The sequence below is a fragment of the Kitasatospora sp. NPDC057500 genome, from assembly GCF_042802195.1.
In the GTDB taxonomy this organism is placed as follows: domain Bacteria; phylum Actinomycetota; class Actinomycetes; order Streptomycetales; family Streptomycetaceae; genus Kitasatospora.
This window is the reverse complement of sequence record NZ_JBHVER010000048.1, coordinates 1-42,681: the sequence shown is the minus strand read 5'-3', so window position 1 is coordinate 42,681 and position 42,681 is coordinate 1. Positions and strand designations below refer to the sequence as shown.

Annotated in this window: 38 protein-coding genes and 3 pseudogenes; 21 read left to right on the top strand and 20 right to left on the bottom strand. The window is 73.9% G+C overall.

Going from position 1 to position 42,681, the window contains the following annotated elements; translation table 11 throughout:
• Positions 1 to 48: 48 nt before the first annotated feature.
• Both ACFU74_RS13670 and ACFU74_RS13665 read right to left on the bottom strand, forming a co-directional pair.
• Positions 49 to 870 carry a purine-nucleoside phosphorylase gene (locus ACFU74_RS13670; protein WP_380755953.1) on the bottom strand — a complete coding sequence of 274 codons (822 nt, stop codon included), beginning with the start codon at positions 868 to 870 and terminating at the stop codon, positions 49 to 51.
• 166 nt (positions 871 to 1,036) lie between these two features.
• On the bottom strand, positions 1,037 to 1,474 hold the full coding sequence (locus ACFU74_RS13665; RefSeq protein WP_344331090.1) for a gamma-glutamylcyclotransferase: 438 nt from the start codon (positions 1,472 to 1,474) through the stop codon (positions 1,037 to 1,039).
• 78 nt (positions 1,475 to 1,552) lie between these two features.
• Here ACFU74_RS13665 and ACFU74_RS13660 point away from each other — a divergent pair, with 78 nt between their 5' ends.
• Positions 1,553 to 3,007: an NAD(P)H-quinone dehydrogenase gene (locus ACFU74_RS13660; protein WP_380755951.1), complete on the top strand. Its 1,455-nt coding sequence runs from the start codon at positions 1,553 to 1,555 to the stop codon at positions 3,005 to 3,007.
• 236 nt (positions 3,008 to 3,243) lie between these two features.
• Positions 3,244 to 4,215 carry a DeoR/GlpR family DNA-binding transcription regulator gene (locus ACFU74_RS13655; RefSeq protein ID WP_380755960.1) on the top strand — a complete coding sequence of 324 codons (972 nt, stop codon included), beginning with the start codon at positions 3,244 to 3,246 and terminating at the stop codon, positions 4,213 to 4,215.
• A 151-nt stretch (positions 4,216 to 4,366) separates the two neighbouring features.
• On the opposite strand, the gene ACFU74_RS13650 is transcribed toward ACFU74_RS13655, so the two are convergent.
• From ACFU74_RS13650 to ACFU74_RS13620, 7 genes are all read right to left on the bottom strand, one after another.
• Entirely contained in the window at positions 4,367 to 6,139 is a 1,773-nt protein-coding gene (locus ACFU74_RS13650; RefSeq protein ID WP_380755949.1) for an acetyl/propionyl/methylcrotonyl-CoA carboxylase subunit alpha, read from the bottom strand.
• A 74-nt stretch (positions 6,140 to 6,213) separates the two neighbouring features.
• Positions 6,214 to 6,357, bottom strand: coding sequence for a hypothetical protein (locus ACFU74_RS13645; RefSeq protein ID WP_380755947.1), 144 nt, complete (start codon positions 6,355 to 6,357; stop codon positions 6,214 to 6,216).
• A 25-nt stretch (positions 6,358 to 6,382) separates the two neighbouring features.
• On the bottom strand, positions 6,383 to 7,171 hold the full coding sequence (locus ACFU74_RS13640) for a hypothetical protein (protein ID WP_380755945.1): 789 nt from the start codon (positions 7,169 to 7,171) through the stop codon (positions 6,383 to 6,385).
• A 148-nt stretch (positions 7,172 to 7,319) separates the two neighbouring features.
• On the bottom strand, positions 7,320 to 7,919 hold the full coding sequence (locus ACFU74_RS13635) for a nucleoside triphosphate pyrophosphatase (RefSeq protein WP_380755943.1): 600 nt from the start codon (positions 7,917 to 7,919) through the stop codon (positions 7,320 to 7,322).
• 49 nt (positions 7,920 to 7,968) lie between these two features.
• A complete protein-coding gene (gene mmpB, locus ACFU74_RS13630) occupies positions 7,969 to 8,094 on the bottom strand; it encodes a morphogenic membrane protein MmpB (RefSeq protein ID WP_380755941.1) in 126 nt (41 codons plus the stop codon).
• Positions 8,095 to 8,347: 253 nt separating this feature from the next.
• Positions 8,348 to 8,569 (bottom strand): acyl-CoA carboxylase epsilon subunit, encoded by a 222-nt coding sequence (locus ACFU74_RS13625; RefSeq protein WP_380755939.1) that lies wholly within the window; start codon positions 8,567 to 8,569, stop codon positions 8,348 to 8,350.
• A 35-nt stretch (positions 8,570 to 8,604) separates the two neighbouring features.
• Positions 8,605 to 10,194: an acyl-CoA carboxylase subunit beta gene (locus tag ACFU74_RS13620; RefSeq protein ID WP_380755937.1), complete on the bottom strand. Its 1,590-nt coding sequence runs from the start codon at positions 10,192 to 10,194 to the stop codon at positions 8,605 to 8,607.
• Between the two features lie 248 nt (positions 10,195 to 10,442).
• Between ACFU74_RS13620 and ACFU74_RS13615 the strand changes: the two genes are divergently transcribed.
• From ACFU74_RS13615 to ACFU74_RS13600, 4 genes and pseudogenes are all read left to right on the top strand, one after another.
• Positions 10,443 to 11,342 (top strand): biotin--[acetyl-CoA-carboxylase] ligase, encoded by a 900-nt coding sequence (locus ACFU74_RS13615; RefSeq protein WP_380755935.1) that lies wholly within the window; start codon positions 10,443 to 10,445, stop codon positions 11,340 to 11,342.
• A gap of 169 nt (positions 11,343 to 11,511) precedes the next feature.
• Positions 11,512 to 12,687 (top strand): adenylate/guanylate cyclase domain-containing protein, encoded by a 1,176-nt coding sequence (locus tag ACFU74_RS13610; RefSeq protein ID WP_380755933.1) that lies wholly within the window; start codon positions 11,512 to 11,514, stop codon positions 12,685 to 12,687.
• 376 nt (positions 12,688 to 13,063) lie between these two features.
• Positions 13,064 to 14,206 (top strand): annotated as a pseudogene (locus tag ACFU74_RS13605) (diguanylate cyclase domain-containing protein); the annotation flags it as partial.
• Positions 14,207 to 14,960: 754 nt separating this feature from the next.
• Complete coding sequence (locus ACFU74_RS13600; RefSeq protein ID WP_380755931.1) at positions 14,961 to 15,305, top strand: hypothetical protein; 345 nt, start codon at positions 14,961 to 14,963, stop codon at positions 15,303 to 15,305.
• Positions 15,306 to 15,373: 68 nt separating this feature from the next.
• Here ACFU74_RS13600 and ACFU74_RS13595 read toward each other — a convergent pair whose 3' ends face one another.
• Positions 15,374 to 15,982: a TetR/AcrR family transcriptional regulator gene (locus ACFU74_RS13595; protein ID WP_380755929.1), complete on the bottom strand. Its 609-nt coding sequence runs from the start codon at positions 15,980 to 15,982 to the stop codon at positions 15,374 to 15,376.
• Between the two features lie 107 nt (positions 15,983 to 16,089).
• On the opposite strand from ACFU74_RS13595, the gene ACFU74_RS13590 reads away from it, so the two are divergent.
• Complete coding sequence (locus ACFU74_RS13590) at positions 16,090 to 17,298, top strand: macrolide family glycosyltransferase (RefSeq protein WP_380755927.1); 1,209 nt, start codon at positions 16,090 to 16,092, stop codon at positions 17,296 to 17,298.
• 10 nt (positions 17,299 to 17,308) lie between these two features.
• Here ACFU74_RS13590 and fdhD read toward each other — a convergent pair whose 3' ends face one another.
• Positions 17,309 to 18,130: a formate dehydrogenase accessory sulfurtransferase FdhD gene (gene fdhD, locus ACFU74_RS13585; protein WP_380755958.1), complete on the bottom strand. Its 822-nt coding sequence runs from the start codon at positions 18,128 to 18,130 to the stop codon at positions 17,309 to 17,311.
• Positions 18,131 to 18,309: 179 nt separating this feature from the next.
• On the opposite strand from fdhD, the gene hutH reads away from it, so the two are divergent.
• Positions 18,310 to 19,887 (top strand): histidine ammonia-lyase, encoded by a 1,578-nt coding sequence (gene hutH, locus ACFU74_RS13580; RefSeq protein WP_380755925.1) that lies wholly within the window; start codon positions 18,310 to 18,312, stop codon positions 19,885 to 19,887.
• Between the two features lie 58 nt (positions 19,888 to 19,945).
• Here hutH and ACFU74_RS13575 read toward each other — a convergent pair whose 3' ends face one another.
• Positions 19,946 to 20,371, bottom strand: a complete 426-nt coding sequence (locus ACFU74_RS13575; protein WP_380755923.1) for a hypothetical protein — start codon at positions 20,369 to 20,371, stop codon at positions 19,946 to 19,948.
• A gap of 219 nt (positions 20,372 to 20,590) precedes the next feature.
• Here ACFU74_RS13575 and ACFU74_RS13570 point away from each other — a divergent pair, with 219 nt between their 5' ends.
• On the top strand, positions 20,591 to 21,460 hold the full coding sequence (locus ACFU74_RS13570; RefSeq protein WP_380755921.1) for a MurR/RpiR family transcriptional regulator: 870 nt from the start codon (positions 20,591 to 20,593) through the stop codon (positions 21,458 to 21,460).
• Positions 21,461 to 21,466: 6 nt separating this feature from the next.
• Here ACFU74_RS13570 and ACFU74_RS13565 read toward each other — a convergent pair whose 3' ends face one another.
• Complete coding sequence (locus ACFU74_RS13565) at positions 21,467 to 21,946, bottom strand: SRPBCC family protein (protein WP_380755919.1); 480 nt, start codon at positions 21,944 to 21,946, stop codon at positions 21,467 to 21,469.
• 106 nt (positions 21,947 to 22,052) lie between these two features.
• On the opposite strand from ACFU74_RS13565, the gene ACFU74_RS13560 reads away from it, so the two are divergent.
• Positions 22,053 to 22,373 (top strand): hypothetical protein, encoded by a 321-nt coding sequence (locus ACFU74_RS13560; protein WP_380755917.1) that lies wholly within the window; start codon positions 22,053 to 22,055, stop codon positions 22,371 to 22,373.
• Between the two features lie 10 nt (positions 22,374 to 22,383).
• On the opposite strand, the gene ACFU74_RS13555 is transcribed toward ACFU74_RS13560, so the two are convergent.
• Positions 22,384 to 22,950, bottom strand: a complete 567-nt coding sequence (locus ACFU74_RS13555; RefSeq protein WP_380755915.1) for a Uma2 family endonuclease — start codon at positions 22,948 to 22,950, stop codon at positions 22,384 to 22,386.
• Between the two features lie 170 nt (positions 22,951 to 23,120).
• Between ACFU74_RS13555 and hutU the strand changes: the two genes are divergently transcribed.
• Genes hutU through hutI form a run of 4 tightly spaced genes read left to right on the top strand, consistent with a single transcriptional unit; the run spans position 23,121 to position 28,529 of the window.
• Complete coding sequence (gene hutU, locus ACFU74_RS13550; RefSeq protein ID WP_380755956.1) at positions 23,121 to 24,776, top strand: urocanate hydratase; 1,656 nt, start codon at positions 23,121 to 23,123, stop codon at positions 24,774 to 24,776.
• A gap of 17 nt (positions 24,777 to 24,793) precedes the next feature.
• Positions 24,794 to 25,978: an allantoate amidohydrolase gene (locus ACFU74_RS13545; protein WP_380755954.1), complete on the top strand. Its 1,185-nt coding sequence runs from the start codon at positions 24,794 to 24,796 to the stop codon at positions 25,976 to 25,978.
• Positions 25,969 to 27,318 carry a formimidoylglutamate deiminase gene (locus tag ACFU74_RS13540; RefSeq protein ID WP_380755913.1) on the top strand — a complete coding sequence of 450 codons (1,350 nt, stop codon included), beginning with the start codon at positions 25,969 to 25,971 and terminating at the stop codon, positions 27,316 to 27,318. Before ACFU74_RS13545 ends, ACFU74_RS13540 begins: the two co-directional genes overlap by 10 nt.
• A 26-nt stretch (positions 27,319 to 27,344) precedes the next feature.
• Entirely contained in the window at positions 27,345 to 28,529 is a 1,185-nt protein-coding gene (gene hutI, locus ACFU74_RS13535; protein ID WP_380755911.1) for an imidazolonepropionase, read from the top strand.
• Positions 28,530 to 28,673: 144 nt separating this feature from the next.
• Here the strand turns inward: hutI and ACFU74_RS13530 are convergent.
• Positions 28,674 to 30,695: pseudogene (locus tag ACFU74_RS13530) on the bottom strand (prolyl oligopeptidase family serine peptidase); the annotation flags it as partial.
• Positions 30,696 to 30,803: 108 nt separating this feature from the next.
• Positions 30,804 to 32,312, bottom strand: coding sequence for a peptide MFS transporter (locus ACFU74_RS13525; RefSeq protein ID WP_380755909.1), 1,509 nt, complete (start codon positions 32,310 to 32,312; stop codon positions 30,804 to 30,806).
• Positions 32,313 to 32,641: 329 nt separating this feature from the next.
• Here ACFU74_RS13525 and ACFU74_RS13520 point away from each other — a divergent pair, with 329 nt between their 5' ends.
• The gene (locus ACFU74_RS13520) at positions 32,642 to 33,316 is read left to right on the top strand and encodes a response regulator transcription factor (protein WP_344329242.1); all 675 of its coding nucleotides are present in this window, start codon (positions 32,642 to 32,644) and stop codon (positions 33,314 to 33,316) included.
• A gap of 38 nt (positions 33,317 to 33,354) precedes the next feature.
• Entirely contained in the window at positions 33,355 to 34,602 is a 1,248-nt protein-coding gene (locus tag ACFU74_RS13515) for an ATP-binding protein (RefSeq protein WP_380755907.1), read from the top strand.
• A 27-nt stretch (positions 34,603 to 34,629) separates the two neighbouring features.
• Here the strand turns inward: ACFU74_RS13515 and ACFU74_RS13510 are convergent.
• Positions 34,630 to 34,923, bottom strand: a pseudogene (locus ACFU74_RS13510) (ester cyclase); the annotation flags it as partial.
• A 106-nt stretch (positions 34,924 to 35,029) separates the two neighbouring features.
• A complete protein-coding gene (locus ACFU74_RS13505) occupies positions 35,030 to 35,629 on the bottom strand; it encodes a GtrA family protein (RefSeq protein ID WP_380755905.1) in 600 nt (199 codons plus the stop codon).
• A 289-nt stretch (positions 35,630 to 35,918) separates the two neighbouring features.
• Here ACFU74_RS13505 and ACFU74_RS13500 point away from each other — a divergent pair, with 289 nt between their 5' ends.
• Genes ACFU74_RS13500 through ACFU74_RS13490 form a run of 3 tightly spaced genes read left to right on the top strand, consistent with a single transcriptional unit; the run spans position 35,919 to position 38,862 of the window.
• The gene (locus tag ACFU74_RS13500; protein ID WP_380755904.1) at positions 35,919 to 37,037 is read left to right on the top strand and encodes a 5-(carboxyamino)imidazole ribonucleotide synthase; all 1,119 of its coding nucleotides are present in this window, start codon (positions 35,919 to 35,921) and stop codon (positions 37,035 to 37,037) included.
• Positions 37,034 to 37,615 carry a 5-(carboxyamino)imidazole ribonucleotide mutase gene (gene purE / locus ACFU74_RS13495; protein ID WP_380755902.1) on the top strand — a complete coding sequence of 194 codons (582 nt, stop codon included), beginning with the start codon at positions 37,034 to 37,036 and terminating at the stop codon, positions 37,613 to 37,615. Before ACFU74_RS13500 ends, purE begins: the two co-directional genes overlap by 4 nt.
• Positions 37,616 to 37,638: 23 nt before the next feature.
• Positions 37,639 to 38,862: a dipeptidase gene (locus ACFU74_RS13490; RefSeq protein ID WP_380755900.1), complete on the top strand. Its 1,224-nt coding sequence runs from the start codon at positions 37,639 to 37,641 to the stop codon at positions 38,860 to 38,862.
• A gap of 25 nt (positions 38,863 to 38,887) precedes the next feature.
• Here ACFU74_RS13490 and ACFU74_RS13485 read toward each other — a convergent pair whose 3' ends face one another.
• Positions 38,888 to 39,301 carry a CoA-binding protein gene (locus ACFU74_RS13485; protein WP_380755898.1) on the bottom strand — a complete coding sequence of 138 codons (414 nt, stop codon included), beginning with the start codon at positions 39,299 to 39,301 and terminating at the stop codon, positions 38,888 to 38,890.
• Between the two features lie 49 nt (positions 39,302 to 39,350).
• On the bottom strand, positions 39,351 to 40,688 hold the full coding sequence (locus tag ACFU74_RS13480; RefSeq protein WP_380755896.1) for a UDP-glucose dehydrogenase family protein: 1,338 nt from the start codon (positions 40,686 to 40,688) through the stop codon (positions 39,351 to 39,353).
• A 167-nt stretch (positions 40,689 to 40,855) separates the two neighbouring features.
• Here ACFU74_RS13480 and ACFU74_RS13475 point away from each other — a divergent pair, with 167 nt between their 5' ends.
• Together ACFU74_RS13475 and ACFU74_RS13470 are read left to right on the top strand one after the other, a co-directional pair.
• The gene (locus ACFU74_RS13475; RefSeq protein ID WP_380755894.1) at positions 40,856 to 42,040 is read left to right on the top strand and encodes an LCP family protein; all 1,185 of its coding nucleotides are present in this window, start codon (positions 40,856 to 40,858) and stop codon (positions 42,038 to 42,040) included.
• 90 nt (positions 42,041 to 42,130) lie between these two features.
• Positions 42,131 to 42,681, top strand: a 551-nt coding sequence (locus ACFU74_RS13470; RefSeq protein WP_380755892.1) for an acyl-CoA dehydrogenase family protein, incomplete at its 3' end; no start/stop codon positions are given.

Here is a 42,681-nt window from a genome sequence, read left to right as displayed (position 1 = left end):
CACCCGACCGGGGCCCCGTCGCTCATGCCGTCCGCATCCGCTCCGGCGTCAGATCCGCTCCAGGACCTTCGCCAGCAGCGCGCCCATGCGCTCGGCGGAGGCCTTGCCGGCCTCCAGCACCTCGGCGTGGTTGAGCGGCTCGCCGGTCATGCCGGCGGCCAGGTTGGTGACCAGGGAGATGCCCAGCACCTCGGCACCGGCCTCGCGGGCCGCGATGGCCTCCAGCGTGGTGGACATGCCGACCAGCTCGCCGCCGATCACCCGGGCCATGTTGACCTCGGCCGGGGTCTCGTAGTGCGGGCCGCGGAACTGCACGTAGACGGCCTCGTCCAGGCTCGGGTCGACCTCGCGGCACAGCTCGCGCAGCCGCTTGGAGTAGAGGTCGGTGAGGTCGACGAAGTTCGCGCCGACGATCGGGGAGTCGGCGGTCAGGTTGATGTGGTCGCTGATCAGGACCGGCTGGCCGGGCGTCCAGGTGGGACGCAGGCCGCCGCAGCCGTTGGTCAGCACGATGATCCCGCAGCCGGCCGCGGCGGCGGTGCGCACGCCGTGGACGACGGTGGCGACGCCGTGGCCCTCGTAGTAGTGGTTGCGGCCGAGGAAGATCAGGGCGCGCTTCTCGCCGATCTTCACCGAGCGGATCTTGCCGGCGTGGCCGGCCACGGCGGGGGCGGGGAAGCCCGGCAGGTCGGTGACCGGGAACTCCGCCACCGTCTCGCCGAGGGCGTCGGCGGCCGGCACCCAGCCGGAGCCCATCACCAGGGCGACGTCGTGGCGCTCGGCACCGGTCAGCTCGCGCAGGCGCTCGGCGGCGGCCTGGGCGGCGGCGTAGGGGTCGGCGGAGACGACCGACTCAGGAGATGCGTTCACGTGTCCGAGGATAGACGGGAAACGGCTACGCGCGTAGAAATTCCTGGTACGACGTGCCGGATCGTTACCCGGATGGCGTGCACGGCCGGTTCGGCCCCGCCCCGGTGCGTCGGGCCGGCCCGGCGGTTCGGGCCGGGCCGCCCGGGTCGCTTCGTCGGGCCGGACCTCAGCAGGGACGGCGGCGCAGGTCCAGGACGTAGTCGTCGGGGGCGCCGGCGCTCTCCGCCGCGTCCGCGATCAGGCCCAGGTAGCGGGCCGCGGGCAGGCCGCCCTCGTAGTCGTTCAGCACGTACGTCCAGACCGGCACGTCGCCGTCCAGGGTCTGCGCCCGCAGCTTGATCTTGCGGTAGATGCCGAGCTGGACGCCCTCCCAGCGGTCCAGCCCCTCCTCGTCCATCGGTGCCACGTCGTACAGCGAGACGAAGACCTGGTCCTTCTCGTCCTCCACCACGGTGGCCAGCGAGCCCTCCCAGCCGAGGTGCTCGCCGCCGAAGGTGAGCCGCCAGCCGGACAGCCACCCGGTGCCGCGCAGCGGCGAGTGCGGGGCGCGGCGGGTCATCTGCCGGGCATCGAGGTTCGTGGCATACGCGGCGTAAAGGGGCATGGGGGGAAGCCTACGTTCACCGGCCGATCCGACAGAAGCCCCGACCCCGGCGTGGCAGTGCTCCCGGCGTGCGGGACAATGGTTGACGTGACTCGGATCGTGATCATCGGTGGCGGACCCGGCGGCTACGAGGCGGCGCTGGTGGCCGCTCAGCTCGGCGCGGAGGTGACCGTCGTCGACCGCGACGGCCTGGGCGGATCGGCGGTGCTCACGGACTGTGTGCCGTCCAAGACGCTGATCGCGACGGCGGAGGTGATGACGACCTTCGACAGCTCGTACGAGGAACTCGGCATCATCGTCGCCGACGACACCCCGCACATCGACAGCCCCGCCCGCGTGGTCGGCGTCGACCTCGGCAAGGTCAACCGTCGTGTGAAGCGACTGGCCATCGCGCAGTCCCACGACATCACCCAGTCCGTCACCCGGGCCGGCGTCACCGTGCTGCGCGGCCGCGGCCGGCTCGGCACCGGCGGCCAGGCCGTCGACGGCTCCCGCGAGGTGCTGGTGGACGCGCCCGACGGCAGCGTCCAGTCGCTGCGCGCCGACGCCGTGCTGATCGCCACCGGCGCCCACCCGCGCGAGCTGCCCGACGCCCAGCCCGACGGCGAGCGGATCCTCACCTGGACCCAGGTCTACGACCTGGAGGAGCTGCCGCGCGAGCTGATCGTGGTCGGCTCCGGCGTCACCGGCGCCGAGTTCGCCGGCGCCTACCAGGCGCTGGGCTCCAAGGTCACCCTGGTCTCCTCGCGCGACCGGGTGCTGCCGGGCGAGGACCCGGACGCCGCCGAGGTGCTGGAGGAGGTCTTCCGCCGCCGCGGCATGAACGTGATGAGCCGCTCGCGGGCCGAGAGCGCCAAGCGGATCGGCGACACCGTCGAGGTGATCCTCTCCGACGGCACGGTGATCGAGGGCAGCCACTGCCTGATGGCGGTCGGCTCCATCCCGAACACCGCCGAGATGGGCCTGGAGGAGGCCGGGGTCAAGCTCAACGACTGGGGCCAGATCCAGGTCGACCGGGTCTCCCGCACCAGCGCCCCCGGCGTCTACGCGGCCGGCGACTGCACCGGCGTCTTCATGCTCGCCTCGGTGGCGGCCATGCAGGGCCGGATCGCCATGTACCACGCGCTCGGCGACGCGGTGCAGCCGCTGAACCTCAAGACCGTGGCCTCCAACGTCTTCACCGACCCCGAGATCGCCACCGTCGGCTACACCGCCGCCGACGTGAAGTGCGGCAAGATGGACGCGGTCGAGGTCAAGCTCCCGCTGCGCGGCAATCCGCGGGCCAAGATGCAGGGCATCCGCGACGGCTTCGTGAAGCTGTTCTGCCGCCCCGGCACCGGCATCGTGGTCGGCGGCGTGGTGGTCGCCCCGCGCGCCAGCGAGCTGATCCACTCGATCTCGCTCGCGGTGGACGCCAATCTGACGGTCGAACAGGTGGCCAGCGCCTTCACCGTCTACCCGTCGGTCTCCGGCTCCACCGCCGAGGCCGCCCGCCAGCTCCACATCCGCAAGCGCGCCGAGGGCGAATCCTGAGCCCAGGGCGCTCAGTTGGGGGCGGTCGCCGTTCGGCGGCCGCCCTTCGCGCATCCCCGGCCGTCACTCGGACGGCGGGCGCAGTCCCGGATCACCGACGGCGCGCATTGTACGGTCACGCGCCGCTCCGGCGTGAGCAATTCCCGCTACTAGCAGCAAACGCCTGAAAGCAGACGGTCACGCAGGTTACCGTCGGTTCTGTGTTTGCAGCAGAACGTCGCCAGTTGATCCTCGAAATGGTGCGCGCCAACGGAGCGGTCTCGCTCCGGGAGTTGGCCCGCGTCGTCCAGACCTCCGAAGTGACCGTGCGCCGCGACGTACGGGCCCTGGAGGCAGAAGGGCTCCTCGACCGCCGGCACGGCGGCGCGGTGCTCCCCGGCGGCTTCAGCCGCGAACCCGGCTACCCGCAGAAGACCCACCTGTCCGCCGCCGAGAAGAGCGCCATCGCCGATCTCGCCGCCGGCCTGGTGGAGGAGGGCGACGCCGTGGTGGTCGGCGCCGGCACCACCACCCAGGAACTCGCCCGCCGCCTCGCCCGGGTGCCCGGGCTGACCGTGGTGACCAACTCGCTGCTGGTCGCCCAGGCGCTCGCGCACGCCAACCGGGTGGAGGTGGTGATGACCGGCGGCACCCTGCGCGGCTCCAACTGCGCCCTGGTCGGCAGCGGCGCCGAGCAGTCCTTGCACGGGCTGCGGGTCTCCAAGGCCTTCATCTCCGGCAGCGGACTGACCGCCGAGCGCGGCCTGTCGACCGCCAACATGCTCTCCGCGAGCGTGGACCGGGCACTGGTGCAGTCGGCCGTCGAGGTGATCGTCCTCGCCGACCACACCAAGCTCGGCGCGGACAGCATGTTCCCGACCGTCCCCACCGACAGCATCACCCGCCTCGTCACCGACGAGCACGCCACCGCCGACGACACCACCGCCCGGGAACTCGACGCGCTCGCCGACTGCGGCGTGCAGATCGACCTCGCGCCGCTCGGCGCCCCGCCGTCCGGCGACGCCCCCGTGCACGGCACCGGCAGCGGCCCCGTCCACCAGACCCAGCCGGGACCGCCGGCCCGCCGCCCCGTCGCGCCGCCCCCCGGCGGCGGCGCCCCGCTGCCCGGCCAGCGCCGGCCCGGCGTCCACGGCCCCGGCGGGCCGGGAGGCCCGGGCGGGCCGCTGCCGGCCCGGCTGGCCGAACTCGGCCTCCAGCGCGGACGCTGACCCCCGCACCGCTCCCGCACCGCCCGGTCGTCCGCCACCTGCTCGACCGCTCGCTCCACCGCCTGCGTCATCACCTGCTCCACCGCCGAGAACACGACCGGTCCGCACACCCGAAGGTGTACGGACCGGCGGCGGAGCGACGCGGGAGGCGTCAGTCCTTGATCTCGCAGAGCGCCGCACCGCTGGAGACGCTCGCCCCCACCTCGGCCTTGAGGCCGACGACGGTGCCCGCCTTGTGCGCGTTCAGCGGCTGCTCCATCTTCATCGCCTCCAGGACGACGATCAGCTCGCCCTCCGCGACGACCCGGCCCTCCTCGACCGCGACCTTGACGATGGTGCCCTGCATCGGCGACGCCAGCGTGTCACCGCTGACCGCCGAACCGGCCTTCTTCGCCCCCACCCGGCGCTTGGCCTTCGCGGCCCCCGCACCGGCCGCCGGAGCGCTCGACACGCCCAGCGAGGACGGCAGCGACACCTCGATCCGCTTGCCGCCGACCTCGACGACCACGGTCTCCCGGCCCTCGGCCTCCTCGCCCTCGCCGGCCGCACCGGAGAACGCGGGGATGGTGTTGTCGAACTCGGTCTCGATCCACCGGGTGAAGACCTTGAACGGCCCGTCACCGCCGTGCACCTCCGGCGCGAACGCCGGGTCGGTGACGACCGCCTGGTGGAACGGGATGGCGGTGGCCATGCCCTCGACCTTGAACTCCGCCAGCGCGCGCTTCGCCCGCTCCAGCGCCTGCTTGCGGTCCCGGCCGGACACGATCAGCTTGGCCAGCAGCGAGTCCCAGGCCGGGCCGATCACCGAACCGGTCTCCACACCCGAGTCCAGGCGCACGCCCGGGCCGGACGGCGGCGCGAACAGCGTCACCGTGCCCGGCGCCGGCAGGAAGTTGCGGCCCGGGTCCTCACCGTTGATGCGGAACTCGAACGAGTGACCGCGCACCTCCGGGTCGCCGTACCCGAGCTCCTCGCCGTCCGCGATCCGGAACATCTCGCGGACCAGGTCGATCCCGGTGACCTCCTCGGTGACCGGGTGCTCCACCTGCAGACGGGTGTTGACCTCCAGGAAGGAGATCGTGCCGTCCACCGCCACCAGGAACTCGCAGGTCCCGGCGCCCTCGTAGCCGGCCTCCTTGAGGATGGCCTTCGACGCCCGGTACAGCTCGGCGTTCTGCTCCGCGGTCAGGAACGGCGCGGGCGCCTCCTCGACCAGCTTCTGGTGCCGGCGCTGCAGCGAGCAGTCACGGGTCGAGACGACCACGACGTTGCCGTGCTTGTCGGCCAGGCACTGGGTCTCCACGTGCCGCGGGTTGTCCAGGTAGCGCTCGACGAAGCACTCGCCGCGCCCGAAGGCGGCGACCGCCTCGCGCACCGCGGACTCGTACAGCTCCGGGATCTCCTCCAGCGTGCGGGCGACCTTCAGGCCGCGGCCGCCGCCGCCGAACGCCGCCTTGATGGCCACCGGCAGACCGTGTTCGCGGGCGAACGCGACGACCTCGTCGGCACCCGAGACCGGGTCCGGCGTACCGGCCACCAGCGGGGCACCGGCGCGCTGCGCCACGTGCCGGGCGGTCACCTTGTCGCCGAGGTCGCGGATGGCCTGCGGCGGCGGGCCGATCCAGGTGAGGCCCGCGTCGATCACGGCCTGGGCGAAGTCGGCGTTCTCCGACAGGAAGCCGTAGCCGGGGTGGACGGCGTCCGCACCCGAGTCGGCGGCGGCCTGGAGGACCTTGGCGATGTCCAGGTAGCTGGTGCCGGGGGTGTCGCCGCCCAGCGCGTAAGCCTCGTCGGCCGCGCGGACGTGCAGCGCATCCCGGTCCGGCTCGGCGTAGACGGCGACGCTGGCGATACCGGCGTCCGAGCAGGCACGGGCGACGCGGACGGCGATTTCCCCGCGGTTGGCGATGAGCACCTTGCGCACTGTGGCTCCCTTCTTGAACCTCGTCGAGTTTATGGATTCCTGGGCGGTACCGGCGAGTAGCCCCAGGTTGTGAACTATCCCACACGGAGGGTGATGCGCCCGGACGGGTGGTGGGCGGCCCGACGGGAGTCCTTGCAGGTGGTGGTGGGTGCGGTGGCGGCGGCCCGGCGCTTGCGCTCGGTGACGGGGCGGCGTGGCGCGGTGGTGGGCTCGGCCACACCGCCGGCGCTCCGCGAGCCGGGCTCAAGCGGTGGCGGTGGGCGCGGGGGTCCGGGCGGGCGGCGCGGAGGCCGGTGCGGGGGCGCCCGGCGGGGCGGGTGCGCGCTCCAGGGCCGCGGCGGTGACGTCGGCGACCTCCTCGACGACGTCGGGCCCGTAGGCGGCCGGGTTGACCACCTTGAGCAGCAGGGCGAAGGTGCCGTCCGTGCCGTACCGGCGGGCCAGCCGGCGGTGGTGGTTCACCAGGTGGCGGACCCCGGCGTGGTTGGCGGTGCCGGTCTGGCCGGAGACCAGGAAGACCGGGCGGCCGTCCTCGGGGGTGGCCAGCCGGGCCAGCAGCACGTACTCGCCGGCCTCCGGGTCGGCGGCGTAGGACCGGCCGCCGACGGTGATGGTGTTGTCCGGCCGGGCGAGGCCGCTGGAGACGGTCACCCCGGGCAGGCCCCAGGCGAGGTGGGCGGCCATCCGCTCGTTGGAGACGGGGCCGCCGAAGCAGAGCTCGGTCCTGGCGCCGAGGCCGCGTGGTGCGGCGTCGTGCGCCACCAGGTCGGCGTGCGCGCCGCACTCCTTCACCAGGGCGGCCAGCTCCATCAGCGCGAAGGCGTCGCGCCGGGTGACCGTCCGGGGGTGGGCGCCGGTGCCGATGCTGCGGTTGACCACGATCAGGCACTCGCTGCCGGCGGGCAGGCCGAGGAAGGCCCTGGCCCGTTCCAGCCGGCGTCTTCGGCGCAGGCTCTGGCCCAGCCAGCCGAGTGCGGCGCTGATCGCGCTGGCCAGCAGGCCCAGCAGTACGTTGAGCAGACCGTCAGTCATCCGCTCGCCACCTCCCCCGTCGCCCCGGAGCGCCGATGCGGTCCGGACGCCCCTCCAGCGTGCATCAATCGAGGTTACCAACAGGGCGGTTGGCGACAATTGCGCCGGTGTTTGGCGCACCGGCGACGGTCGCCCCGGGACGCCGGGGTCAGGCCCAGAGGTCGGTGATCCGGACGTCCAGTTCGGCGAGCAGCGTGCGCAGCAGCGGCAGGGAGAGGCCGATGACGTTGCCCGGGTCGCCGTCGATGCCCTCGACGAACGGCGCCGAGCGGCCGTCCAGGGTGAACGCGCCCGCCACGTGCAGCGGCTCGCCGGTGGCGATGTAGGCGGCCACCTCGGCGTCGTCGGGGGTGCCGAAGCGCACGGTGGTGGAGGCGGTGGCGAAGGCCTGCCGGCCGTTGGCGGTGTCGATCACGCAGTGGCCGGTGCGCAGCACGCCGGCCCGCCCGCGCATGGACCGCCAGCGGGCCAGTGCCTCGGCCTCGTCGGCGGGCTTGCCGAGGGCCAGGCCGTCCAGCTCCAGCACCGAGTCGCAACCGACGACCAGTTCGCCGTCGGTGAGGCCGGCGGCGACGGCCTCGGCCTTGGCCCGGGCGAGGACGAGTGCGAGTTCGCCGGGGGTGGCGGCGGTAAGCGCGTCCTCGTCGACGCCGCTGACCACCACGCGCGGGTCGAGGCCCGCCTGGCGCAGCAGCCCGAGGCGGGCGGGGGAGGCGGAGGCGAGGACGAGGGTGCGGCGGTCGGTCATGCCCACCAGGGTAGAGGGAGGCCCGGGGCGGTCCGCCGCCCGGTGATCGTCAGATCATCAGGAGGACGGCGAGCAGCAGGGCGAGGACGGCGAGCACATGGCCGGCCCGGTGCAGCTTCTTCTGCATCCGGCGGGCTTCCGGTGAGGGCTCGTCGCGGGGGTCTGACCAGAGCATCGTTCCAGGGTGCTCCGGCGGGCGCCGGGGGCGCCTGAGTATCCGTACTCAGCTTTCGGGGCAATCCGGGCTCTTCGGCGCGCCGGTCGCCCGGAACTCTGCAGAGCGACGACTTTGCAAAGTCGTCACGGGCCTCGACGAGGAGCCGCTCCGCCCGTGTGCGGAGCGGCTCCCAGGCGCGTGCACTTTGCAAAGCGACGACTTTGCAAAGTGCACGCCCGGGGGGGCGTCCGCGGGAGCACCCCGGGGGGTGCTAGCCGGCCCAGCCGGAGGTGCGCCAGGTGTTGACGCCGGGGCGCGGGGCGGCGCGCAGCCGGCGCGCGCGGTCGTTCCAGGGGGAGTCCGGGCCGGCGCCGGCGCGGCGGGCGGCCTCGGCTGCGGCCTGCGCGGCGGCGGCCCGGGCCTGGACCACCGCCAGGACGGTGGCCAGCTCCTCGGGGGTCGGCTGCCCGTGCAGCACGTGGATCGGGGCCATGCTCAATCCTCTCGCGGCGTTCCTGCTCGAAGCGACTACAGCGGAATGTTCCCGTGCTTCTTCGGCGGCAGTACCTCGCGCTTGCCGCGCAGCGCGCGCAGCCCGCGCACGATGTGCCGGCGGGTCTCGCTCGGCGCGATCACGGCGTCCACGTAGCCGCGCTCGGCGGCCAGGTACGGGTTGAGCAGGGTGTCCTCGTAGGAGGCGATCAGCTCGGCCCGCCGCTCGTCGGCGTTCCCGGCCGCCTCGGCCTCGGCGATCTCCCGCCGGTGCAGGATGTTGACCGCGCCCTGCGCGCCCATCACGGCGATCTGCGCGGTGGGCCAGGCCAGGTTGAGGTCGGCGCCCAGGTGCTTCGACCCCATGACGTCGTACGCGCCGCCGAAGGCCTTGCGGGTGATCACGGTGATCAGCGGCACGGTCGCCTCGGCGTAGGCGTAGATCAGCTTGGCGCCGCGGCGGATGATGCCGTCCCACTCCTGCTCGGTGCCGGGCAGGAAGCCGGGCACGTCGACGAAGGTGATCACCGGGATGTTGAACGAGTCGCAGGTGCGGATGAACCGCGCGGCCTTCTCGCTGGCGGCGATGTCCAGGCAGCCCGCCAGGTCCATCGGCTGGCTGCCGACGATGCCCACCGAGTGGCCCTCGACCCGGCCGAAGCCGGTGATGATGTTGCCCGCGTACAGCGGCTGGGTCTCCAGGAACTCGCCGTCGTCGAGCACGTGCTCGACGACCTTGTGCATGTCGTACGGCTGGTTCGCCGAGTCCGGCACCAGGGTGTCGAGTTCGAGGTCCTCGTCGGTGACGGACAGGTCCGCCTCCTCCGGGAAGGACGGCGGGTCGGAGAGGTTGTTCGACGGCAGGTACGAGAGCAGGCTCTTGACGTACTCGACCGCCTCCTTCTCGTCCGTGGCCAGGTAGTGCGCGTTGCCGGACTTGGTGTTGTGGGTGCGCGCGCCGCCCAGCTCCTCCATGCCGACGTCCTCGCCGGTGACGGTCTTGATCACGTCGGGGCCGGTGATGAACATGTGCGAGGTCCGGTCGGCCATCACCACGAAGTCGGTGATCGCGGGGGAGTAGACCGCGCCGCCCGCGCAGGGGCCCATGATCAGCGAGATCTGCGGGACCACCCCGGAGGCGTGCACATTGCGGCGGAAGATCTCGCCGTACAGGCCGAGCGAGACCACGCCCTCCTGGATCCGGGCGCCGCCGGAGTCGTTGATGCCGATGACCGGGCAGCCGGTCTTCAGCGCGAAGTCCATCACCTTGACGATCTTCTCGCCGAACACCTCGCCCAGCGAGCCGCCGAAGACGGTGAAGTCCTGGGCGAACACGGCGACCTGACGGCCGTCGACGGTGCCGTAGCCGGTGACCACGCCGTCGCCGTACGGCCGGTTGCGCTCCTGGCCGAAGTTGGTCGAGCGGTGCCGGGCGAACTCGTCGAACTCGACGAAGGAGTCCTCGTCCAGCAGCTCCGCGACCCGCTCGCGGGCCGTCAGCTTGCCCTTGGCGTGCTGCTTCTCCACGGCCTTGGCGGAGCCGGAGTGCACCGCCTCGTCGATCCTGCGCCGGAGGTCGGCGAGCTTGCCGGCGGTGGTGTGCGGGTCGTACGACGCCTCGGTCATTGCGGTGGCTCTCCCTGCATCCTGGGCCGCGACCTGTTTTCGGGGGCGCGCGGGCCGGGTGGGGGCCGGCGCGGACGAGGGGTGCAGGGCGGCACAACGAACTACCGTTGGGTAGCGTAGCCAGCGCGGGGGTTGGACGTAATGTCCGACCGTTATGGCCAGCGACACACTGTGATTGACGCCGGTTGTGGGGGACGATGGGGCGGCCTACGGCCTCGCCGGGCCGTGCCCGTTCTAGGGTGAACCGCATGACCTCCGACACCCCCCGCCGCAGTGGACTGCGCGGTCTCGGCCACGCCGGGCCGTCGCCGTGGACCGACCTGGACCGCCCGCCGCTGGACGCCGCCGCGCTCCGCCGGGACCTGCTGCTCCCCGGCGGGCTCTGGACCTCCCTCGACATCGTCGAGGAGACCGGGTCCACCAACACCGACCTCGCCGCCCGGGCCCGCGAGGGCGCCCCGCAGGGCGCGGTGCTGGTCGCCGAGGCCCAGAACTCCGGCCGCGGCCGGCTCGAACGGCAGTGGAGCGCCCCCGCCCGCTCCGGTCTCTTCCTGTCCGTCCTGCTTCGCCCGGACGGGGTACCCGTCGAACGCTACGGCTGGCTGCCGATCCTGGTCGGCGTGGCCGCCGCGAGCACCCTGAGCCGGGTCGCCGAGGTCGAGGTCGGCCTGAAGTGGCCCAACGACCTCCAGGTGGAGATCGACGGCGCGGAGCGCAAGCTCGGCGGCATCCTCACCGAGCTGGGCGGCGGCGCGGTGGTCGCCGGCCTCGGCCTGAACGTCTCGCTGCGCGACGCCGAACTGCCCGTTCCCACCGCCGCCTCGCTCGCCCTGGCCGGCGCCGCCGTCACCGACCGGTCCACCCTGCTGCGCGCCCTGCTGCGCGAGTTCGCCGGGCTGTACGGGGAGTGGACGGCCGCCGCGGGCGACCCCCACGCCAGCGGCCTGCTGCGCGCGTACGCGGACCGCTGCACCACGCTGGGGCGTCCGGTGAAGGTGCTGCTGCCCGGCGACCGCGAACTGCGCGGCGAGGCGGTCGCGGTGGACGGGGACGGCCGGCTGGTGGTCCGCACCCCCGACGGTGCCCGGCGGGCGGTCGGCGCGGGGGACGTCGTCCACGTGCGCCCGGAGCCGCGCGGCACGCGGTAGCGGCGCCGTACGCCGGGCGGGCGCCCCGTGCGTCCCCTTGCTTCCCCTTGACCCGGGCGGATGCCCCGGATCGCGCGATTCCGTGCGAACATTCCACCTGGCAGCAGTGTGAGGCGCGCCACTGCCCGCCGGGTGGCGGGCGCGCCCGGACTGGCAGGACACGAGGCGAGTGCGGCGACCGCACGGGGACGGACCGGTGGCAGAGGACGGCAGCAACGGCGGCGGCAACGGCGCCGGAGGCAACGGCGGCCCGGCGGGCTCCGACGACCAGACCGTCGCCCTCGACCTCGAACGCCTCATCCTGGACGCGCCGCGCCGCTACACCCCGTACCAGGCCGCCCGGGCGGCCGACGTCCCGATGGAGCTGGCCACCCGCTTCTGGCGGGCGATGGGCTTCCCGGACATCGGGCAGTCCCGGGCGCTGACCGACGGCGACGTGATCGCGCTGCGCCGGCTGGCCGGCCTGGTCGAGTCGGGCCTGCTGAGCGAGTCGATGGCGATCCAGGTGGCCCGGTCCACCGGCCAGACCACGGCCCGGCTGGCGGGCTGGCAGATGGACACCTTCCTGGAGAACCTCACCCAGTCCGTCGAGCCCGGCCTGACCCGCGCCGACGTCGCGTACCCGCTGGTCGAGCTGCTGCTGCCGGAGCTGGAGCAGTTCCTGGTGTACGTGTGGCGGCGGCAGCTGGCCGCCGTCACCGGCCGGGTGGTGCAGGCCGCCGACGACAACGAGATCACCAGCGGGCGGCTCGCCGTCGGCTTCGCCGACCTGGTCGGCTTCACCCGGCTGTCGCGGCGGCTGGAGGAGGAGGAGCTCGGCGAGCTGGTCGAGACCTTCGAGAACACCTGCTCCGACCTGATCGTCGGCCAGGGCGGCCGGGTGATCAAGACGCTCGGCGACGAGATCCTCTTCGTCTCCGAGGACCCGGTGACGGCCGCCGGGATCGCGCTCGGCCTGATCGAGGCGCTGGCCGAGGACGACACCATCCCCGCGCTGCGGGTCGGCATGGCCTTCGGCACGGTCACCTCGCGGATGGGCGACGTCTTCGGCACCACGGTCAACCTGGCCAGCCGGCTCACCTCGATCGCGCCCAAGGACGCGGTGCTGATCGACGGCGAGTTCGCGGCCGCGCTGGAGCAGAACGGCAGCGTCGCCCCGCCCGACCTGGACGGCCCCGGGCTCGCCGAGGCGCTGTCGGCGGCGGCCGGGATGCCGCCGTCCGGCCAGGCCCCGGGACCGGACGCCGCCCACCGGTTCAATCTGCAGCCGATGTGGCGCCGCCCGGTGCGCGGGCTCGGGCTGGTCGAGCCGTGGCTGCTCTCCCGGCGGACGCGCACCGCGTAGCGCCCGGCGGCCCGGCGCGCGGGTGCCGCGCCGCGACACGCCGAACGGCGGACCGTCACACGGCCGTGCGGACGTGAAGTCGAAAACGGGGCATAACCGACCGAAACCGCCATAGTCTTGGTGCAGGCGCCTCAGTGCGATCGGTCTCGGGGCGGCGCTGCCGGACGGGCGGGAGCGGTCGTGGGCGCGGGCGTCCGGGCGGACCACCAGCAGGACCGAGCACAGGGAGCGAGGCGAGCCGGTGAGCAGTGAGGCGATCATGACGGACCGCGGCCGGACCCAGCAGCCGCCCGCCGTCCCCGAGCCCGGGGCGGCTCCCGGGGGCGCCCAGGTCACCGACGCGCGGCTGCGGGCCGTGGTCGAACTCGCCCAGGACATGGCCGGTGCGCTCACCCCGCTGGAGGCCGTCCGCGCCGCCGCCGCCCGCGCCACCGGGGCGCTCGGTGCGACGATGGCCGCCGTCTCGGTCTGGGACCGCGAGTCCGGCCGGCTGAGGGTCCTGGTCAACCACGGCGACCTCGCCCCGGGCGAGGAGGAGCTGCCCGAGGACGAGTCCTACCCGGTCGCCGACTTCCCCGAGATCGTCACGTACCTGGAGGAGCGCTGGACCACCGGCCGGCTGCCGCGCGCCTGGGTGCAGACCGCCGACAACAGCCAGCCGCACGCGGGGCACGCGCACCCGACCGCCGGCGCGTACTGCCAGGAGCGCGCCGCCGCGCTGCGGCGGCGCGGCCGGGCCTGCTGCGTGGTCGCGCCGATCGTGCTGCACGGGCAGGCCTGGGGCGAGCTCTACCTCGCCCGCACCGCCGGGATGCCCGCCTTCACCGAGGCCGACGCCGACTACGCGACCCTGCTGGCCGCCCAGATCTCGGCCGGGCTCGCCCAGACCGAACGCCTCGCCGACCTGCGCAAGCTCGCCTTCTCCGACCCGCTCACCGGCCTCGCCAACCGGCGCGCGGTGGACGCCCGGCTGGAGAGCGCGCTGGCCGCGCACAACCGGGACAACACCGTGGTCTCGCTGGTGGTCTGCGACGTCAACGGCCTCAAGCGGGTCAACGACCAGCTCGGCCACGAGGTCGGCGACCGGCTGCTGGAACGGTTCGCCCACCAGCTGTCGCTGGCCGCCGCCAAGCTCCCCGGCAGCCTCGCCGCCCGGCTCGGCGGCGACGAGTTCTGCCTGCTGGTCGAGGGGCAGAAGGCGGACGAGGTGGTGGCCGCCGCCGAGGAGCTGTGCGCGCGGGCGCTGGCCCTGGCCGAGGGCGAGGGCGTGGCCTGCGGCGTCGCCTCCACCGGCGACTCGATCGGCCCCGTCACCACCCCCGACCGGTTGTTCCGGCTCGCCGACGCCGCCCAGTACCGGGCCAAGGCCGCCCGGGCCGCCCACCCGGTGGTGGCCGGGCGCAGCCACGGCCCGGGGTTCTCGCCCGACCCGACGGTGCTGCTCGCCGACGCCGCCGATCCGCAGCACCGCGGCGACGGCCGGTTCCGCCCGGGCGGCCGGGCCGGGGCCGGGGACCGGCGGCGCTTCCGCGGCGCCGCGCACAGCGCCGACCCGGGGCAGCTGCTCACGGCGGTGCTCGCCGCGCTCGACCGCCAGGGCGCGGCGCGGGCCGTGCACCCGGCCGACACCGTCGGCAAGCTCGCGGTGGTGGCCGAGACGGCGGCCCGGCTGCTGGACGCGGTCGGCTGGTGGATCTCCTACGTGCCGCCCGGCTCGCAGCTGATGCGCACCGCGCGGCACGCCGTCTACCGGATGACCAGCGGGCCGAGCAGCACCCGGGCGGAGACCCAGCGGGCCCAGATCGAGGCCCCGGACGCCGTCTTCGACCTGCGCCACTACCCGATGACGCGGCGGGCGGTGCGCGGTGGCGCCTTCGCGCTGCGCGCGGGCGCGGCGGGCAACGACCCGGCGGAGGAGGCCATGCTGGTGGTCTCCGGCTACCGCGGCATGGTGGCGGCCGGCGGCCGGAACCCGGCGGGCGGCTGGCTGCTGGAGCTGTTCGCCGACGACGCCACCCTGCCGCTGGGCCAGGTGGCCTCGGCGCTGCGGGCGCTGGTCGCGGTGGCCCTGGCCGGTCCGGCCTCCCCGCCGGAGGGCTGAGGGCCCGGCCCCGGGAATTGTGGTGCTCCGGTGACCGGAGTGTTCCGAGCGGGTCGCGGTCCGGCGGCGGGGGTGGGCGCGGCGGGGCGGGCGTGGGAAGGTGTCGGCGGTCGGCGGGCCGTCGGGGCGCGCCGGATCGGAAACAACGGGGTCGATTGCTGTGCGCGTTCGGTTGACGGGTCTGGTTCTCTCCGCGGTGCTCGCGTTCGGCGGCGCGCCGGCCGCCGCCTCGGCGGCTTCGGCGGCATCGGCGGCCGCGCCCGCGCCGCGGACAGCGGTGGCGGCGGCGGACCGGCAGAGCGGGGAGGGCCGGGCCGGTGCGGCGGCGGCCCGGCACGACACCACGCGGCTGGCCGACTCCAATGACAAGGCCAAGGACAAGTCGAAGAAGAAGAAAAAGAAGAAGAAGGGATTCGGCAGGTTCATCGGCCTGGTCATCGGCGCCGTGGTGCTGCTGGCGGTGATCGCCGTGGTCGTCGCCCTGCTGCTGGTGCTGCGCCGCCGCAACCGGTCCTGAGCCGGGGACTGCGGCCGGGGTGGCGGCCGGCGACTGCGGTCGGGGGCTTGGCGGGGGGCTGCGCGGGCTCAGGCCCCGGTGGTGCCGAGCGCGCCGAGCAGGGCCGCCACGACCTGGTCGGCGTAGCCGGCGTCGAGCGGGCCGAGCCCGTGCAGCCAGCGGTAGTACAGCGGGCCGTAGAGGAGCTCGACGGCGACGTCGAGGTCCGCGTCCGCCCTCAGCTGTCCGGCCTCCCGGGCGGCCCGCAGGCGGTCGCGGGTGACTTCGAGCAGCGGGTCCAGGAGCCGTTCGCGGTACTCGCGCAGCAGGTCGGGGTCGGTGAGCACCTCGGCGGTGAGGGCGCGTCCGGTGCGGTTGAAGGCGGGGTCGGCGAGTTCGAGGGCGGTGAGCCGCAGGACGGCGCGCAGGTCCTCGCCGAGGTCGCCGGTGTCGGGGAGGGCGAGGCTGCCGGAGGCGTTCTCGTTGGCGGCGAGGAAGGCGTCGAAGACGACGGCGCCCTTGGACGGCCACCAGCGGTAGATGGTCTGCTTGCCGACGCCGGCGCGGGCGGCGATCTTCTCGATGGTGAGCTTGCCGAAGCCGATCTCGGCGACGAGTTCGGCGGCGGCGGTGAGGATCGCGGTGCGGCTCTGTTCGCTGCGGCGGCTGGGGTCGGGGGTGTTCTGCGCTCTGGCCATGAACGTCATCCTACGAGCTGACGAGACGATCCGTATCGTCTTGACGAGGTGATCCGAAAGGTGCATTCTTGTGGAACATCAGCGAGACGAACCGTCTCGTCTCGCACATGCCGAAGGGAACGCCCGTGCCCCGCCCCGCCGCCCACATCGCCATGGTCTCCATCCCGGCCCACGGCCACGTCAACCCGAGCCTCGCCCTGATCGCCGAACTCGTCGCCCGCGGCCACCGGGTCAGCTACGTCAACGACCCGTCCTTCGCGGAGACCGTCGCCGCCACCGGCGCCACGCTCGTCCCGTACCCGACGGCGCTGCCGATCGGCGGCGACTCCTCGGGGTGGCCGGAGGACCCGGTCGCCGTCCAGGACGTCTTCCTCGACGACGCCCTCGCCATGACCCCGGTGCTGCAGCGGCTCTTCGCCGAGGACCGGCCCGACCTCGTGCTGTACGACATCGGCGCCTTCGCCGCGCGGGCGGTGGCCGAGGGCCACGGCGTGCCGGTGGTCCAGCTCTCGCCCACCATGGTCGGCTGGGAGGGCATCGAGCAGGACATGGCCGAGTTCTTCGAGACGCTGCGCACCGGCCCCGGCGGCCCCGAGCACTACCGGCGGTTCGGCGACTGGCTGGCCGGCACCGGCGCGGTCGTCCGGGACGTCGAGCGGTTCAAGAACCGCCCCGACCGCGCGATCGCACTGATCCCGCGGGCCCTGCAGCCCAACGCGGACCGGGTCGACACCGAGCGGATCACCTTCGTCGGCCAGTGCTTCGGCGACCGCTCGCACCAGGGCGGCTGGCAGCGGCCCGCCGGCGCGGAGCGGGTGCTGCTGGTCTCGTTCGGCTCGGCCTACACCGACCGGCCCGCCTTCTACCGCCAGTGCCTGGAGGCCTTCGGCGGCCTGCCCGGCTGGCACGTCGTCCTCCAGGTCGGCAAGCAGACCGACCTCGCCGCGCTGGGCGAGGTGCCGGCCAATGTCGAGGTGCACCGCTGGGTGCCGCAGTTCGACGTGCTGGCGCAGGCCGACGCCTTCGTCACCCACGCCGGCACCGGCGGCGCCAGCGAGGGCCTGTACCACGGCGTGCCGATGATCGCGGTGCCGCAGGCCGTCGACCAGTTCGCCAACGCGGACTCACTGGTGGGGCTCGGCGTCGCCCGGCGGCTGGACACCGACGACGCCACGGCCGACGCGCTGCGCGCCGCGCTGCTGGAGCTGACCGGCGACCCGGCGGTGGTCGCCCGCCTCGCCGAACTGCGCGCCGAGGCCCGGGCCGAGGGCGGTACGGAGCGCGCGGCGGACCTCGTCGAGGCGGAGCTGAAGTGAGGGGAGGCCGTCAGGCGATCCGGTCGGGGCGGGTGTAGACGTTGGCGCCCTCGCCGCGCAGGAAGCCGACCAGGGTCAGGCCCAGCTCCTCGGCGAGGTCCACGGCGAGCGAGGACGGCGCCGAGACGGCGGCCAGCAGCGGTACGCCGGCCAGCGCGGCCTTCTGGGTCAGCTCGAACGAGGCCCGGCCGCTGACCAGCAGCACCTGTCCGGTCAGCGGCAGCCGGCCCTCGCGCAGCGCCCAGCCGACCACCTTGTCCACCGCGTTGTGCCGTCCGACGTCCTCGCGGGCGCAGAGCAGCTCGCCGCTGCGGCCGTCGAACAGGCCGGCGGCGTGCAGGCCGCCGGTGGAGTCGAACGTCCGCTGGGCGGCGCGCAGCCGGTCCGGCAGCCCGTACAGCAGCGCGGGCGGGACGGTCAGCGGGTCCTCGCCGACCGGGTGGCGGACATGGGTGCGCACCGCGTCCACGGTGTCCCGGCCGCACAGGCCGCAGGCGCTGGTGGTGAGCAGGTTGCGGTGGGCGGAGAGCGGCAGCGCCCGGGCACCGCGCGGTGTCGCGTCGACCACGTTGTAGGTGTTGGCGCCGTTCTCGTCGGTGCCGGCGCAGTAGCGCAGCGCCGCGAGGTCCTCGGCCGTGTGCACGATGCCCTCGCCGACCAGGAAGCCGGCCACCAGGTCGAAGTCCTGGCCGGGGGTGCGCATGGTGACGGTGAGCGGTTCGCCGCCGAGCCGGATCTCCAGCGGTTCCTCGGCGGCCAGCGCGTCCGGCCGGGTGGTGCGCCCGTCCCCGCGCAGCCGGAGCACCCGCCGCCGTGCCGTCGCCCGCGTCATCGCCTGGTCCGCCTCTCCGTCCACCGCGTCCGGCTCCCCGCCGTCCGCCTCCCCACAGCGTGCGCCACCGGGGCGGGTATTCGAAAATCCAGGTGACCGGCCGGTGCGGTGGTCGACGTTCAACCACACGAGAGTGGTTGTCATATCTTCATTCACCTGGTGAGATGGTGTATATGGATATGCACAGTGCTGCGGCCCCCCACGCGCCGCTCGTCCGGGTCGGCAAGGCCGACGTCAGCGCCGAGGACGTGCTGGCCGTCGCCCGGGGGAACGCCCGGGTCGAGATCGGACCCGACGCGCTCGCCGAGATGGCGGCCTCGCGCGCCCGGATCGACGCCCTGGCGGCCGAACCGCGCCCCGTCTACGGCGTCTCCACCGGCTTCGGCGCCCTCGCCGTGCGGCACATCAGCCCCGAGCTGCGCGCCCAGCTCCAGCGCTCGCTGGTGCGCTCGCACGCCGCCGGGATGGGCCCGGCGGTCGAGCGCGAGGTGGTCCGCGCGCTGGTGTTCCTGCGGATGAAGACCCTCGCCAGTGGACGCACCGGCGTGCGCCCGCTGGTCGCCGAGACCATGGCCGCGATCCTCAACGCCGGCATCACCCCGGTGGTCCGCGAGTTCGGCTCGCTCGGCTGCTCCGGCGACCTCGCACCGCTGTCGCACTGCGCGCTCGTCCTGATGGGCGAGGGCGTGGCCACCGGCCCCGACGGCGTCGAGAAGCCCGCCGGCGAACTGCTCGCCGCCGCCGGCATCGAGCCCGTCGAACTGCTGGAGAAGGAGGGCCTCGCCCTCATCAACGGCACCGACGGCATGCTCGGCATGCTCGTGATGGCCATCGCCGACCTGCGGCGCCTGTTCACCACCGCCGACATCACCGCCGCGATGACCCTGGAGGCGCTGCTCGGCACCGACAAGGTGCTCGCCCCCGAGCTGCACGCCCCGATCCGCCCGCACCCCGGGCAGGCGCTGTCCGCCGCCAACATGCTGGCCGTGCTCAAGGGCTCCGGCCTGACCGGCCACCACCAGGACGACGCCCCGCGCGTCCAGGACGCCTACTCGGTCCGCTGCGCCCCGCAGGTGGCCGGTGCCGGGCGCGACACCCTCGCGCACGCCCAGCTGGTGGCCTCCCGCGAACTGGCCGCCTCGGTCGACAACCCGGTGGTGCTGCCGGACGGCCGGGTGGAGTCCAACGGCAACTTCCACGGCGCCCCGGTCGCCTACGTGCTGGACTTCCTCGCCATCGCCGCCGCCGACCTCGGCTCGATCTCCGAGCGCCGCACCGACCGGCTGCTCGACAAGGCCCGCTCGCACGGCCTGCCGGCCTTCCTGGCCGACGACCCGGGCGTGGACTCCGGTCTGATGATCGCCCAGTACACCCAGGCGGCGCTGGTCAGCGAGAACAAGCGGCTCGCCGTGCCGGCCTCGGTCGACTCGATCCCCTCCTCGGCCATGCAGGAGGACCACGTCTCGATGGGCTGGTCCGCCGCCCGCAAGCTGCGCCAGGCGGTGGAGAACCTCGGCCGCATCCTCGCCGTCGAACTCACCGCCGCCGCGCGCGCCCTGGAGATCCGCCGGCAGGCCGGCGCCGCGGGCGAGCCGGCCCCGGCCACGACCGCGGCGCTGGCCGCCGCCCGCGCCGCCGGGGTGGGCGGCGCCGGGCGCGACCGCTTCCTGTCGCCCGACCTGGAGGCCGCCGCCGCGCTGGTCGCCTCCGGCGAGCTGGTGCGGGCGGTCGAGCGGGTCACCGGGCCGCTGGCCTGACGGTCGGACGGACCGCGTGGAGCGGGTGGGACGGGTGACGGCGGCTCAGGACGGCGCGCTACTCCCACTCGCTCCGCGCGGCCGCCGAACGGCGCTTCTCCTCGCCGCGTTCGGCCAGCGAGGCCGAGAGGTTGACGCCGACGATGCCGCCCCAGCACACCAGCAGGCCCCAGAACCCGGCGGCGCCGGCGCCGATACCGGACAGCGGGATGCCCAGCGCCATGGAGACGATCGCCAGCCGGGTGCTCGAACGGCCGGACCGGCGCTGCCCGTGCCCGCGCCCCGGCGGGGCATAGGGCCGGCCGTACCCGTCGGCCGGGCCGAGCCGCTCGCTGACCCGGCGCTCCACCCGGGCGTCCAGCCGGGCGTCGAGCCGGGAGAGGAAGGAGTCGAGGAGCTCCGACTCGTACTCCTTGCCGAGCTCCTTGCGGGCCTGCAACGTGGCGTCCAGATCGCGCCGCAGGTCGTCCTGGCGAGTGTCCATGGACACCAGCCTGCGCCCGGCGGGCCGGGCGGGTCCACCCGTTCGCCCGGAATCAGGGCGGTCTCAGGGGGATTTCAGGGTCACCCCGAGGCGGTCGGCGGCCCGCCCGGGGCCGCATCCCGGGCGTCTCGGCGGGCGTCCCGTCGTACGAGACGTCTTTGCCAGCCGCCGCCCGCTGCTGCACAGTCATCCGAACAGCTCGCATCCGGAGGTACCGCCATGACCGCCACCGACGACGCCGGCACGGTCGGGCCCTCCGCCCGGCTGCTCCAGCTCTTCGAAGGCCACCGGCTCACCCCCACCCAGCGGCGGATCGCCCACTCGCTGGTGCGGCACGCCACCGAGGCACCGTTCCTGTCCAGCGTCGAGGTCGCCGAACTCGCCGGGGTCAGCCAGCCCTCGGTGACCCGGTTCGCGGTCGCCCTCGGCTACGACGGCTACCCGGCGCTGCGCAAGCAGTTGCGCGAGCTCGGCGCCGGCGAACCCGCCGCCCCCGAGACCCCGGCCGACGCCGTCCGCAACGAGCACCAGCAGGCCGTCCTCGCCGAGATCGAGCACCTGCGCCACCTCGCCGAACTGCTCGCCGACCCCGAGCCCATCACCCGCGCCGCCCGGCTGCTCGCCGCCTCCCGCCCGCTGCCCGTGCTCGGCCTGCGCGCCGCCTCCGCGCAGGCGCGCGGCTTCGCGTACTTCGCCGCCAAGGTGCACCCGGACATCCGGCTGCTCGACGAGGGCGGCAGCATGCTCGCGGACCGACTGGAGCAGGCCGCCGCGGCGGGCGCGAGCGTACTGCTCTGCTTCGCCCTGCCGCGCTACCCGCGCGAGCTGATGGACGCCCTGGCGGTGGCCCGCGAGTGCGGACTGACCGTCATCACCGTGGCCGACAGCGTCTTCGCGCCGGTCGCCAAGCTCTCCGACCTGATGCTGCCGGCCGCCGTCGGCACCGGCCTGGTCTTCGACACCGCCTGCGCGCCGATGATGCTCGGCCGGGTGCTGCTGCAGACCATGTGCGACGAACTCCCCGGCGCCGAGGCCAGGCTGGAGGCCATCGAGCAGTCGGCGGCGTCCCGAGGCCTGTTCCTGGAGTAGCCGGCCTCAGGCTTCGAGCGTCCGCCGGATCCGCTCCAGGGTCACCCGCATGCCGGCCCGGTTGGCCGCCGCCCGCCGCTGCGGGGGCATCCCGGTGAACACCTTGCCGAGCAGTTCGGCGACCGGCGCGCCCCGCCCGGTCCGCAGGTCCCGCCAGTACTCGGTGAGGGTCGTGCCGCCGTCCCCGTCGGACTCGAAGCGGTAGCCCCACTCGGCGATCGGCAGCCCGAACGAGTCCACCCGGAAGGCGAACTCGCGCCCCGGTCGGGCCGTCGTCACCCGGCAGGTGGTGAACCAGACGAACAGGCCGCGGCGGTTGAAGCCGACGAACCGCTCACCGGCCCGCAGCGTCCCCCGGCGGGCCCACACCGCCCGGCACTCGGGGCTCCACTCGCCCATCCGCCGCACCTCGCTGACGGCGCGGTAGACCGCCGCCGGCTCCGCCGCCACGCCGAGGCTCTCCTCGACACCCCACTCGCGGTCCACGCCGCCCCTCCCCGTCGCCCGCCGGCCGTACGCCGGTCCCGCCGACCGTACCCGCAGGTTGGCGATCCGCCCAGGGCGGGCATCACTCCAGTCAGGGGGTGCCGCCATGCGCGTGATCCACGAAATGAAGTTCGTCGGCCGGCTCGCCTCGGGAGCCGACGAGTGGTCCTGCCCGACCTGCGGACGCCGCGTCACCCTGCGCCGTCTGCCCGACCCCGAACTCACCGTCCTCGACCCGGGCGACGAGACCGTCGTCCACGTCGGCGTGATCGAACCCGACGCCCGCGCCGCCGCGGCCGCCGACCAGTACGGCCTCGGCCCCGTCCAGGAGATCCCCCGCCCACCCCGCACCCCCGTCCCCGACGCCGCCGACCGCCGCTGGCTGGAGGAGATCGGCATCAACTGGGACGACGACGCCGCGGCGTGATGCGCCCGCCTCAACCCGTGTACAACGGCAGCCCGTCGGTGCGCAGTCCCTCCGGAAGAGGCGCTGCCGGCACCACGGGCTCGCCGTACTTCCCCCGTACGGTGCCGAGGTAGGCCCCGTCGCACGGATCGGTGCGGAGCGTCCACGTGCCGTCCCGGGGATCGAGGACGAGCAGCGCGCGGACCCCCGCGGCCGCGTACCAGTCGCTCTTCACGGTGACGTCCCGCGCGCCCTTGGAGCGGGGGACCACCTCCACGGCGAGGGCCGCCTCGTGTGGGTCCGCGAACCGGCGCTCGTCGCCGTCCCAGTCGACGGGCAGGGCCACCAGATCGGGAGTGGCGTAGTCGTCCTGGTCGCCCGGCATGCCGAGGGACGAGCACTGGTAGGCGGCGAACCCGTCCGGCAGGCCCGCGTCGAGCCGTGCCCGCAGCCGCTCGACCGTTCCCGCGTGCTTGCCCCGGCGGGGCGGGGCGAGGATCAGCGTCCCGCCGATGATCTCGACGCCGAGGCCGGTCAGCCGGCTGAGCCGGCCGGCTGCCGTGCGCAGGGCGCCGGGGCGCAAGGGGATTTCCGGCACGGTGTCCTCCGTCGGGGTTCGGCCGGGGCAGCGTAGCGCGGCGGAGCCGGGCGGAGGGGTGCCGACCGGATGGGGTCGACCTCTGGCCGGGGGCTGGATGTTTGGATATATTCAGCCGGGTCGAGCCTGAATGAATTCATCCGCAAGGAGGCCGGGACATGGTGCAGCAGGTGAGCGGGCCGCGTGAGGTACGGGCGGCGCGGGGAACGGGGCTGACGGCGCGGGGGTGGCAGCAGGAGGCGGCCCTGCGGATGCTGATGAACAACCTCGACCCGGAGGTGGCCGAGCACCCGTCGAAGCTGGTCGTGTACGGGGGGACCGGGAAGGCGGCACGGGACTGGCGGTCCTTCGACGCCATGGTGCGCACGCTCGAAGGGCTGAAGCAGGACGAGACCATGCTGGTGCAGTCCGGGCGGCCGGTCGGCGTCATGCAGACCCACGAGTGGGCGCCGCGCGTGCTGATCGCCAACTCCAACCTGGTCGGCGACTGGGCCAACTGGGAGGAGTTCCGCCGGCTGGAGAGCCTCGGGCTCACCATGTACGGGCAGATGACCGCCGGCTCCTGGATCTACATCGGCACCCAGGGCATCCTCCAGGGCACCTACGAGACCTTCGCCGCCGTCGCCAACAAGCGGTTCGACGGCACGCTGGAGGGCACCATCACCCTCACCGCCGGCCTCGGCGGCATGGGCGGCGCCCAGCCGCTGGCCGTCACCATGAACGGCGGCGTGGCGATCTGCATCGACTGCGACCCCTCCCGGATCGCCCGCCGGATCGAGCACCGCTACCTGGACGTCGAGGCCAAGGACCTCTCCCACGCCCTGGAGCTCGCCACCGCCGCCCGCGACAAGCGGCAGCCGCTCTCCATCGGCGTGCTCGGCAACGCCGCCGAGCTGGTCCCGCAACTGCTCGCGATGGACGCGCCGATCGACATCGTCACCGACCAGACCAGCGCCCACGACCCGCTGAGCTACCTGCCGGTCGGCGTCGCCTTCGACGACATGGCGTCCTACGCCGCCGAGAAGCCCGCCGACTTCACCCGGCGCGCCCGCGAGTCGATGGCCCGGCACGTCGAGGCGATGGTCGGCTTCCAGGACCGCGGCGCCGAGGTGTTCGACTACGGCAACTCCATCCGCGGCGAGGCCCAGCTGGCCGGCTACGACCGCGCCTTCGCCTTCCCCGGCTTCGTGCCCGCCTACATCCGCCCACTGTTCTGCGAGGGCAAGGGCCCGTTCCGCTGGGCGGCGCTGTCCGGCGACCCGCAGGACATCCACAGGACCGACAAGGCCGTGCTCGACCTCTTCCCGGAGAACGAGTCGCTGCACCGCTGGATCCGGATGGCCCAGGAGAAGGTGCACTTCCAGGGCCTGCCCGCGCGGATCTGCTGGCTCGGCTACGGCGAGCGCGACAAGGCCGGCGAGCGCTTCAACGACATGGTGGCGAGCGGCGAGCTGTCCGCGCCGATCGTCATCGGCCGCGACCACCTGGACTGCGGCTCGGTCGCCTCCCCCTACCGGGAGACCGAGGCGATGCTGGACGGCTCCGACGCGATCGCCGACTGGCCGCTGCTCAACGCCATGGTCAACGTCGCCTCCGGCGCGTCCTGGGTCTCCGTCCACCACGGCGGGGGCGTCGGCATCGGCCGCTCGATCCACGCCGGGCAGGTCACCGTCGCCGACGGCACCGCGCTGGCCGGGGAGAAGATCCGCCGGGTGCTCACCAACGACCCGGGCATGGGCGTCATCCGGCACGTCGACGCCGGCTACGACCGGGCCGCCGAGGTGGCGGACGAGCGCGGCGTCCGCGTCCCGATGGGTGAGCTGTGACGTCGTCCTTCGAGGAGATGTGGGCGGAGCTGCTCCCCGTGGGCCGCTCCGCCGCGTCCGGCGGCTACCGCCGGTTCGCCTGGAACGCCGCCGACGCCGAGTGCCGCGCCTGGTTCGAGCAGCAGGCCCGCGACCGGGGCCTGGCCCACGAGCTGGACCGCAACGGCAACCAGTGGGCGTGGCTGGGCGATCCGGAGGCCGGCGGCGCCGTCGTCACCGGCTCGCACCTGGACTCGGTCCCCGACGGCGGCGCCTTCGACGGCCCGCTCGGGGTGGTGTCCTCCTTCGCGGCGCTGGACGAACTGCGCGCCCGCGGTGCGCGGTTCGCCCGCCCGCTGGCGATCGTCAACTTCGGCGACGAGGAGGGCGCCCGGTTCGGCGTCGCGTGCATCGGCTCCCGGCTCACCGCCGGCGTGCTGAGCCGGGAGGCCGCCTACGAACTGCGCGACGCCGACGGCGTCCGGCTGCCCGACGCGATGGAGCGGGCCGGCCAGGACCCGACCGCGATCGGCGCCGACGGCGAGCGGCTGGCCCGGATCGGCGCCTTCGTCGAACTCCACGTCGAGCAGGGCCGCCACCTCGCCGAGCACCAGCCGGTCGGCGTCGCCTCGGCGATCTGGCCGCACGGCCGCTGGCGCTTCGACTTCCACGGCGAGGCCAACCACGCCGGCACCACCCGGATCGAGGACCGCCGCGATCCGATGCTGACCTACGCCACCACCGTGCTCGCCGCCCGCAAGAAGGCGCGGCTGGCGGGCGCGCTGGCCACCTTCGGCAAGGTCGCCGTCGAACCCAACGGCACCAACGCGATCGCCTCCCTGGTCCGCGGCTGGCTGGACTCCCGGGCGGCCGACGAGGCCACCCTCACCGCGCTGGTCGAGGAGATCGAACGGGCCGCCGCCGAGCGCGGCGAGCGCGACGGCGTCCGGGTCGAGCTGACCCGCGAGTCCTACACCCCGGTGGTGGGCTTCGACGGCCCGCTGCGCGACCGGCTGGCCGCCCGGCTGGGCGGCGCCCCCGTGCTGCCCACCGGCGCGGGACACGACGCCGGAATCCTGGCATCCGCCGTGCCGACCGCCATGCTGTTCGTGCGGAACCCGAGCGGCGTCTCGCACTCCCCGGCGGAGCACGCCGAGACGGCCGACTGCCTGGCCGGCGTCGCCGCCCTCGCCGACGTACTGGAGGACCTGGCGTGTCACTGACCTACTGGGCGCAGTACGCCTGGCTGCCGCACGTCAACGGGCCGGTGGTGGAGCAGGACGTCCTGATCAACACCGGCGCCGGCGGCAAGATCGCCAAGGTGCAGCCGGACAGCGGCCCCTGCCCGCCCGGCGCCGTCCGGCTGGCCGGCCTGCTGCTGCCGGGCCAGGCCAACGCGCACTCGCACGCCTTCCACCGGGCGCTGCGCGGCCACGTCCAGGTCGGCTCCGGCACCTTCTGGACCTGGCGCGACACCATGTACCGGTTCGCCGGCGCGCTCGACCCGGACCGCTACCTGGCGCTCGCCACCGCCGTCTACGCGGAGATGGCGCTCGCCGGGATCACCGCCGTCGGCGAGTTCCACTACCTGCACCACGCGCCCGGCGGCGTCCGCTACGGCGACCCCAACGCGATGGGCGAGGCGCTGATCGAGGCCGCCGCCCGGGCCGGCATCCGGATCACCCTGCTCGACACCTGCTACCTGTCCTCCGGCTTCGGCGCCGAGCCGACCAAGCCGCAGCGCCGGTTCAGCGACGGCGACGCCGACGCCTGGGCCGAGCGGGCCGGGGCGCTGCGCGAGCGCGAGCACGCCCGGATCGGCGCCGCCGTCCACTCGGTGCGCGCCGTACCCGCCGAGCAGCTCGGCACCGTCGCCCACTGGGCGGCGATGCGCCGGGCGCCGCTGCACGTCCACCTCTCCGAGCAGACCGCCGAGAACGACGCCTGCCTCACCGCGCACGGCGTCACCCCGACCCGGCTGCTCGCCGACCACGGGGCGCTCGGCCCGCGCACCTCGGCCGTGCACGCCACCCACCTCACCGAGGAGGACGTCAAGCTGCTGACCGACTCCTCCACCACCGTCTGCATGTGCCCCACCACCGAGCGGGACCTCGCCGACGGCATCGGCCCGGCCCGGCAGCTGGCCTCCGGCGGCTGCCCGATCACCCTGGGCAGCGACAGCCACGCCGTCATCGACCCGTTCGAGGAGGCCAGGGCGCTGGAGCTGGACGAGCGGCTGCGCACCCGCACCCGCGGCCACTGGACGGCCAACGCGCTGCTGCGGGCCGGCTCGGAGGACGGGCACGCCTCGCTGGGCTGGCCCGAGGCCGGGCGGATCGAGGCCGGTGCGCTGGCCGACTTCACCGTGATCGCGCTGGACTCGGTGCGCACCGCCGGCCCCGCGCCGCGGCTGGGCGCGGAGACCGCGGTGTTCGCGGCCTCGGCGGCGGACGTGCGGCACGTGGTGGTCGGCGGGCGGCACGTCGTGCGCGACGGCGTGCACCAGCTGGTGCCGGACGTGCCGGGCGCGCTGAAGTCCTCGATCGACGCCCTGAGTTGCTGAGACGTTGGCTCCCCGAAAGGCATGACGTGACCTCCCCGAGCATTCCGAGCACCCTGATCACCGGCATCGGCACGCTGGTCACCAACGACCCCGCGTACGGGACCGGGCCGCTGGGCCTGCTCACCGACGCGGCGGTGGTGATCGACGGCGACACCGTCGCCTGGGTCGGCCCGGCGGCCGAGGCGCCCGCCGCCGACGAGCGGTTCGACGCGGCGGGCCGCGCCCTGCTGCCCGGCTTCGTCGACTCGCACGCCCACCTGGTGTTCGCGGGCGACCGCACCGCCGAGTTCAACGCCCGGATGTCCGGGCAGTCCTACTCGGCGGGCGGCATCCGCACCACGGTGGCCGCCACCAGGGCCGCCGCCGACGCCGAGCTGGACGCCAACCTGGCCCGGCTGGTCCGCGAGGCGCTGCGGCAGGGCACCACGCTGGTCGAGTGCAAGTCCGGGTACGGGCTCACCGTCGAGGACGAGGCCAGGGCGCTGCGGATCGCCTCCTCGTACACGCCGGAGACCACCTACCTGGGCGCGCACGTGGTGGCCCCCGAGTTCGCCGAGGACCCGGCCGGCTACGTCGAGCTGGTCACCGGCCCGATGCTGGACGCCTGCGCGCCGTACGCCCGCTGGGTGGACGTGTTCTGCGAGAAGGGCGCCTTCGACGGCGACCAGGCGCGGGCGATCCTCACCGCCGGCCTGGAACGCGGACTGACGCCCCGGGTGCACGCCAACCAGCTGACGTACGGGCCGGGCGTGCAGCTGGCCGTCGAGCTGGGAGCGGCCTCGGCCGACCACTGCACCCATCTGACGGACGAGGACGTGGCCGCGCTGGCCGGTTCGGCGACGGTGGCGACGCTGCTGCCGGGCGCCGAGTTCTCCACCCGGGCGGTCTACCCGGACGCGCGCCGGCTGCTGGACGCGGGGGCGGTGGTGGCGCTGTCCACCGACTGCAACCCGGGCTCCAGCTTCACCAGTTCGATGGGTTTCTGCATCGCGGTGGCGGTGCGCGAGATGGGCATGACGCCCGACGAGGCCGTCTGGGCGGCGACGGCGGGCGGCGCGCACGCGCTGCGGCGTCCGGACGTCGGCGTCGTGAGGGCGGGCGCCCGGGCCGATCTGCAACTGCTGGACGCCCCCTCGCACGTGCACCTGGCCTACCGGCCGGGCGTGCCGCTGACGGCGGCGGTCTGGCGGGCGGGCGTGCGCGAGGTCTGAGTGCTCCGAGCACTCGGAAACGGCCTGGGCGGCGGGGCCGGGGCCGCGCGTTCCCCGGCCCCGCCGGCGGGCTCCGCCGAGGTCCAGCGACCGCCGCAGGAAGTCGAGCTGGTGGTGGAGCAGGTGCTCCGCCACCGCTTCGTCGCTCGGCGAGTGGCCGGTGGCGGCGAGCGGCAGGAACTCGTGCGGGCGCCCGGCGGCGAGCAGCGCGGCGGACAGCCGCAGGCTGTGGGCGGGCAGCACGTTGTCGTCGGCGAGGCCCTGGATCAGCAGCAGCGGCCGCCGCAGGCCGGGGGCGTCGGGCAGCAGCGACGCGGCGTCGTACCGCTCGGGGTGCTCGTCCGGGTGGCCGAGGAACCGTTCCTTCCAGTGGGTGTCGTAGAGCCGGTGGTCGACGGGGGCGGCCCCGGCGACGGCGGCGTGGAAGACGTCGGGGCGGCGCAGCACGGCGAGGGCGGCGAGGAAGCCGCCGTAGGACCAGCCGCGGATGGCGACCTTGTCGAGGTCGAGCAGTCCGGGGCGCAGCGCGACCATCGCGTGCAGGGCCTCGACCTGGTCCTCCAGGGCGGGTCCGGCGACGTCCGCGTGGATGCTCTTGTCCCAGCGGGGGCCGCGTCCGGGGGTGCCGCGGCCGTCGGCGGCGAGGACGGCGAAGCCCTGGTCGGCGAACCACTGGGAGGTGAGGTCCCACCAGTGCGGGGCGGCGGTGACCTTCTGCAGGGCCGGTCCGCCGTAGGGGTCGAGCAGGACGGGCAGCGGGCCGTCGCCGGGGCGGTGGCCGGTGGGCAGGAAGAGCGTGGCGCGCAGTTCGCGGGGCCCGAGCCGGAGCGGTTCGGGGCGGGCGGTGAGGACGGGCGTCTCGGCGTGCGAGGCCAGCGTCCGGGTGGGCAGGGAGTCGCGGTGCACGGTGGTGCGGCCGGTGGGCGCACCGGGCGTGAGGGCGGTGTGGACGAGGGTTCCCGCGCGCCGCGTGCCGGTGTGCACGCCGGGTTCCTCGCTCAGCCGGACGGCGCCCGCGACCTGGTCCCACGACCACAGATGGGTCTCGGTCGGCTCGTCGGAGGCGGTGAAGAGCACCTGCCCGCCGTCGGTCCCGAGCACGGCGCGCAGTTGCAGGCCGGGCGGGGTGACGGGCTTGCCGTCGACGGTGAGGTGCCGGGTGTCGCCGTCGTCGGCGGTGTCGACGAGGGATCCGGCGGCGGTGCGGACGGGCAGGCCGGGGACCAGTTCGACCCAGTGCCCGTCGCGTCGCTCGGCGAGGACGCGGGTGGCGCCGTCGGCGGGGTCGACGGCGAGGGTGAGCACGGTGCGCTGGTCGCGGCTCTGCACGGCGGCGTAGGGGCCGTGGCCGTCCCAGCCGGCGGCGGTGAGGTACTCGTACCCGGCCCGGTCCCAGCGGACCTCGGTGCGCCGGCCGTCGAGGCCGAGCAGCCAGAGGGTGACCTCGGCGTTGGCGGTGCCGGCCAGCGGGTAGCGGAGGACGCGCGGGGGCCGCCGGGGGTCGGCGGGGTCGGCCAGCTGGAGGCGGGTGACCGGGCGGTTGTCGACGCGGGCGACGAGCAGCGCGGTGCCGTCGGGGGACCACCAGTGGGCGCGGGTGCGGCCCATCTCCTCGGCGGCGACGTGCTCGGCGACGCCGTAGCCGACGTCCTCGGCCTCGGGTTCGGCGAGCGCGCGGTCCTCGCCGCCGTCGGCGCCGACGACGCGCAGGGCGCCGCCGCCGACGTAGGCGATCCGTCGCCCGGTGGGGTCGGGGCGCGGGTCGTACACCTCGGCGGCGGTGGGGACGCGGCGGACCTCGCCGGTGGCGGCGTCGGCGAGCCAGAGGCCGCCGCCGAGGGCGAAGGCGGCGAGCCGGCCGGCGGCGTCGGTGGCGTACGCGGTGATGCCCCGGGCGTGTACGCGGGCGCGTTCGCGGCGGGTCCGTTCGGCCTCGGGCAGGTCCGTGTCGGGGCCGTCGGCGCCGAGGGCGGCCGGGTCGGCGAGCAGCCGCTCCGCACCGCTCCCGGTGTCGAGGGCCCAGAGGCAGGTGACGGGGTCGTCACCCGACCGGCTGCGCAGGAACAGGACGGTCCGGCCGTCGGCGGTGACCGCCGGCCGGGCGGGGGCGCCGAGGGTGAGGCGCCGGGTGCGGGCGAGCTGACGGGGTATCGAGTCGGTCGGCATGGGGCACCATAGGCACACCCCCCGGACCCCCGTCGAGGGGGAGAAGCGACCGGGGCCGCCGCGGATCTCAGGAATCCGCGACGGCCCCGGGGCCGGGTGGGAGGGACGTCAGTGGACGTCGCCCATCAGTCGTACGACCTTGCGGCGCTGGGTGTACAGGGCGACGCCGGCGACGAGGGCCATGCCGCCCTGGACCGCGAAGTACCAGGTGGAGCCGACCACCTTGTCGCCGAGGACGAGCTGGAAGATGGCCGCGACGCAGTCGCCCGCGGTGACGGCGAGGAACCAGACGCCCATCATCTGGCTGGCGTACTTGGCCGGGGCCAGCTTGGTGGTGACGGACAGGCCGACGGGGGAGAGGGTCAGCTCGCCGATGGTCTGGATCAGGTAGACCATGGCCAGCCAGAGCGGCGTGACCTTGGTGTCGCCGGAGGCGGCGGCCATGGCCAGCATCATGACCATGAACGAGGCGCCGATCATCAGCAGGCCGAAGGAGAACTTCGCCGTGGTGCTGGGGTTCTTGGAGCGGCGGGAGAGCGCCACCCAGATCCAGGCGAAGACCGGGGCCAGGGCCATGATGTACAGCGGGTTGAGCGACTGGAACCAGCTGGACGGGAAGTCGAAGCCGAACAGCGTGGACGAGGTGTGGTCCTGGGCGAAGATGTTCAGCGTCGAGCCGGACTGGTCGTAGATCATCCAGAACACGGCGGCGGCGACGAAGAACCAGATGTAGCCACTCATCCGGGACTGCTCGGTCTCGTCGAGGTCCTTGTCGCGCTTGACCTTGGTGAAGACGAAGACCGGGATGGCCAGGCCGGCGATGGACAGCGGCCAGATCGCCCAGTTGATGGTGAAGTGGCCGGTCAGCGCGACGACGGCGTAGAAGACGACCGCGACGGCGAGCCAGAGGCCGGCCTTCTTGAAGATGGCGCTCTTCTCGGCGGCCGAGATCGGCGAGGTGACCACGTCGCTCTTGGCGCTCAGGTGGCGGGTGCCGAGCAGGAACTGGGTGAGGCCCAGGGCCATGCCGACGCCGGCGAGGGCGAAGCCGAGGTGCCAGTCGACGTTCTGGCCGATGGTGCCGATGACCAGCGGGGCGGCGAAGGCACCGAGGTTGATGCCCATGTAGAAGATCGTGAAGCCGCCGTCCCGGCGCGGGTCGTTGGGCCCGTCGTAGAGGTGGCCGACCATCGTGGAGATGTTCGCCTTGAGCAGGCCGGAGCCGATCGCGATGAACGCGAGGCCGCCGAAGAACGACACGCCGACCGGCAGCGCCAGCAGGAAGTGGCCGATCATGATGATCGAGCCGCCGAGGGCGACGGTCTTCCGGGCGCCGAGGAAGCGGTCGGCGATCCAGCCGCCCGGGAGTGCCAGCAGGTAGACCATCGCGGTGTACACGCTGTACACCGCGGTAGCGGTGGCGAGCTTCATGCCGAGGCCGCCGTCGGTGACGGAGGCGGTCATGTAGAGCACCAGCAGGGCACGCATGCCGTAGTAGCTGAAGCGCTCCCACATCTCGCTCATGAAGAGCGTGGCGAGGCCCCGGGGGTGCCCGAGGAAGGTCTTGCCGCCGGAAGAGGCCGACTGTATGCCGGACTCCATGGTCGTAGACGCCATGAGTAGTGGTTCCTTGCCTGACAGCGTCCGCCAAGGGGGGTGGCGGCGGACGTGGACAGAACCACTCTACGTGGCGACATTTGGCGTTATCAGCTGACAAAAGAGGTCAATTAGGTATGCCGATGGTAAAGAGAGCTACAGATTTCCCTCCATGATCCATGGTACGGCGGGCCAAATTCCTTCGGTTGCAAGATCAAAACGGAGGATCTTCGCCGAACGAGCGGTCCGGGCGTGTCGGTTGGGAAGGGATCGCGCTCCGTATAACGATCACGCAGTGTGAACTACCTCACGGCACCAACGGGCATTCCCGCGCGGACTACCATCACCACATGACCTGTGTGCTGCTCGCCGAGGACGACCCGGCGATCTCCGAACCGCTCGCCCGGGCACTGCGCCGCGAGGGCTACGAGGTGCTCGTCCGCGAGGACGGTCCGTCCGCACTGGCCGCGGGGCTCGGCGAGGAGGTCGACCTGATCGTCCTCGACCTCGGCCTGCCCGAGATGGACGGGCTGGAGGTCTGCCGCCGGCTGCGCGCGGACGGCCGCAGCTGCCCCGTCCTGGTCCTCACCGCCCGCGCCGACGAGGTCGACACGGTGGTCGGCCTGGACGCCGGCGCCGACGACTACGTCACCAAGCCGTTCCGCCTCGCCGAGCTGCTCGCCCGCGTCCGGGCCCTGCTGCGGCGCGGCAACGTCGACCAGCTCACCACCGGGGCGCACGGCGTCAAGATCGACATCGAGTCGCACCGCGCCTGGCTCGGCGAGGAGGAGCTCACCCTCTCCGCCAAGGAGTTCGAGCTGCTGCGGGTGCTGGTCCGGGACGCCGGCCGGGTGGTCACCCGCGAGGAGATCATGCGGCAGGTCTGGGACACCACCTGGTGGACCTCCACCAAGACCCTGGACATGCACATCTCCTGGCTGCGCAAGAAGCTCGGCGACGACGCCGCCAACCCCCGCTACATCGCCACCGTGCGCGGGGTGGGCTTCCGGTTCGAGAAGAATTAGCCCCGCCAGGGGCGGCAACCACCAAGGGGAGCGGCAGCGTGAAGCGCCGGATGATCAACTCGCTGCTGTGCGTCGTCCTCGTCGTGGTCGTGGTGTTCTGCGTCCCGCTCGCCCTGGTCGAGAAGCGCACCATCGTCAACGGCGCCCAGGACCGGGTGGACGCCGCCGCCGTCCGGGTGCTCGCCCTGGTGGAGAGCCGGCTCGCCGCCAAGGAGCCGGTCACCGGCGACAAGTTCGCCAACCAGGTCTCCGCGGGCCAGTACGTCGAGGTCGACATCCCCGGCCAGGGCATCGTCGCCAGCGGCAGCCGGCCCGACAGCACCCATCTGCTCAAGGCCGTCGAACGCGGCGCCAGCGGCGAGACCGTCACCGTCGAGCAGTCCCGCGAGGCGGTCGACCACGAGATCGCCAACATGCTGCTGCTGCTCGGCGTGGTCGCACTGCTCGCCGTGCAGGCCGCCGTCGCCCTCGCCGTCTGGCAGGCCAAACGGCTGGCCCGCCCGCTCACCGACCTCGCCGAGACCGCCGAACGGCTCGGCTCCGGCGACCCGCGCCCGCGCGACCGCCGCTACGGGGTGCCCGAGCTCGACCGGGTCGCCGAGGTGCTCGACACCAGCGCCGAGCGGATCGCCCGGATGCTCACCGCCGAACGCCGGCTCGCCGCCGACGCCTCGCACCAGCTGCGCACCCCGCTCACCGCGCTGTCCATGCGGCTGGAGGAGATCACCGCACTCGCCGAGGAGCCGGAGACCGTCAAGGAGGAGGCCACCATCGCCCTCCAGCAGGTCGAACGGCTCACCGACGTCGTCCAGCGGCTGCTCACCACCCAGCGCGACCCGCGCAGCCCCACCGCCGTCGCCTTCGACCTCGACGACGTGGTCAAGCAGCAGGTCGAGGAGTGGGGGGCGTCGCTGCGCGGCACCGGGCGGGTGCTCCAGGTCGAGGGCCTGCGCGGGGTCACCGCCGTCGGCACCCCCGGCACGGTCGCCCAGGTGCTGGCCACCCTGATCGAGAACTCGCTGATGCACGGCGCCGGCACCATCACCCTGCGGGTGCGGCCGTCCGGCACGTCGGCGGTCGTCGAGGTGCAGGACGAGGGCCCCGGGGTGCCGGCCGAGCTGGGCAACCGGGTCTTCGAGCGCGCGGTCAGCGGCCGCAACTCCACCGGCATCGGCCTCGCCGTCGCCCGCGACCTCGCGGAGGCGGACGGCGGGCGGCTGGAGCTGCTCTCGCTGCGGCCGGCGGTCTTCGCGCTCTTCCTGGCCCGCAGCAGGCGCGACGGGTGACTCCGGGCCCAGGGGGGACCGGCGTCAGAGCGTGGTGTCCCGGACCACGTCCAGGTCGGTGAAGGTGGGCGGCGCGTCGCAGAGCGCGACCATCTCCCGGTAGATCCGGTCGGTCTCCGGCAGGCCCGAGTTGCGCATCGCGGCCTCGTAGGACGGGAACTCGACGATCTCCACCACGTGCCGCGGGTCGGAGCGGTCGGTGGCGACCATCGCGTGGTCGACGGTCCGCCGGCCCTCGGTCTGATCGGCCCAGCGGTCCAGCAGACCGTTGAACTCGTCGAGGTGGTCGGTGCGGCAGTCGATGATCTGGACGAAGGTCATGGCGAGCCTCCTGGTGTCCCCCGCGGCCTCGATCGTTCGCCGGCCGTGCTCGCCCTCCGTCACCACTGTCCTCCTGCCGCCGCACCGGCGGCAAGCGGGGGGCGGCCTACTCGGCCTTGGCGTACCGGATCTGCTCGGCGGCCAGCATCAGCTCGGCCTGGGCGACCACGCCGACGGCCGGGGCGTCCGGCGCCTCCGTCGTGCCCGGCGCGTCCCCGGCGGCTTCGGCGCGGGCCGCGGCGAGCTGCTCCTCGGTGGGCTCCGGGACGGCCTTGAACACCCAGGTCCGGTACGAGATGAAGCGGAACACCGTGCCGAGCCCGAGGCCGCCGACCTTCGCGGCCACCTGCTGGACGTGCGAGGAGAGCCCCAGCACGTACACCGAGAAGCCCAGCACACCGGTCTCGATCAGCATGCCGGCGCCGCTGAACACCAGGAACAGCGTGATCTCCCGCTTGCGCGAGGCGGCGTCCCGGTCCCGGTACAGCCAGTAGCGGTAGCCCAGGTAGTTGGTGGCGATCGCGACCAGGGTGGCGGCGATGTTGGAGCGCAGTGAGGCCAGGTGCAGACCGTTGAGGCAGACCCAGAAGACGGCGAAGTTCACCACGACACCGCTGAGGCCGACCAGGCCGAACTTCACCGCCTCGCCCGACAGGCCGCGCAGTTTCTGCGCCAGCGAGGGTTCCGACGCCGTGGTCGTCGCCATACCGGGCTGCCTCCGTGTGCCTGTGTGCCTGCGGACGAAAGGGCGCCGACGGCCTGAGTGCTGTCAACCCCTTGAGCCCTGCGTGCACGCACATGATCGGATCGCGCATATCAGGACCTGGCCGACCAGGCTACCCGGTTCCACCGATCGGCTCAGCCCCTCCGTCGCGTGCACGTGGGCCCGTCCCCGGGGACGCGGCTGGGCGGGGAGCGGTTCCACGGCCTCCGACCGGCCCGGATATCCTGGCGGGGTGACTTCCCCGGGCAACGCGAATTTTCCAGTGGTTGGCATGATCGGCGGCGGGCAGCTCGCCCGCATGGCACACCAGGCGGGCATCCCGCTCGGCATCCGGTTCAAGCTCCTCGCCGACACTCCCCAGGACTCGGCCGCGCAGGTCGTCTCCGACGTCGTCCTGGGCGACTACCGCGACCTCGACACCCTCCGGCGCTTCGCCGAGGGCTGCGACGTGATCACCTTCGACCACGAGCACGTGCCGACCGAGCACCTGCGGGCCCTCCAGGCCGACGGCGTCGCCGTCCGGCCCGGCCCGGACGCGCTGGTCAACGCCCAGGACAAGGGCGTGATGCGGGCCAGGCTCGACTCCATCGGCGTCCCCTGCCCCCGGCACCGGCTCGTCGCCGACCCGGCCGACGTGACCGCCTTCGCGGAGGAGGGCACGGGCTACCCGGTGGTCCTGAAGACCGTCCGCGGCGGCTACGACGGCAAGGGCGTCTGGGTGGTCGGCGACGAGGAGGAGGCCGCGGCCCCGTTCCTGGCCGGCGTCCCGGTGCTCGCCGAGGAGAAGGTCGACTTCGTCCGTGAGCTGGCGGCCAGCGTGGTCCGCTCGCCCAGCGGCCAGGCCGTCGCCTACCCGGTGGTGGAGAGCGTCCAGGAGAACGGCGTCTGCGCCGAGGTGACCGCCCCCGCGCCGGACCTCGACCCGGCGCTGTCCGACGAGGCCCAGCAGCTCGCCCTGCGGATCGCCGGCGAGCTGGACATCACCGGCCACCTCGCCGTCGAGCTGTTCCAGACCCGCGACGGCCGGATCCTGGTCAACGAGCTGGCCATGCGGCCGCACAACTCGGGGCACTGGAGCCAGGACGGCGCCGTCACCTCGCAGTTCGAGAACCACCTGCGCGCCGTCCTCGACCTGCCGCTCGGCGACCCCCGGCCGCGCGCCAAGTGGACCGTCATGGTCAACGTCCTGGGCGGCGACTACCCGGACATGTACCACGCCTTCCTGCACTGCATGGCCCGTGACCCGGGCCTGCGCATCCACATGTACGGCAAGGACGTGAAGCCCGGCCGCAAGGTCGGCCACGTCAACGTCTTCGGGGACGACCTCGACGACGTCCGCGAGCGCGCCCGCCACGCGGCCGCCTACCTGCGAGGAACGATCACCGAATGACCTCCGCCGCCTCCCACCCGTCGCCCGGCCACCACCCCGGTGCGGGCGCTGACGCGCGCACCCCCCTCGTCGGCATCGTCATGGGCTCGGACTCCGACTGGCCCGTGATGGAGGCCGCCGCCCAGGCCCTCGACGAGTTCGAGATCCCCTACGAGGTCGACGTCGTCTCCGCGCACCGGATGCCGCGCGAGATGGTCGCCTACGGCGAGAACGCCCACAAGCGCGGGCTGAAGGCGATCATCGCCGGCGCCGGCGGCGCCGCCCACCTGCCGGGCATGCTCGCCTCGGTCACCCCGCTGCCGGTGATCGGCGTTCCGGTGCCGCTGCGCTACCTGGACGGCATGGACAGCCTGCTGTCGATCGTGCAGATGCCGGCCGGCGTGCCGGTGGCCACCGTCTCGGTGGCGGGCGCGCGCAACGCGGGCCTGCTGGCGGTGCGGATGCTGGCCGCCTTCGACCCCGAGCTGACCGAGCGGATGACCGACTTCCAGGCCGAGCTGAACGGCCAGGCCACCGAGAAGGGCAAGAAGCTCCGGGCCAAGGTGGCGGGTTCGTCCTCTTTCGGCTTTGGAAAGTAGTCAAATCGGATAGAACAGCTCGTATGACCTCTGAGCTGTTGGACTCCACCCCCGCTCTGCTGGAGCGCGCCAAGGCCGTCCTCCGCGCCACCCCCGTGGTGGACGGTCACAACGACCTCCCCTGGGCGATGCGCGAGCAGGTCGGCTACGACCTGGACGCCCTCGACCTGGCCGCCGACCAGAGCGCCCGGCTGCACACCGACCTCGCCCGCCTCACCGCGGGCGGGGTCGGCGCGCAGTTCTGGTCCGTCTACGTGCCCAGCCGGCTCGCCGGGGACCACGCCGTCAGCGCCACCCTCGAACAGATCGACTTCGTCCACGCCCTGGTCGGCCGCTTCCCCGACCGGCTGCGGCTCGCGCTCACCGCCGAGGACCTGGAGGCCGCCCGCGCCGAGGGCCGGATCGCCTCCCTCATCGGCGCCGAGGGCGGCCACTCCATCGACTGCTCGCTCGCCACCCTGCGCGCCCTGTACGCGCTCGGCGTCCGCTACCTGACGCTCACCCACAACGACAACACCCCCTGGGCCGACTCCGCCACCGACGAGCCCGCCGCGGGCGGCCTCACCGCCTTCGGCGAGGAGGTCGTCCGGGAGATGAACCGGCTCGGCATGCTGGTCGACCTCTCGCACGTCTCCGCCGACACCATGCGCGACGCCCTGCGGGTCAGCGAGGCGCCGGTGCTCTTCTCGCACTCCTCCGCGCGCGCCGTCTGCCCCCACCCGCGCAACGTCCCCGACGACGTGCTGGCCCGGCTCGCGGACAACGGCGGCGTCGCCATGGCCACCTTCGTGCCCAAGTTCATCCTGCCCGCCGCCATAGAGTGGACCACCGCCGCGGACGAGAACATGCGCGCCCAGGGCTTCGACCACCTCGACACCACCCCCGCCGGGATGGCCTGCCAGCGCGCCTTCGAGCAGGCCAACCCGCGCCCGGTCGCCACCGTCACCACCGTCGCCGACCACCTCGACCACATGCGCGAGGTCGCCGGCATCGACCACATCGGCATCGGCGGCGACTACGACGGCACCGCCTTCCTCCCGGACGGCCTCGACGACGTCGCCGGCTACCCCAACCTGGTCGTCGAACTGCTGCGCCGCGGCTGGTCCGAGACCGACCTCGGGAAGCTCACCTGGCACAACGCCGTGCGCGTGCTGCGCGACGCCGAGGCCGCCGCCACCCGGCTCCGCGCCGAGGGCCGCACCCCGTCCCTCGCCACCCTCACCGGCCCGCGCGGACTCGACGGCTGACGGCGGGCGGACGGGCGGGGCGGGCTCAGCCCAGCAGCGGGATCTCGATGGCCGGGCACTTGTCCATGACCATCTCCACCCCGGCGGCGGTGGTCCGCTCGTACGCGGCCTCGTCCACCACGCCGAGCTGGAACCAGACCGCCTCGGCCCCGACCGCCACCGCCTGGTCCGCGACCTCGCCCGCCAGCTCGCTGTTCACGAACACGTCCACCACGTCGACCGGGAACGGGATCTCGGCGAGCGAGCGGTAGCCCTGCTCGCCGAGGACCGTCTCGGCCTTCGGGTGGACGGGCACGACCCGCTTGCCGTAGCGCTGCAGCACCCGCGCCACGCCGTACGCGGCGCGGGCGGTGTTGGTGGACAGGCCGACCACCGCCCAGGTGTCGCCCTTGGCGGTGAGGATGGAGCGGACCGTCGCTTCGTCGCCGTAGTTCGTCATGGTCGGGGCAACGAGCGGTCGGCGCGGGGGATTCCCCCCGGGGCCCGGGTCAGCTCGGGCGGCCCAGTGCGCGGTAGGTCCAGCCGGCGGCGCGCCAGGCCTCGGCGTCGAGGACGTTGCGCCCGTCGAGCAGCCGGCGCTCGGCGACCACCGCGCCCAGCCCGGCCGGGTCGAGCCGGCGGAACTCCTGCCACTCGGTGAGGTGCAGCACGACGTGCGCGCCCTCGGCGGCCTCCAGCGCGGAGGGCGCGTAGGCGAGGCTCGGGAACATCTTGCGCGCGTTGTCCATCGCCTTGGGGTCGTAGACGGTGACCTGCGCGCCCTGGAGCTGGATCTGGGCGGCGACGTTCAGCGCGGGCGAGTCCCGGATGTCGTCCGAGTTGGGCTTGAACGCGGCGCCGAGGACGGCGACCCGCCGGCCCAGGAAGCCGCCGTCGCACTGCTCGCGGGCCAGCTCGACCATCCGGGAGCGGCGGCGCATGTTGATCGAGTCGACCTCGCGCAGGAAGGTCAGTGCCTGGTCGGCGCCCAGTTCGCCGGCCCGCGCCATGAACGCCCGGATGTCCTTGGGCAGGCAGCCGCCGCCGAAGCCCAGGCCGGAGTTGAGGAACTTGCCGCCGATCCGCTCGTCCAGCGCGAGCGCGGCGCTCAGCTGGGTGACGTCGGCGCCGGCCGCCTCGCAGACCTCGGCCATCGCGTTGATGAAGGAGATCTTGGTGGCCAGGAAGGAGTTGGCGGCGGTCTTCACCAGCTCGGCGGTCGCGTAGTCGGTGACCAGGAACGGCACCCCGGCGGCGATCGGCTCGGCGTACACCTCGCGCAGCAGCCGCTCGGCGCGCTCGCTGCGGGCGCCGATCACGATCCGGTCCGGGCGCAGGGTGTCCTGGACGGCGAAGCCCTCGCGCAGGAACTCCGGGTTCCAGGCGAGTTCGGCGCCCTCGCCGACCGGGGCCAGCGCGGCCAGCCGCTCCGCCAGCCGGCTCGCCGAGCCGACCGGCACGGTGGACTTGCCGACCACCAGCGCCGGGCGGGTCAGATGCGGGGCCAGCGCGTCGATCGCGGCGTCCACGTAGGACATGTCGGCGGCGAACTCGCCCTTGCGCTGCGGGGTGTTGACGCAGACGAAGTGCACGTCGCCGAACTCGGCGGCCTCCTGGGCGGAGGTGGTGAACCGCAGCCGCCCGGTCGAACCCTCGTGCCCGGCCACATGCTTGAGCAGCAGTTCGGAGAGGCCCGGCTCGTACATCGGGACCCGGCCGGCCGTCAGCGTGGCGATCTTCTCCGGGTCGATGTCCAGCCCCAGCACCTCGAAGCCGAACTCCGCCATGGCGGCGGCGTGGGTGGCGCCGAGATAGCCGGTGCCGATCACGGAGATGCGGAGGGTCACGGTATTCCCTTCGGGCGGGCGTCGGGCGGCACGGCTCCGGGTGGGAACCGCGCCCACCGATGCTATCCGGCCGACGGGGGAGGACCCAGACGGTCGCACGGGCCCCGGTTCCGGCCGTTGTCCGGGAAGCCCGGCGCACGGGCCCGGGGCGGCGGCACAATACGCCCATGGAGGCGGAGGACGAACAGTCGGACGAGCCCGGGCCGCGGTCGGAACCCTCCGGGCTGAGCCTTTTCGAGCCCAGGGAGGGGGACGGGCGGGGGGAGCAGTCGGCGGAGTCCGACGGCGAACCGGACGCGGCGGCCCCCGGCGCCGAGCCGCCGTCCCGTCGCCGGCGCACCCGCCGGGTGCTGCTCTGGACCCTCTCCACCCTCCTGGTGCTCGTGATCGGCGGCTGCGGCGCCCTCTGGTGGACGGCCGAGCACTACGCCTCCTCCGTCCGCCGCATCCCGGACGCCTTCCCGACCGTGCCCGAGTCCGCCCAGCCGAAGCCCGTCCCGGGCAGCGGACTCAACCTCCTGCTGGTCGGCCTGGACGCCCGCTCCGACACCCCCACCACCGGCAGCGCCGCCAAGGCCCCGGCCTGGCGGGCCGGTGCGGCCCGCAGCGACACCATGATGCTGCTGCACCTCTCCGAGGACCGCCGCTCCGCCACCCTGGTCTCGCTGCCCCGGGACACCTGGGTTCCCGTGCCCGGCCACGGCGAGGCCAAGCTGAACGCCGCCTACTCCTGGGGCGGCCCGGCGCTGATGACCGAGACCGTGCAGAACCTCACCGGCATCCGCGTCGACCACCTCGCCGTGATCGACTGGAACGGCTTCCGCGCCCTCACCGACGCGGTCGGCGGCGTCGACATCACCGTGCCGCGCACCATCGAGGGCGTCGGCGAGGCCCGCGCCTGGGAGGCCGGCACCCACCACATGGACGGCGCCACCGCGCTGCTCTACGTCCGGGAGCGCTACGGCCTGCCCGGCGGCGACCTCGACCGCACCAAGCGGCAGCAGAACTTCCTGCGGGCGCTGATGCTCAAGGTCATGGACTCCGGCACGCTCGCCGGCCCCGCGCGGCTCGGCGGCCTGCTGGGCACGGTCGGCGAGGTGGTCAGCGTCGACGACCGGCTCTCCAACACCGACCTGTTCCAGCTCGCCTGGAGCCTGCGCCCGCTGCGCGCGGACGACGTGCGCTTCCTGAACGCGCCGTTCGGCGGCTACGCCACCCGGGGCGAGCAGAGCGTGGTGCTGCTGGCCGACCGCCCGGCGGAGCGGCTCTGGGAGGCGATCCGCAACGACCGCACGGAGCAGTACTTCAGTGAGCGCCCGGCCGGCGACACCCTCGGGACCGACGTCGACTGACCTAGGCAGCCGCAGGTCGGCGGCCTAGGATCTACTTAACGGTAATTAACCGGTGCCACAGCGGCACGACTCTCCGAAGAGGCAGGCATCATGGCGGGCAGCGCAGGGGCGGCGGACTTCGATCTCTTCCGGGTCTCCGAGGAGCACGGGATGCTGCGGGAGGCGGTGCGTTCGCTGGCCGAGGCGAAGATCGCTCCGTTCGCGGCGGAGGTGGACGAGGAGGGGCGGTTCCCGCGGGAGGCGTTGGACGCGTTGCGGGGCAGTGACCTGCATGCGGTGCACGTGCCGGAGGAGTTCGGGGGTGCGGGGGCGGACGCGCTGGCGACGGTGATCGTGATCGAGGAGGTGGCGCGGGTGTGCGCCTCGTCGTCGCTGATCCCGGCGGTGAACAAGCTGGGGTCGCTGCCGGTGCAGTTGTCGGGGTCGCGGGAGTTGAAGGAGCGGTACCTGGGGGCGCTGGCGCGCGGGGAGGGGATGTTCTCGTACTGCCTGTCGGAGCCGGAGGCGGGTTCGGACGCGGCGGGGATGCGGACGCGGGCGGTGCGTGACGGGGACTTCTGGGTGCTGGACGGGGTGAAGCGGTGGATCACCAACGCGGGTGTGTCGGAGTTCTACACCGTCATGGCGGTCACCGATCCGGA

What these genes read in the sequence shown, in the direction of transcription:
- ACFU74_RS13665 (WP_344331090.1), bottom strand. Translation starts at nt 1,474, where the DNA reads ATGCCCCTTTACGCCGCGTATGCCACGAACCTCGATGCCCGGCAGATG.
- ACFU74_RS13660 (WP_380755951.1), top strand. Translation starts at nt 1,553, where the DNA reads ATGGTTGACGTGACTCGGATCGTGATCATCGGTGGCGGACCCGGCGGC.
- ACFU74_RS13655 (WP_380755960.1), top strand. Translation starts at nt 3,244, where the DNA reads ATGGTGCGCGCCAACGGAGCGGTCTCGCTCCGGGAGTTGGCCCGCGTC.
- ACFU74_RS13640 (WP_380755945.1), bottom strand. Translation starts at nt 7,171, where the DNA reads ATGACTGACGGTCTGCTCAACGTACTGCTGGGCCTGCTGGCCAGCGCG.
- ACFU74_RS13635 (WP_380755943.1), bottom strand. Translation starts at nt 7,919, where the DNA reads ATGACCGACCGCCGCACCCTCGTCCTCGCCTCCGCCTCCCCCGCCCGC.
- mmpB (WP_380755941.1), bottom strand. Translation starts at nt 8,094, where the DNA reads ATGCTCTGGTCAGACCCCCGCGACGAGCCCTCACCGGAAGCCCGCCGG.
- ACFU74_RS13625 (WP_380755939.1), bottom strand. Translation starts at nt 8,569, where the DNA reads ATGGCCCCGATCCACGTGCTGCACGGGCAGCCGACCCCCGAGGAGCTG.
- ACFU74_RS13620 (WP_380755937.1), bottom strand. Translation starts at nt 10,194, where the DNA reads ATGACCGAGGCGTCGTACGACCCGCACACCACCGCCGGCAAGCTCGCC.
- ACFU74_RS13615 (WP_380755935.1), top strand. Translation starts at nt 10,443, where the DNA reads ATGACCTCCGACACCCCCCGCCGCAGTGGACTGCGCGGTCTCGGCCAC.
- ACFU74_RS13595 (WP_380755929.1), bottom strand. Translation starts at nt 15,982, where the DNA reads ATGGCCAGAGCGCAGAACACCCCCGACCCCAGCCGCCGCAGCGAACAG.
- ACFU74_RS13590 (WP_380755927.1), top strand. Translation starts at nt 16,090, where the DNA reads ATGCCGAAGGGAACGCCCGTGCCCCGCCCCGCCGCCCACATCGCCATG.
- fdhD (WP_380755958.1), bottom strand. Translation starts at nt 18,130, where the DNA reads ATGACGCGGGCGACGGCACGGCGGCGGGTGCTCCGGCTGCGCGGGGAC.
- hutH (WP_380755925.1), top strand. Translation starts at nt 18,310, where the DNA reads ATGCACAGTGCTGCGGCCCCCCACGCGCCGCTCGTCCGGGTCGGCAAG.
- ACFU74_RS13575 (WP_380755923.1), bottom strand. Translation starts at nt 20,371, where the DNA reads ATGGACACTCGCCAGGACGACCTGCGGCGCGATCTGGACGCCACGTTG.
- ACFU74_RS13570 (WP_380755921.1), top strand. Translation starts at nt 20,591, where the DNA reads ATGACCGCCACCGACGACGCCGGCACGGTCGGGCCCTCCGCCCGGCTG.
- ACFU74_RS13560 (WP_380755917.1), top strand. Translation starts at nt 22,053, where the DNA reads ATGCGCGTGATCCACGAAATGAAGTTCGTCGGCCGGCTCGCCTCGGGA.
- ACFU74_RS13545 (WP_380755954.1), top strand. Translation starts at nt 24,794, where the DNA reads ATGTGGGCGGAGCTGCTCCCCGTGGGCCGCTCCGCCGCGTCCGGCGGC.
- ACFU74_RS13525 (WP_380755909.1), bottom strand. Translation starts at nt 32,312, where the DNA reads ATGGCGTCTACGACCATGGAGTCCGGCATACAGTCGGCCTCTTCCGGC.
- ACFU74_RS13520 (WP_344329242.1), top strand. Translation starts at nt 32,642, where the DNA reads ATGACCTGTGTGCTGCTCGCCGAGGACGACCCGGCGATCTCCGAACCG.
- ACFU74_RS13505 (WP_380755905.1), bottom strand. Translation starts at nt 35,629, where the DNA reads ATGGCGACGACCACGGCGTCGGAACCCTCGCTGGCGCAGAAACTGCGC.
- ACFU74_RS13500 (WP_380755904.1), top strand. Translation starts at nt 35,919, where the DNA reads ATGATCGGCGGCGGGCAGCTCGCCCGCATGGCACACCAGGCGGGCATC.
- purE (WP_380755902.1), top strand. Translation starts at nt 37,034, where the DNA reads ATGACCTCCGCCGCCTCCCACCCGTCGCCCGGCCACCACCCCGGTGCG.
- ACFU74_RS13490 (WP_380755900.1), top strand. Translation starts at nt 37,639, where the DNA reads ATGACCTCTGAGCTGTTGGACTCCACCCCCGCTCTGCTGGAGCGCGCC.
- ACFU74_RS13485 (WP_380755898.1), bottom strand. Translation starts at nt 39,301, where the DNA reads ATGACGAACTACGGCGACGAAGCGACGGTCCGCTCCATCCTCACCGCC.
- ACFU74_RS13475 (WP_380755894.1), top strand. Translation starts at nt 40,856, where the DNA reads ATGGAGGCGGAGGACGAACAGTCGGACGAGCCCGGGCCGCGGTCGGAA.